General features: G+C 64.1%; 37 protein-coding genes (2 of these 37 cut by a window edge). 14 read left to right on the plus strand and 23 right to left on the minus strand.

Annotated features, from left to right (window positions below; genetic code table 11):
• The 18 genes from ACIQ7H_RS01250 to ACIQ7H_RS01335 all read right to left on the minus strand — a co-directional run.
• Nucleotides 1-1,274, minus strand: the 5' portion of a protein-coding gene (locus ACIQ7H_RS01250) for an SDR family NAD(P)-dependent oxidoreductase (RefSeq protein WP_395787555.1). The gene continues 16,378 nt to the left of window position 1, outside the view; 1,274 of the gene's 17,652 nt are visible here — the first part of the coding sequence; its start codon is at nt 1,272-1,274; its stop codon lies beyond the left edge, outside the window.
• A 24-nt stretch (nt 1,275-1,298) separates the two neighbouring features.
• Nucleotides 1,299-1,565 carry an acyl carrier protein gene (locus ACIQ7H_RS01255; protein WP_395787557.1) on the minus strand — a complete coding sequence of 89 codons (267 nt, stop codon included), beginning with the start codon at nt 1,563-1,565 and terminating at the stop codon, nt 1,299-1,301.
• Nucleotides 1,566-1,579: 14 nt separating this feature from the next.
• Nucleotides 1,580-2,317 carry an SDR family NAD(P)-dependent oxidoreductase gene (locus tag ACIQ7H_RS01260; RefSeq protein ID WP_395787559.1) on the minus strand — a complete coding sequence of 246 codons (738 nt, stop codon included), beginning with the start codon at nt 2,315-2,317 and terminating at the stop codon, nt 1,580-1,582.
• Between the two features lie 258 nt (nt 2,318-2,575).
• Nucleotides 2,576-3,970, minus strand: a complete 1,395-nt coding sequence (locus ACIQ7H_RS01265; RefSeq protein ID WP_395787561.1) for a class I adenylate-forming enzyme family protein — start codon at nt 3,968-3,970, stop codon at nt 2,576-2,578.
• Nucleotides 3,971-4,570: 600 nt separating this feature from the next.
• Nucleotides 4,571-5,332, minus strand: coding sequence for a hypothetical protein (locus tag ACIQ7H_RS01270; protein ID WP_395787563.1), 762 nt, complete (start codon nt 5,330-5,332; stop codon nt 4,571-4,573).
• Between the two features lie 3 nt (nt 5,333-5,335).
• Nucleotides 5,336-6,097: a hypothetical protein gene (locus tag ACIQ7H_RS01275; protein ID WP_395787565.1), complete on the minus strand. Its 762-nt coding sequence runs from the start codon at nt 6,095-6,097 to the stop codon at nt 5,336-5,338.
• Nucleotides 6,098-6,176: 79 nt separating this feature from the next.
• Nucleotides 6,177-7,475, minus strand: coding sequence for an FAD-dependent oxidoreductase (locus ACIQ7H_RS01280; RefSeq protein WP_395787567.1), 1,299 nt, complete (start codon nt 7,473-7,475; stop codon nt 6,177-6,179).
• A 12-nt stretch (nt 7,476-7,487) separates the two neighbouring features.
• Nucleotides 7,488-8,804 (minus strand): DUF1302 family protein, encoded by a 1,317-nt coding sequence (locus ACIQ7H_RS01285; RefSeq protein ID WP_395787569.1) that lies wholly within the window; start codon nt 8,802-8,804, stop codon nt 7,488-7,490.
• Nucleotides 8,795-9,712: an outer membrane lipoprotein-sorting protein gene (locus ACIQ7H_RS01290; protein ID WP_395787571.1), complete on the minus strand. Its 918-nt coding sequence runs from the start codon at nt 9,710-9,712 to the stop codon at nt 8,795-8,797. The genes ACIQ7H_RS01285 and ACIQ7H_RS01290 overlap by 10 nt, the downstream gene beginning before the upstream one ends.
• Nucleotides 9,713-9,755: 43 nt before the next feature.
• Entirely contained in the window at nt 9,756-12,341 is a 2,586-nt protein-coding gene (locus tag ACIQ7H_RS01295) for an RND family transporter (protein ID WP_395787573.1), read from the minus strand.
• Between the two features lie 109 nt (nt 12,342-12,450).
• Complete coding sequence (locus ACIQ7H_RS01300; protein ID WP_395787575.1) at nt 12,451-16,149, minus strand: beta-ketoacyl synthase N-terminal-like domain-containing protein; 3,699 nt, start codon at nt 16,147-16,149, stop codon at nt 12,451-12,453.
• Nucleotide 16,150: 1 nt separating this feature from the next.
• Nucleotides 16,151-17,893 (minus strand): aminotransferase class III-fold pyridoxal phosphate-dependent enzyme, encoded by a 1,743-nt coding sequence (locus ACIQ7H_RS01305; RefSeq protein ID WP_395787577.1) that lies wholly within the window; start codon nt 17,891-17,893, stop codon nt 16,151-16,153.
• 12 nt (nt 17,894-17,905) lie between these two features.
• Entirely contained in the window at nt 17,906-28,453 is a 10,548-nt protein-coding gene (locus ACIQ7H_RS01310; protein WP_395787579.1) for an SDR family NAD(P)-dependent oxidoreductase, read from the minus strand.
• A gap of 790 nt (nt 28,454-29,243) precedes the next feature.
• A complete protein-coding gene (locus ACIQ7H_RS01315) occupies nt 29,244-29,795 on the minus strand; it encodes a transcription termination/antitermination protein NusG (RefSeq protein WP_395787581.1) in 552 nt (183 codons plus the stop codon).
• Nucleotides 29,796-30,471: 676 nt separating this feature from the next.
• Nucleotides 30,472-30,672 (minus strand): hypothetical protein, encoded by a 201-nt coding sequence (locus ACIQ7H_RS01320; protein WP_395787583.1) that lies wholly within the window; start codon nt 30,670-30,672, stop codon nt 30,472-30,474.
• A 545-nt stretch (nt 30,673-31,217) separates the two neighbouring features.
• On the minus strand, nt 31,218-32,051 hold the full coding sequence (locus ACIQ7H_RS01325) for a DUF4339 domain-containing protein (RefSeq protein WP_395787585.1): 834 nt from the start codon (nt 32,049-32,051) through the stop codon (nt 31,218-31,220).
• Nucleotides 32,052-32,428: 377 nt separating this feature from the next.
• On the minus strand, nt 32,429-33,562 hold the full coding sequence (locus ACIQ7H_RS01330) for an alpha/beta hydrolase family esterase (protein WP_395787587.1): 1,134 nt from the start codon (nt 33,560-33,562) through the stop codon (nt 32,429-32,431).
• A gap of 13 nt (nt 33,563-33,575) precedes the next feature.
• Nucleotides 33,576-33,986, minus strand: a complete 411-nt coding sequence (locus tag ACIQ7H_RS01335; RefSeq protein WP_395787589.1) for a hypothetical protein — start codon at nt 33,984-33,986, stop codon at nt 33,576-33,578.
• Between the two features lie 516 nt (nt 33,987-34,502).
• Here ACIQ7H_RS01335 and ACIQ7H_RS01340 point away from each other — a divergent pair.
• Nucleotides 34,503-35,087 (plus strand): hypothetical protein, encoded by a 585-nt coding sequence (locus tag ACIQ7H_RS01340; protein ID WP_395787591.1) that lies wholly within the window; start codon nt 34,503-34,505, stop codon nt 35,085-35,087.
• A 232-nt stretch (nt 35,088-35,319) separates the two neighbouring features.
• Nucleotides 35,320-36,531: an NAD(P)/FAD-dependent oxidoreductase gene (locus ACIQ7H_RS01345; RefSeq protein ID WP_395787593.1), complete on the plus strand. Its 1,212-nt coding sequence runs from the start codon at nt 35,320-35,322 to the stop codon at nt 36,529-36,531.
• Nucleotides 36,532-36,549: 18 nt separating this feature from the next.
• Here the strand turns inward: ACIQ7H_RS01345 and ACIQ7H_RS01350 are convergent, their stop codons facing one another.
• From ACIQ7H_RS01350 to ACIQ7H_RS01365, 4 genes are all read right to left on the minus strand, one after another.
• Nucleotides 36,550-37,014, minus strand: coding sequence for a hemerythrin domain-containing protein (locus ACIQ7H_RS01350; protein WP_395787595.1), 465 nt, complete (start codon nt 37,012-37,014; stop codon nt 36,550-36,552).
• A 120-nt stretch (nt 37,015-37,134) separates the two neighbouring features.
• A complete protein-coding gene (locus tag ACIQ7H_RS01355; RefSeq protein WP_395787597.1) occupies nt 37,135-38,400 on the minus strand; it encodes a phosphatidylserine/phosphatidylglycerophosphate/cardiolipin synthase family protein in 1,266 nt (421 codons plus the stop codon).
• Nucleotides 38,401-38,554: 154 nt separating this feature from the next.
• On the minus strand, nt 38,555-38,863 hold the full coding sequence (locus ACIQ7H_RS01360; protein ID WP_395787599.1) for a SemiSWEET family transporter: 309 nt from the start codon (nt 38,861-38,863) through the stop codon (nt 38,555-38,557).
• Nucleotides 38,864-39,077: 214 nt separating this feature from the next.
• Complete coding sequence (locus tag ACIQ7H_RS01365; protein WP_395787601.1) at nt 39,078-39,878, minus strand: hypothetical protein; 801 nt, start codon at nt 39,876-39,878, stop codon at nt 39,078-39,080.
• 370 nt (nt 39,879-40,248) lie between these two features.
• Between ACIQ7H_RS01365 and ACIQ7H_RS01370 the strand changes: the two genes are divergently transcribed.
• From ACIQ7H_RS01370 to ACIQ7H_RS01425, 12 genes are all read left to right on the plus strand, one after another.
• On the plus strand, nt 40,249-40,965 hold the full coding sequence (locus tag ACIQ7H_RS01370; protein ID WP_395787603.1) for a YIP1 family protein: 717 nt from the start codon (nt 40,249-40,251) through the stop codon (nt 40,963-40,965).
• 5 nt (nt 40,966-40,970) lie between these two features.
• Nucleotides 40,971-42,152 carry an efflux RND transporter periplasmic adaptor subunit gene (locus ACIQ7H_RS01375; RefSeq protein ID WP_395787605.1) on the plus strand — a complete coding sequence of 394 codons (1,182 nt, stop codon included), beginning with the start codon at nt 40,971-40,973 and terminating at the stop codon, nt 42,150-42,152.
• Complete coding sequence (locus tag ACIQ7H_RS01380) at nt 42,149-42,880, plus strand: ABC transporter ATP-binding protein (protein WP_395787607.1); 732 nt, start codon at nt 42,149-42,151, stop codon at nt 42,878-42,880. The genes ACIQ7H_RS01375 and ACIQ7H_RS01380 overlap by 4 nt, the downstream gene beginning before the upstream one ends.
• On the plus strand, nt 42,867-44,177 hold the full coding sequence (locus tag ACIQ7H_RS01385; protein ID WP_395787609.1) for an ABC transporter permease: 1,311 nt from the start codon (nt 42,867-42,869) through the stop codon (nt 44,175-44,177). The genes ACIQ7H_RS01380 and ACIQ7H_RS01385 overlap by 14 nt, the downstream gene beginning before the upstream one ends.
• 335 nt (nt 44,178-44,512) lie before the next feature.
• Entirely contained in the window at nt 44,513-45,661 is a 1,149-nt protein-coding gene (locus ACIQ7H_RS01390; RefSeq protein WP_395787611.1) for a sensor histidine kinase, read from the plus strand.
• Between the two features lie 392 nt (nt 45,662-46,053).
• On the plus strand, nt 46,054-46,977 hold the full coding sequence (locus ACIQ7H_RS01395; protein WP_395787613.1) for a nucleoside-diphosphate sugar epimerase: 924 nt from the start codon (nt 46,054-46,056) through the stop codon (nt 46,975-46,977).
• 169 nt (nt 46,978-47,146) lie between these two features.
• Entirely contained in the window at nt 47,147-49,294 is a 2,148-nt protein-coding gene (locus tag ACIQ7H_RS01400; RefSeq protein ID WP_395787615.1) for a hypothetical protein, read from the plus strand.
• Between the two features lie 21 nt (nt 49,295-49,315).
• The gene (locus ACIQ7H_RS01405; RefSeq protein ID WP_395787617.1) at nt 49,316-51,190 is read left to right on the plus strand and encodes a DUF1302 domain-containing protein; all 1,875 of its coding nucleotides are present in this window, start codon (nt 49,316-49,318) and stop codon (nt 51,188-51,190) included.
• A gap of 22 nt (nt 51,191-51,212) precedes the next feature.
• A complete protein-coding gene (locus ACIQ7H_RS01410; protein WP_395787619.1) occupies nt 51,213-52,568 on the plus strand; it encodes a DUF1329 domain-containing protein in 1,356 nt (451 codons plus the stop codon).
• A gap of 191 nt (nt 52,569-52,759) precedes the next feature.
• A complete protein-coding gene (locus ACIQ7H_RS01415) occupies nt 52,760-53,896 on the plus strand; it encodes a WD40/YVTN/BNR-like repeat-containing protein (protein ID WP_395787621.1) in 1,137 nt (378 codons plus the stop codon).
• A 26-nt stretch (nt 53,897-53,922) separates the two neighbouring features.
• Nucleotides 53,923-56,406 (plus strand): RND family transporter, encoded by a 2,484-nt coding sequence (locus ACIQ7H_RS01420; RefSeq protein ID WP_395787622.1) that lies wholly within the window; start codon nt 53,923-53,925, stop codon nt 56,404-56,406.
• 172 nt (nt 56,407-56,578) lie between these two features.
• On the plus strand, nt 56,579-56,818 hold the full coding sequence (locus ACIQ7H_RS01425) for a hypothetical protein (protein WP_395787624.1): 240 nt from the start codon (nt 56,579-56,581) through the stop codon (nt 56,816-56,818).
• A gap of 38 nt (nt 56,819-56,856) precedes the next feature.
• Here ACIQ7H_RS01425 and ACIQ7H_RS01430 read toward each other — a convergent pair whose 3' ends face one another.
• Nucleotides 56,857-57,671, minus strand: the 3' portion of a protein-coding gene (locus ACIQ7H_RS01430) for a vitamin K epoxide reductase family protein (protein ID WP_395787626.1). It continues 58 nt past the right edge of the window; the window shows 815 of its 873 coding nt (coding positions 59-873); its start codon lies beyond the right edge, outside the window — the gene reads right to left on this strand; the stop codon is at nt 56,857-56,859.

Raw genomic sequence — 57,671 nt, forward strand, 5'->3', positions numbered from 1 at the left:
TTAGTACCACCCACGCCCAGGCTATTGACCGCGCCGCGCCGAGGCGCACTGCGGCTGCCCCATTTCCGCAGCTCGGTATTGACGAAGAACGGTGAGCTGTCGAAACGGATTCGTGGATGCGGGCGCTCGAAATTCAGTTGCGGCGGCAGCAGGCCGTGCTTGACCGTGAGGACGGTCTTGATAAATCCCACGATGCCGGCAGCAGCCTCCAGATGGCCGATTCCGCTCTTGACCGCGCCCAGGGCGCAGTACGCGCTGCGATCAGTGTGTACGCGGAAGGCCGCCGACAGGGCCTTGACTTCTTCGGGATCGCCCATGGCCGTGCCGGTGCCGTGCGCTTCGACGAAGCCCAGGGTTGAAGCGTCCACACCGGCATCGGTAAGCGCCGCACGCACACAGGCGATCTGGCCGCGCGCGCTGCTGGCGGCATAGCTCAACTTGCTGCGGCCGTCGTTGCCGATCGCGGATCCGCGAATCACGGCGTGGATGGGGTCGCCATCACGCACCGCATCGGACAGGCGCTTGAGCAGTACCAGGCCAAGGCCACTGCCGAACACCACGCCATCGGCTTCGGCGTCGAAACTGCGCACCCGACCGCTGCGCGAGAAAATGTAGCCCTCGCGATACACATAGCCCTGCGCATGCGGAACCCGCACGCTGACACCGCCAGCGAGTGCCATCTCGCACTCACCGCTGAGGAGGCTCTGGCGAGCCTGGTGCAGAGCCACCAGTGAGGTTGAGCAGGCCGTTTGCACGGTCATGCTCGGCCCGGTCAGATTGAGCTTGTAGCTGAGGTAGGTCGACAGGAAATCCTTGTCATTGCCCATGTGGGTCGGGCTGGCAGTGACCTTCTCGAACTGCGGATGCAGATTGACGTGGTGGGCGAAGTAGCTGGTGCCGACTCCGCCGGCGCCGGTGAACACGCCAATCGACAATGGTTCGCCGCAGGCATAGCCGGCATCTTCCAGCGTGGCCCAGGCGCACTGCAGCAGCAGGCGCAGTTGCGGATCCATCAGCTCGGCTTCGAGCGGCGAGATCTTGAAGAAGGCGGGATCAAACAACTCCACGCCATCCAGCGGCGCCACCGACCGCACATAGGCGGGGTCAACGAGTTCGCGCTCGCTGACTCCGGCTGCACGCAGCTCCTGTTCGGTGGCTGTACGGATGCCCTCTCTGCCCTCACAGAGGTTGCGCCAGAATCCGGTCACATCGTCGGCACCCGGAAACCTGCCCGCCATGCCGATGACCGCGATGTCCTCACCCCTGTACTTCATGTGCCGCTCCCGAGCCTGGCTGTATCAATGCGTGCGCTGAGCGCAACGCTCGTAAGCCGCGGCGAGATCGCCGACGGTACGGATGTCAGTGATCATCACGTCGTCCTGCTGGAACGGGTCAACGCCCAGCTCCTCTTCCAGGCTGGCGATCAATGCGGCCACCAGCAGCGAGCTGAAGCCCAGCTCGTCGACCAGTTCTGCCTCTGCACGCAGGGCCGGCAACTGCAGCCCACGCTCGCTCGCCACGGTCTGGATGACCCGGTGCACGCTCTCAGCAATCGTTTCGCTCATTGTTCTGTCCTCAATCAAACCGTTAGACCACCGTCGACCACGATCGTCTGCCCTGTTACGAATCGGGCGTCCTCGGAAAGCAGGAACTTGACGACTGCGGCGACCTCGTCGACTCCACCGAGTCGCGACAGGGGTGTCTGTCGCACGATTCGTGCCTTCTGTTGCTCAGTAAGCTCGGACGTCATTTCGGTTTCCATGAAGCCCGGTGCCACTGAGTTGACTCGAATGCCCAGAGGGCCCAGCTCCTTGGCGAGCGCGCGGGTAAGTCCATCCAGCGCAGCCTTGGTTGCCGCGTAGGCGGCGACACCCTTGAAGCCACGCACGCCGACCACCGAAGACACGTTCACCACCGCTCCGAATCCGCCCACCATCATCGGCTTGATGCAGGCCTGGCTGAGGGTAATCGCGGCCTCCAGGTTGACCGCCAGCATGCGGCTGATGTCCTGCGTCTTCATCGTGGTGAGCAGACCCTCATGGGCCACGCCCGCACTGTTCACCAGGTAGCCAATCCGCCCCAGCTCGCTCCGAACACTTGCAAGGAAAGACTGCACGCCGCTGCCATCGGTTACGTCGACGGCCTCCCACAGCAGGGCGTCACCGGACTCCGCTTGCAGCCGGTCCAGTTCGGCAGTGCGCCTGCGACTGAAGGTGGCGACTCGATAGCCTTCGGACAGCAGCATCCTGCAGATACCGAGACCCAAGCCCTTGCTGCCGCCACTGACCACGGCAACCTTGTTGGCCGATGCAGACATTTCATGCACTCCGCAGTGTTGGGGAAGGTCTGAAGCTTCGATCCCTGAGTTCTTCAGACATGGTGAGCGCGGCGTCGCCGCTGACTCACATCGATAGGAGCGCTTGCGCGCTGTACTTGCGGGCGCCCCCTACATAGCGCTGAAGGCGGAGACGAGAGATTTCCGACCGCGTTGCGGCTGCGTACGCCGAGCACACGCGGCCCATGCCGCAGCCGACTGCGGCGCTCGATGCAGTCGGCTACCGGGCTCGCCGCAGACTCAGCTGTTCACCACGGTCTCCGTCGGCGCGACGCCAGCGCGGATCTTCTTGAAACGCGAGCCCACCAAGCTGTCGCCGCGGGCGATGCTGATGAAGCCGGGGACCTTGAACGGTGCCAGCCGTTGCTGGCATTGATCGATGACCCGCCGCTTGAAAGCAGCCGGGTCTTCATCGTGTTCCAGCAGAAACTCGGCCCAGATCATCTGCCCTACCACAGGGCTTCGCTTCTCGCGTACCAGTACGTCGCGCACATTTCCGAGAGTCAGCAGGAAGCTCTCGATCTCGGCCGGAAAGACCTTCTCTCCAGCGACGTTGATGATCTCTGATTCGCGGCCAAGCACCTGATAGTACTCACCGTCTACTTCGACGCGGTCACCCGTGTTGTACCAGCCCTCGGCATCGAAGGGACTCGGGGCATTGAGGTAACCGAGCATCGCCTGCCGGCTTCGAATCCACAGCACCCCTTCCCGCACGTCAAGCTCGAAGCCGTCGCCGCCGATCTTCATCCAGCGCGAGCCGCAGCCACGCGATTGGGTCGAAAGAATCCCCAGCTCAGACAAGCCATAGGTCTGCTTGAGTTGAATCTGCGGGAACGTGCGATGCAGGCTGTCGAGGGTGGAGGCGGGCATCACTTCGGTGCCGTAGGTGATTACCCTGAGCGAACTCAGGTCATGTCCCCGATAGGCACGCGACATCAGAAACATGGTCAAAAAGGACGGGGTTGTAGGCAACAGTTCGACCGCATGGCGTTCAATGCAAGCGGAGATCTCGCTTGCGCCACGGCTGGCGCATGTCACTACCGTGCCGCCATTGAACAAAACCGACAGCAAGGTGTTGATGCCCCCGATGTGGTCCAGCTTAAGGAACAGCAGGGTGCGATAAGCCGGTCTGACCTGGTCCGCGAAGCGCTCGACCATCCTCGCGTAGTCGAGCAGAACCGCCTTGCCCTTGCCGGTGCTGCCGGAGGTGAAAATCACCATGCCGGCGCGCTGATCCTCGACCAGCGTGGCGAGCAAAGGATGCGGCCGCTCGGTTGCCTCGGTCCGCTGCTCGCACGACACGGTTTGTGGATTAATCAGGCCAACCGACGGGACGGTGAGCACGTGCGTCGCTTGGGCAACCGTCAGCCGCTCATCGAACAGACTGTGGTCGTCCGCTGACATGGGAATGACGATGCAAGCGCACTCGATCAATGCCAGCAGCAGGCCGACGGAATCAACGTGATAGTCGGTGATCAAGGCGACTCTGCTGCCAGGCCCTATGCCGTAGTCGGCAAGCGCTGCCTGCCAGGCATCAATGCCTGCGACGAGCTCTGCATAACTTCGAGTGGCGTCGGCGCTGACCGCCATAGGCCGGTCCCCAAAGGACAGCAATCGTGTGCGGGTGAAGCTCATGGCTGGGCTCTCCTGAGTAAGGTCCAAATAGCTCAATCCTGGAGTTCTTCGGAATAGCGCGAATCCGGCACCGCTAGACTCACCTGCGCGGCGACCAAGCATCTCAATGCCATATTCACAGGGGCCGTCCATGGCGTGTGCGAAACCCCACTGCAAGAGAGCTTCGCGATGTGTGCCAAAGATCTCCCAGTCTGGAGATCCTCATTCGGCATACGACTGCACCCTCGAATACCGAAGGAAGTTAATCGCTTGCTGTACTCAATTCGGACGGTTCTAGAGGTGCCTAGCTCGCAGCCTGTCGGGCTCCGGTTGGCCAGGCTGCAAATCCGCCTGCGCGGTCCACTTTTCCGCCGATTCCTGGCCAATCGAGCCCACTCGTCCTGCAAATCGTCGAAAAACTGTCCTTGCGCGGTCGAACTTTCAACTCGACCTCCAAAACCGGACAGGCTGCTACGGAAGGATTGAAGCACTCCACCCCGCAATTCCGCGCAACAGTGCGGATTCGGCCTTGCATGACTCGCCTACGCGACAATCAAGTCCTTGGCCGTGGGTTGCACGGGCCCGGCACGGACAGCCAGTTGGGCAGCCCGATCGAGTTGATCAGCGAATAACTGGTGTTGCCGCTGCGGTCGCCTCGGTCATCCCTTGAGCTTCGTTGATGAAACTGAAGCGCGCGTTGCGGTACTTCGGCTTGTCGACCAGTGTCGGCAACTGCTCGCTGAACAGCTTGAACGTTTCCTCGGCGCCACCCAGGTTGACCAGAAAATCGGGGAAGAAGCCGCCCATGCTGAAATCCTGGACCAGCACTATCTCAAGCTGGCCGTTCTCCACGGGGGTCAACTGCCAACGGTTGTGAATGTGGGTGATGCGAATGCAGCAATCATTCAAGGGGACCTTGGCGCCGCCAGCCATCACATCGATGGTGACTATGCCGGTTTCGGGGTCCTGTGCCGCGTGACTCTTGATGACGTATTCGCGGTTCTTGAAGACCGGGGGCAACAGCTCAAGCGTCCACAGCACCGAGTCACCTTGGGCCTCCTCGCTGTACGGCTCGAGTACGGTCAAGTCGACGCAGACCGGAATCCATTCCTTGCAGTTTTCCAAGCTGTCGTTATCGAGAAGCAGAGAAGCTGCGATCTGGCTGCGGGTGTAGTCGCCGCGGGCAACGCCTTTGAACTGCTTGTTGAACGTGCCAGGAGCCTTGAATGAGTAGACCTGGATGCCGTCACGGTCAATCTCAAGCTCCCACGTGTTCGACCCAGACAGGGTCCACGCACTGTTCGTACCAGCTCCGACGAGTACCAGGACAGCGGTTCCGAGCAACAGGCGCTTGCCCCATTTTTTCAGACGATTCGTGCGCATGGATCAGGCTTCCTTGATGAAATCGTAACGGACGCCGCGCAATTCAGTTTTGTCGAGCAGTTGCGGCAGCTGATCGTGAATAAACTTGTAGACTTCTTCCGCACCGGCGAGGTTCAGCAGGAAGCGCGGAAATGTCCCGCCCATGTCCATGTCCTGGATGAACTCGATCTCAACCTGACCGTTTTCCTTCGGTGTGTAGATCCAACGGTTCTGCACATGGGTCAGGCGAATTGCATCAGGGTTTCGAGGTGCACTGTTTGGCGCGGCGATGACGTCAATGGTGACCGCGCGACTGACAGGATCCTGGGAAACCTGGGAGCGGATTACTATTTCTCGGGCCGTGAAGGGGGCAGGTAGGCCCAGCTTCCAGAGCACGGTGTCGGACATGGTCTTGCTGTCCCAGGGCGAGATCACCTTGAGATCGACGCAATCGGGAATCGAGTTCAGACAGTTGTCGAGTGTGGCATTTTCGATCAGGCCGGCCACCAGGTGAGTGAGCGTGTAGTCGGTACGCGTCAATGCACGGAATCGCTTGTTGTAGGTGCCAGGCTCTTTCAATGAGTAAACCTGAACGCCATTACGTTCAAATTCGAGGTGCCATTGATTGTCCCCGCTGGCCTTCCACAGCAAGTTGACCAGAAAGATAAAAAGCACCAAACCGGCCAGCAGGTAGGTGGACAGACGCAACAGGCGCATGAGTCGTGAACGCGGACGAGCGATGGTTTCCGACGGGCTGTCGCCCGTGGTGCCGATTACAGTGGCCATAGAGCCTCCAGGATTGAATGTCGGCGGGCAAAGCCACCGGAAGAAGCGGGTTGAGCCCGCGGTGATAGGCCTACATACGTCATTTGTGCGGGAGTTGCGTCGTACCTTGGGCCGAGCCTTTGATTCGCTTTGCCAAGCGCTTGGCGAGGCAGAGCAGAGTAACGGCGGGTGGATTGCGGCATTCGTCGGGAATCACCGATCCATCGCAGACAAAGAGCCCCCGGAAGCGGGTTTGCAGGTCAGTATCCACATGTTCGTTAATGCGCACCATTCCGCCGACACGACCAGCACTGACGAGTCCGAAGTTGAAAACGTGGCGTGCGCCCGCGTGCTCGAGGATCTCGCGCGCGGCCTGTTCTCCCCGCTGCAACCGGGCACGGTCTTCATCCGCCAGGTGCTTGCGCAACCGCCCCTCAGGGTCCAACTCTCCGCTGACTTGATCGCGCACCTTCACCCCGATCCCCAGGGTTCCGCCGTAGGCCACCAAATGACGGGGCTTGAAGCTACCGATCATCATCAGGCGGTGCAGAAACCTCGGCACATTGGCATCGCCAAGCTCTACGCCTTCCTGCTCTATGCCGCCCATACAGCCGACGAAGCTGTCAGCGCTGCTTGCCTCGGGTACGACACCGTACAAGACGTAGCCGGGGTTACAGAAGAAGCCGCGTTGCCCGACGTCCGTCACGCCATTGGCGCGAAGCAACTGAGGGCTGGCCAGCTCGCCTGCAGCGATCACGATGTTGTCCGCATGTGCCTGCAGACGTCGGGGCCAGCGCAAGGCTGGGCTGTGCATGTACTCGACTCCGATAGCGCGATCACCCTTCAGCAGCAGACGCTCGACTCTCGCGTGGTTGCGCAGCTCAGCGCCGTGTGAACAGGCCTGGTCGATGTGGCTGCGCGCGCGCCAAATTGCGTCAAAGCTGTAACCCGACGCGCAACGCTTGGGATCGACCAGCATGTCGTGTGCACCCCATACGTGCCCAAGTGCGCGGGCGCTGTCGCGAAGACGCCGTGACTTTTCGCTGATCAGTGATTCGGGCAATGGAGCGAAGCCGAGCTCAGCGCGCACCTCTTCAAGCTCAGTGTCGAGCTCGACTCCGTAGCGTCGGAACATATCCAAGGAAGGGCTCTTTGCAACTCCAAAATAGAGGTTGCTGGAGCCCCCCGTGGCCAAACCACGAGAAACCGTCATCCCTTCGCCCAGACGAACTTCGTCAGTCATACGTGCCAGTGCGAGCAGACCTTCCTTGGGCCGAAGGTCCGGGCCGCGCTCAAGCAGCAGGACCTTCTGTCCCCCGGCGCTGAGATCGCGAGCAAGCGCCGCCCCTGAGGTCCCGCTGCCGACCACGATGGTGTCGAACCTGGTTGATTCCTGCATGTTGCGCTCCCGTCAAAACTGATAGAGCACTCGGAAAACCAAGGTGCTCTGGCCGCGGAACGGGTACAGCTCAGCCCGCGGGTCGCTGGTGGATATATGAAATGCATCGAGGTTGAGGCTGATGCGGTCGTCCCACTTGTAAGACAGGAACGCCGAGAACAGGGAGCTGCTGTAGGGGTGGTTAGCGATCGCCAGTACGTTGGCAGTCAGCGTGTCGTTGAAGAACATGTTGTTCCAGACGAGAGCAATCGAAGACTGGTTGCGCGGCACCCGCAACGCGGCATCCCAGTTGCGCACATGGCTGTTGGCGAGCTCCAGGCCTAGTGAGTGCGAGCCGCCCTTTCCGAGGGCGTACTCGCCGCGCAGGGAGAGATCCAAAGTGCTGCGCTCAACGGTCTGCAGAGCATCGGTGGCGAACGCCAAGCCCGCCTTGTGAGCGAACTCGGCAGCGAACAGCGCGTTGCCGCGTGAGTGATTGATCGCGGCACCGAGCATGTCGAAGCGTTGCGAGTCACGCCGTAGGTTGCCGTCTTCATCCAGGCTGAATACTGGGTCGTTGGAGATCAGTCGAGCCGCCATCAGACTTAGATCGATACTGTCCGAGGATCGCCTCCAGCGGCCGCCGAACTCCGAGCGCTCGGCGATGGCGTCCAGAGCAACAACGTCACTCGACTCGAATTCGTAGGCCGTTCCTGCCCTCGGGTAGCGATTGAAGCTCGCCTCGGGTACCACAAAGGCACTCCACTCGCCTGTTCCAGAAAAGCGTTCATAGCTGATCATGTTCTGGCCGATCCGCGATTCCTCAAGGCTGATAAAGAACAGCTCGGAGAAGTTTCGCGGGCTTATCACGTCGGTGATCGCGCCGACTTCGGATTCGCCCCAGATCAGAATTTGTCGCCCAAAGCGCAGGCTGTGTGCTCCGCGGCTGTACTGTGCGTATGCCTCTCTTCCCAGGTTCTCCGAATGGACCTTCCGTCCGTGGGCCTCTGCACGATGATCGTTCTCCAGGAAGGCGGTCAGCTTGGTATCCAGGCGCAAGAAGATGCCCTCACCGACGTGCCTTTCGTACTCAAGCCGAAATGAACTCCGGTTGTTGGTCCAGTCGCTGGTGTCACTTCGGGTTCGCCGCACTGCAAGCTCGTGACCCAAAGTGAAGCGAGCGCTTGACCAGAACGATTCTTCGGCTTCCTCCCAGGTGTCGAGCTCGAACTCGAAGCTAGAGTCATTCAGGGGAGGAGGCTCATCGGCCTGGGTGGCTGCGCAGGCGAGCAGGGGGACGATGAGGGCCCAGCGCGCGAAGTCACGCACCCGCGCTGCCTCTAGTTCCACGCCTTCCGAACCTCATTCATATGGCGCTCGCGGAAGGGCTGGTCAGTGAGAACTCGCTGGGTCAGCACTTCGTCGGGAATCTCACGATCAAACACATTGTTCAGGCGATCAATGGTCGAAACGCGTCGGGTGAGCAGATTGGTCATCACCACTCGCTTCGGCCACCAGTGATTTTCGACGAACTCAAGCCCACTGACGGTGCGCTCCTTGACGCGCTGCCCATTGTGGTTGAAGAGTTCTTCTTTCAGCAGGATGTGGCGTTCGCGGTCGATCCAGGTGACCACGCGCCCGTATTTGGATTTGCGGGCGCGCTCCGGGGTGGGTGTCCACTGCAGCGCCCAGGCCGGGCGCATTGTCGGCCCGGTGATCTCATGCGTTGAGATGTCCACCTCTTCGAGGAGTTCAAAAACGTACTCATCGGGGCGGCGGTAGTCGAGATCCTCGATATAGAACTCCGAACCAAAAAAGGCACCGCTGTCGTCACTGTCCTGGGTAGCAATAACGCGCTTTACCTTGCCAAGTGCGGGTAGATAGATCCAGGCAGAGTTGTCCTGGCTTGGCTCGTAGTATTCATAGTTGAGCATCGCGATGCCGCGTTCACGGGCTGGCTCAAGAATCATGGCGGTCGAACGGATGTCGTCGCCGTAGAACTTCAGCAGATTCTCGATCACAGACACCCGGGGCCGCTCGGCGCAGCGCGCCGTGCCTTCTTCGACGCGGAAACGGCAAGTGCTCAGAGTGAACTTGGTCATCAGGGTGGAGTGAGACTTGCGCAAAACGTGGTCGAAACGATCAGCGATCTCACGCGGGCTCATTGCCGAAGCGACACCGGCAGTAAAAGTCAGACACAGGACGAGCAGGCAGAGCATGCTGACGCGCTGGGCGCGCGGGGGTTGCATCGGATACATGGGAGAACTCCGAGAACAGCGGATGGATGGAGCGGTGGAACGATTAGGCCGGATCGGCAAGCAAGTTGGCGCGGGTGGACTCGGGGGCAGACACCAGCAACATGGCAGGCAGCAGGAACAGGTCGGCCAGCAGCGCCGCAAACACCGCGAGTGCGCCCAGCAGGCCGACGGTGGCGGTTCCAATGCTCGAAGAGAACATCAGGATCGAAAGCCCCAGGCCGAGAATCAACGAAGTGAACAGGACCGCCTGGCCCACCGACTGCAAGGTTTCGCGCAGGGCGCGTGGTACATCGCCATCGAGGGCGACCTCCCGCTGGTAGTGCACGAGGAAGTGAATCGTGTCGTCGACCGCGATGCCGATGATGATCGGCGCGATCAACACGGTCGAAAAGTCCATGGGTATACCGAGCAGTCCCAGAACTCCAAAGCAAAGTGCTGCCGGCAACGCGTTGGCGAGGATCGCTATCAGACCGATGCGCAGTGAGCCGAAGACCAGGAGAAGGACCACGCTTATCGCGATCAGGGCCGTTCCGAACGTGAACAGCGATGTCCAGGCAAGATAATCGGAACCGTTCATCATCAACGTGAACATGCCGGTGACAGTGGCCTTCGCCTCTGGGTATCGTTCGCGCAAGGCCAGAACTGCGGCATCTATGTCGGCCTGCATTTCCTCGAACACCCGGGTGTAAGTGTAGGAACCCGCGTTGCGTAGATAGACAGTGACATGGGCGCGGCTGTAGTCGTCGGAGACCATGCGGCGCCGCTCGGTCGGGTTCGAGTTGTCGAACATGAAGAGCGTTTGCGAGAGCAGTTCCGGAGTCGGCGGAATGACGTGCATTTCGGGCCGGTCTTCGTTGAGCGTCTGGTAGGACTTCTTCGCCACGTCGACCAAGGACGCCGTACGAACCACGTGTTTGCTGAAGCGACTCTTGATCTGGTCCTGCAGATCCTCGAAGCGCTGCATGGCCCACGGGTCTTGAAAGGCGTACTCGCGGCCAAGATCGAAGTACACGACCAAGGATTGCGACCCCATCATCTCCTCGTCGGCAACTTGGAAGCTGTCGCGGATGGGCGAATGCTGTGGGTACTGAGCGATCGGATCGGTATCGATCCTCACCAAAGCGCTTCCGTAAAGACAGGCCAGCGTGGCGGCGCCGAATACTCCGATGACCCACCACGGTCGACGCTCCACGATGGGCAGAACAGGCCGCAGCAGGCGCTGGCTCAGGCGCGCGGGATCCGGCAACAGCCCACGCAAACTCAGGCGGGCGAACAAGCTGGAGCCCGTCGCCCGTTTATGCGGCCACCACAGTTCCAGCATCAAGGGCATGACGTAGATCGAGAGCACAAACGCGACCACGATGCCTGCCGCTGTCATAAGACCAAACACGCGAATCGGTACGATTGGGCTCAAAGCCACGGAGAGCATTCCCAGCACGGTGGTTACGGTTGTGAGCAGGGCCGCGTTGGCGGTTACCCCGAACGTTGTGCGTATGGCCTGCTCGTGCTCCATTCCCTGGTCGCGGCGGTACAGGTAACCCGACAGGAGATGGACGGGGTCGGCTATGCCGATCACGAGGATCATGACCAGGGTCAGTATGAGAAACCCGGTAAGCGTAAAGCCCAGCCAACCGGCCAGGCCGAGGGTCCATACGCAGCTCAGGAGCACAATTGCCACTGGCCAGACAACGCCGCTGGGGCTGCGGAACAGCAGCAACAGCACCAGCATCATGACCACCAGGAGACCCGAATACAGGCTGCCCATCTCTTCGAGCATCTTCATGTCGTGCTCGGTGGTTGCCGGATTGCCGATCGGAAAGTAGCGGAAGTGTTCGGCAAACTCTGGCTTGGTCAGGGTGACCTGCACGGCACGGATGAAGTCGTAGTACTCGCTGAGATCGGTGGACTTGAACTCTGGCTGCGCGGGCGGCGCCGTGTCTTGGTAATCCATCAAGACCGTGTCGGCCGCCAGGTTGAGCATGAAGGGCGTGGCATCGGTGCTGTCGCTGTCGGTGGCAGGGGTCTCGACGCTGCCAAAGTCCGTCTCGACGATGATGGCGCCGTAGCGACCATCCTCTGAGTAGTAAAGGCGTGGGAACGTCTCCTGCGAGTCAGCCATGCTGCGGATATCTTCAAGCGCCGGTTTCGTCTCCGGAACGGGGCCGCGCACCAGGTGCCGCGAAATCAGTGCATCCCCCTCGGCGGTCAACACGGGTGCATTGGTCAGCGCAGTCACTCGGACCATGCGTCGAAGCGCGGAGGGCTCGTCCTCAGCCAACGCCAGTTGGCGGTCCAGCAGATCCTCTCGGATCTGCCTTGCCAGCCGCAGCGACTTTTCCGAGAACACATCGCCATCAAGTGGTGCGTAGATGACGTAAAGATTGTCCTCGCTGCCGAACTGGGCGCGAAAGGCCTGCAGTGAGACCAGTCCCGGATCATCCTCGGCAAACCAACCCTCGATCGTCATGTCGAAGCGCAGCTTGCCCATGCCTACAAATGCCAGGGCCGTCAGACCCAGGAACAGTGCCCAAACCAGGAAGCGGGCCCGGTGCAAGAGTGAAGGCACCTGTTCAAAGTGATGATTGAGGCGTGTGGCAATGCCCCCGTTGAGGTGTGGCTTGCTGTTCATTTCTGCGTTTTTCCTGAGGACTCGGCCGCGCCCGTCAATAGAGCGAAGGCTCGCAGCGAGGAACCTGGGTAGAGACCCGGGGCTAGGCGTTGCAACGGCGGTGAACGGGTCAGCCCCGACCGCGCTTGCGTCCCTGTCGCGGGGCGGCTGGACTCGGGGTGGGTTCGACCGGAGTGTCCAGGTGTCGTGCGATCTCCTCGGCGGCGGGGGATTCCAGCACGCCGAAGTGATCGCCCTGCAATTCGACAACTCGCGGGGCCTGCGTCAGAAGCGCTGACCAACCGTAGTCCCTTGGAGCCTCTGGGTAGGCCGCGTCGGAGCGGAACAGAATGAGATCGAGATCCTGTGTCAGCGGCAACGGCTGATAGGACTGGCACGCAATCTCGCTGGACTGGGCGGCGGCAAAGGTGTTCAGAAACTGGCGACGCGGCAAATTCAAACCAAGCTGTTCGGTGCGGGTGTAAAGAAAGGCCGCGCGATCCTCCGCAGGAACGGCCTGCAGTTCGGCAAGGCTCAAGTCAGTACTCGCACCGAGGGAGCCGATGAAGTGACGAAACACTTCGACCATCTCTTGCAGCGGGTCCTTGCCGGTGTGGCCGGGTGCCAAGGTGTCGAGCAGCACCAGGCTGGCTTCGTCGCCTTCTTCAAGCAACTGGCGTGCGATCTCGAATGCAACCAAACCCCCGTTGGAGTAGCCGAGCAGTCGATAGGGGCCTTGTGCCTGATGTTCACGGATGGCTTGGCGTGCGAAAGCAGCATTGGCCTCCACACTGGGCATGGGTGGCCACTCACCCTCTACGTCCACGGCTTCCAGGCAGAAGAACGGCTGTTCACGCCCCAGGACTTGGCTAAGCCGCTGCAGCGAGACCGCACCGCCGCCAGCGCCGGGCAGCGCGAACAGCGCAGCACGCTCACCCTGAGGCTGCAATGGGATCAGGAAGTCGGCAGGCCGTGGAGCGCCCGGCTTCTCAGCCACAACAGCCACCCCTGCGCTGCCGATCGTGTCGCTGGCGGGCGGCTCGCTGGCCACGCGTAGGGCTTGAACGCGCTCGCCATAGGCGTCCGCGAGGTAGGCGCTCAGGCTGCGGATCTCCGGGTGTTTGAACAGCACACTCGGCGACAGATTGATCTGTAGCAGTGCATCCAGCTTGATGATGAGCTCGGCAACACCGATCGAGTTCATCCCAAGATCGAGGAAGTTGCAGCCGCAGTCCACGGCCCCGAGCTCGATCTTCTGCTGTGCTGCCACCTCCTGCTGCATGAACAGTTCAAGCTTCTCCGCAGGCAAGAAGGCATCTTCTGCGCCGTCTACCTCGCGCGGAAAATAGAAGAACCAGCGCGGCGTTTTGGGAGCGGGGTCGCCCTGGGCCGCTGCGTCGGATGCTTGTTCAATTGGAAGCGTAGCGGTGGTGACTGACCTGGCCTCAGATGGAGCGGCCGGATCTGCGGGTTCGACATCGATCCAATGGCGGGTACGTGCGAATGGATAGGTAGGCAGGGATGCTTTGCGAACCGCTTGACCCTGCCACAGACGATGCCAGGGTATGGCGACTCCGTTCACCCATAGCAGGCCGATCTGCTTCCAGTCGCCGGAATGCTGACACTGCTGCAACTGCGTCAAGGCCATATCTTCGCTGATCAGGCTGGCTACGCCTAGTCGTGTGCTGGACTCGATCCGCGCATGGAATATTTCGCGACCTTCCAGTCCAAGGCGCTCACGAATGCCTGCCTTGGCGACCAGTCGGAGTTTCTCTAGAAGTTCCTGATTGGACCCTGCCACGATAGCGAGACGCTCGGCATGCGCTTCGCGGCCGACTTGCGTGGTGAGGGCGAGGTCGAGGTAATCTTCCTGGACGCGCTCGTGCTCAAGGAAGCTGATATGACGTTGTACGCAGGCGGCAAGCTGGGTCGGAGTCCGGGCTGACAACAGGAACAACTGCCGCGCGACCACCCCGGCTGTGGACCGGGCGGGCGCGCGGTATTCCTCCAGCACGATATGCAGGTTGGAGCCGCTGTCTGCAAATGAGTTAAGGCCGGCTCGGACAGGCTGGTCCGGCATGTCGCGTAAATCGACCAGGTTCAGTTCGCGATCGGCGATGTACAGAGGGTGATTCGGGTTGTCGATATCGATGAAACTGTTGCGCTTCTTCATCGAGATCGTGGCGGGAAAGCGGCCATGATGCAGGGACAGCGCGAGCTTGATCAGGCTGGCCATGCCACTGACCGATTCAACATTGCCGATGTTGCCTTTGAGGCTGCCAAGCGCACAGCGCTTGCCAGAACTCGGCAGTGTCGCAAACGCCCCCTTGATCCCTTCGTACTCGAACGAATCCGCCCATTTCGAGGCATACCCGTCGACTTCAATGTAGCGGATGCTGTTGGCGTCGATGTCTGCCTTGGCGTAGCACTCGCTGAGAACCCGCGAGATCGCCTCGTGCTTGACCTCAGAGATATTGCGGGCTGCGCCGCGGTAGGTCTGGTGGCTGGAACGGATGACTGCGTAGATGCGGTCGCCATCGCGTTCGGCGTCGGCCAGCCGCTTCAGCACCACACCGGCGACTGCTTCTCCGCGGGTAAAGCCATTGGCCTCGTCGTCGAACACGCCGCTGCTGCCATCCGGTGAGAGCACCCCGTACTGAGACGAGGCGATGTAGTCGCCGGCAAACAGATTCAAAGACGCTGCCGCGGCGATGGCGAGGTTGCTTTCGCCGTTTTGCAGTGACTGGAAGGCACGGTTCAGAGCGACTGCCGAAGATGCGCAATTGACGTTGATCGATTCGCTGGGACCGCACAGGTCGAACACGTAAGAAATCCGGTTCGACAGGTAGTAGGCCGGGCTGGACGAGCTGAACAGCGGTCCTTGGGTGAAATCCTGGTTGTTGAGGCGGCGCAGGTGATGTTCGTACTCGGAGTACTCGTAGCCGACGAAGACGCCGGTCCTGGAGCCCGCAAGGCTGCGCATATCAATGCCGGCGTCTTCGACCGCGCGATAGGTTTCCTCCAGCAGCAGGCGCAACTGGGGGTCCGTACTGGCCGCGTCGCTATCGGTGATCCCGAAGAACTCGGCGTCGAAGCAATCGACATCCTCGATCAACGCGCCCCATTTTGAAATTGTCTTACCGGGTTGCACGGACTCTGCGTAGTGATCCTGCCATCGCCAGCGGCTTGCAGGAATTTCACGAATGCTGTTTCGGCCAGAGATGAGGTTGTCCCAGAACTGATGGTGATCCTCGGCATCAGGCATACGGCAGCTGATGCCGACGATCGCAATCGCAGGAGCCGCAACTGGCCGAGCCCCCGGTCGGTTCGTGCGCGGGGTGTCGATTTCAGCGGCCAATCCGTAGTGCAAAAGCAAACTGTCGGAATGCTCGTTGATCAGGACATCTACGATAGAGTCGACTGAATCCAACCCACGGCCGTACAAACTGATGGCGTACTGTTGGGTGATCTCTTCCAATAGCCTGTCAACTTCGTTGCGGGCACTTGCGGGTGTGAGCCCGATCGCCTTCGGAACAGGTATGGGCTGCGCTGCGGCGGCAGCGGTGTGTGCGGGTGCCTGCGGCTGCTTCAGTCGGTCGAGCAGCTCCGCCAGACCGCGCACATTGTCGACATTGGAGAACTGTGCAGGGGTCAGAGTGACATCAAGCTCGCGCTCAATATTCTCCATCAGCTCCATGACAATCAGTGAATTGATGCCGAAGGTTTCAAAGTTGGCGTCGATGTCCACTTTATCGGCGGGCACTTTTAGAGTGAGCTCGATCAGTCGCAGCACGTCGCCCAGGGTGTCGGTCAGGGTCTGGCTGGACATCTCAGCGGACTCCTGCGCCTGCGACTTGAAGATCGGCAAGGATCAGCCGCTTGAGTTCCTGCATTGGATCTGTTGCGGACGAAAGCACAAGGTGTGCGGGCTCTGTCTGGATGGGGGCTGCGGCGGGCGCCGCCACCGTTTGCACCTCAGCCAGTTCAGCAGCAGCAAAGAAGCCGTGTTCGAGCATTCTGTCAACGCTGTTTTTTACGGCATCCATGACTTCGCGCAGATCGGCATCCGTGTGCGCTGTGGTCAGAAAGCAGTTGCCCGAAGTGGACGTCTCTACGCCCTGCAGGCGCAGCAGGAAGAAGAACAGTTCACGAGTCAGTCCAAACGGATCGTCGGTCACCTGGAATCTGAACAGTGAGCTGAAATGTTCGGTCAGCAATGGCACGCGCTTTTCGGCAAAGTAGGCATTTGCCTCGCTGGCCAGCGCCGTAGTCTGTTTGCTGATCCTGCCGAGTGAACATTCGCAGCTCACTCCGTCACAGGCGGGGCCAGGGCCGCAGATGCGCTGCATTTCGCGGCAGACAGCGAGCGTTGCTGAGATCTTCAGGGAGTTCTGGGTATGAGTGCCGGCCATCATGGTGCGACGCAGACTGGGCATGCTGGCATCGTCGAAGCCCCAGGTACCGCCGTCCACATAGTCCATGTACTTGGAAAGTCCGGCGATGATGCCCGTTGGCATCCCGCCTCCGGCGACTTTGCCGTAGGTCGAGAGGTCAGGTTTGACCTTGAAAAAGCCCTCGGCACCGCGGGGTCCTGCCCGGAAGCCGGTAACCATCTCGTCGAACACCAACACAATGCCTTTCTCGAGGGTCAGGGTCCGTAGACTGCGCAGGTACTCGAGCGGCTGTCTCGATGGGAAGCGCGATTGGATCGGCTCTACCAGAACCGCTGCGATGTCGTCTGCAGCGGCTTCAATCTGCTGCAACTGATCGACATTGCCGTAGTCAAGAATGATCAACTGGTCGGCAAACTCCTGCAGCATGCCGAGGCCGGCGCTCATGCTTCCACCCTTGCGATCGCGAAAGGCCAGCACTGCGTCTGACAGGCCGTGGTAGGAACCGTCCAGAATCACCAGCTTCTTGCGCCCAGTGGCGGCGCGCGCAATCCGCACTGCCCACATCACGGCCTCGGTGCCGGACTGGGTGAAGACCATGCGCTCGTGGCCTGTGAGTTCACAGAACAGGCGCGCCGCCTCGAACAGGTCTTCGCTATAGGCCACCAGGGGATAGCCGCGATGCAAGCGTTCGATCAGCGCTTGCTTCATGAATTCCGGTTGGTGGCCAAACAGGTTGACGCCGTTGTCGCCGGTCAAGTCGACATAGCGATTGCCATCGACGTCGTAAATGTAGGCGCCTTCTGCGCGCTCGTAGGTCAGCTGGAACTGCAGCGCCTTTAGCGGCCGCTTCAAGCCCGCGGTTTTGCGTTGATCGACGAAGTAGGTCTGGTGTCGCTGCGCGTTGTCCTTGGAGCGCGGCACACGCAGCGCATACTCCTTCGTCCAGGCATCAATGGCGGACAGCTGCTCGGCACCAATATTCATTTCGTGCAGCGAGCGCAGTTCCTGGGCCTGCATCGGTTTCTGATCCGGCTCGGAATTCTCCAGCCGCTCGCGCAAGCTGGCGAGCATGCGTTCTCGTTGCGCTTCCGGCAGCGCTTTGAAGCTTTCCAATGCGTCCTGTTTGGCAATCCGGCGGTTCAGGATTTCGTCGAGCACGTCTTCAACGGAACTAGCCATGGTTAATCGTCCTTACAGAATTTGTTCCAGAAGCTTCTCAAACGCCCGCTCCAGCCCTTTGGGCGCTGCGCTGGCGATGGGGTGTTTGTGGTAGAGCGAGTCCAGCAGACGAGCGAAGTCTCCATCGGCGGGCTGGGGTTGGTAGGGCGGTCGGTCGCTGTGCAGATGCAGGCCTCGCATGCGCACACAGACCAAACCTTCCTTATCCATGAGATCCGCGTCCAGCCAGACATCGACCGAGTCGGGTGTATTGCTACGGGCTCGCCGCAGCCAAGCGAACATGTGCGACTGACACGGCGCGAGCTGCTGCAGACTTTCGATCCGCAGCGGCAGTGATGACTGTCCGGGCACGGGGGCGAAGCCGGTGGCTAGCAACACTCCGGCTTGCAGCACGCCGTCGAGCAGGGCTGGGTGCAGCCCGGAGGTTTCAGACAGATCGCGTGCCGAGTCCGGCAAGACCAACTCGGCCAAGACGTGTTGAGGATCACTATGCAATCGGCTTATGGAGCGCAGCGCTTGTCCGCGAACGGGGCCGATCGTCTTCAATAGGGTGTCGAGAGTGGCGACACCAACTTCACCCTGACCAAGCAGAGCGCTTAGCTGCGCCAGGTCCAGGCGCGGAGCCACCTGCACGGGCTCTAGTTCGGCGCGACCTCTGCAGTGTTCAATACGCTTGCCCGGTTGGCCGGCGTCGAGATCCACGCTGTCGATGACGAACTCGAGGCCCTGTGCGGGAGTGCCACGCAGGCTGAGATCCAGACGCACGCCCAATGCTCCGGCGGCTGCGGGCCACTCTGCGCGCAAGCGCAATTGGCGGTTCGATAGACTTGCCTGTGGCAGCGCCTGCATCACCGCTGCACGCACCATTTCCAGATAGGCGAAGGCGGGCAAACGCTGTTGATGCTCGGCCACCAGCAGGTCGCTGGATTTGAACTCGGAGCTGAAGCGCAACAGGCCGAGCTGCGAGGAGTTCCGGTGCACCAAGGGATGCAGGCGCTCGAGGGTGGCGGTCGAACCGCGCCGCCCGGAGGTGTCGATCCAATGGCGCTCGCGTGCGAACGGATAGCCGGGCAGGCTGAGTCGCTTCGGAGGCTTGTCCGCGCGCAGGGCGGTCCAGTCGAGTTCGTGACCCGCCACCCACAGTTGGGCGATCTGGTTGAAGTCGCCCGCGGCGAACTGCGCCTTCAGCTCGGCCTCTGAGACTGCCGGCGCGGGCGTCTGTTCCAGCGAGCTCAAGCCTTGCTCGTTCTTGCGGAAGCGCTGTACGCGCCCTCGTTGCAGGCCTTCGATCTGCTCCTCGCCGACGGCAAAAGCCTGAAGACGTTGCAGCAGCTCGGCATGGGAGTGCGCCACCAGGGCCAGGCGCTCGTCCATCGGGTCGCGGCCCACTTGCAGGGTGTAGGCCAGGGCATGCAGGTCGGTGTCGGGCTTTGCCTGCAGGAAATCGGCCAGTCGCTGTGTGTAGGCGCGCAAGCGCTCGCTGCTGCGTGCCGACAGTGGCACCAGACAAGGGCCCGCGCTTAGCGGCGTTGCCGGCGCAAGTGGTCTGTACTGTTCCAGAACCACATGCGCGTTGGCGCCGCCCCAGCCGAAGGAGCTGACGCCGGCGCAGCGCGGCAGTTCTTCGCCGGTTGACGCACGCGGAGCGGCCCAGGGCACGGTCTTGTCGGCTATGTAGAAGGGGCTGCCTTCTAGATCGATGTAGGGATTCAGGGTCTGGAAGTGCAGCAGGGCCGGGATCTGCTGGTAACGGATGGCCAGCAGCACCTTGAGCAGGCTGGCGATACCAGCGGCAGGCTCCAGATGGCCGATATTGGTCTTGACCGAGCTCAGACCGCAGTGCGCCTGGGTCGGTGCGCTACAGCCGTAGGCGCGATACAGGTCGCCAAACGACTTCTTCAGCGCCTGGATCTCGATCGGGTCACCCAGGCTGGTGCCGGTACCGTGGCATTCGATATAGCCGACCGTGCTGGGGTCGATACCGGCCTTGTCGTAGGCCTCGAACAGCAGTTCGGCCTGTGCCTTGGGATTGGGCGCTGTGAGCATGGTCACGCGACCCCCATGATTCTCGGCGGTGGCGCGGATCACCGCATGAATGGGATTGCCGTCCGCCTCGGCCTGCTGCAGGGGCTTGATGAAGATCGCGCCGACACCCTCGCCGCGCACGTAGCCGTTGGCGTCCTTGTCGAAGGTCTTGCACTTGCCGTCGATGCTGAGCATGCCTGCCGAACTCAGCGAGATGTGGGCGATCGGCGTCAGCATCACCTGCACGCCACCGACGATGGCCATGTCGCTACTACCGGTGTGGATCGATTCGATGGCTCGATGCAGGGCGACCAGGGAGCTCGAGCAGGCGGTGTCCAGGGGCGCACTGGGGCCGCGCAGATTGAGCAGGAAGGACACCCGGTTGGCGAGGATCGAATGCGAGTTGCCTGAGGCTGAGAAGCCATCCAGTGAGGACTGGTGCGTGGCGAGTACGTCGATGTAGTCCTTGGCCGAGGTGCCTACGAACAGGCCCGTACGGGTACCTGACAGATCTGAGACCTTCTGGCCGGAGTCTTCGATCGCCGCCCACACGGTTTCGATGAAGATCCGCTGCTGCGGATCCATCATTTCCGCCTCGCGCGGGGTGATTCCGAAGAACAGCGGATCAAATTTATCGACCTCGCGCATGAAACCGCCCCAGCGCGAGTTGGACTTGTTGACCTCCTTCACCGGGTTGCCGTCGTACTGCTCCCAGATCCAGCGATCACGCGGGATCTCGGTGACCAGGTTGCGGGCGTTTGCCAGGTGGTCCCAGAACTCCTCCAGCGTGTCGGATTGCGGCATCACGCCGGCCATGCCGACGATGGCGATCGGCATGTCGCGGAAGCGATTGGTCGGCGACGCCGCCGTTCCAGCAGGGCCCGAGTTGGATGCGTGGCTGGGCGCCTGCCACTGCTTGCGACCAAATGTGGGGCTGACTGTGCTGGCCACCGCGCTGACGGTGACTGGCGTGGTCGGGGCAGCTGTGGTCAGGTCCGAGGCGGTCGTCGCTAGGTCGACGCCGGTACCGGCAGAGCCGACATGCGCCGCGGCCATGGCGGCCGCGTGCTCCTCAAGCAGGTGGTCAGTGATCGCCCGCAGGCTCGGATACTCGAAGAACAGCACCGGGTTGATGTCGAGCAGGTAGCGTTGGTTGATCGCATTGGCGAAGCTGGTGAGGCCGATCGAGTCGAAGCCCAGATCCAGCAGGATGTTGTCCAGCGACAACTCATCGGCGCCGAGCTTCAGCATCTCCATGACCAGTCCGGACAGCTCGGCGATGACCGCGTCATGCAAGCCCGCGGAGCTCGCCGCAGCCTTGTCGACGACCGCAGCCGGCGCACTGGCCTGCTGCACGGGCTGGGCTACGGGAGCAGCGAGCCCCCACGCCAGCTCGATTTTTTCCCGTACTGCTTCAAGCACCGCGATCTGACTTGGCTCGGCTCGCAGAGCACGCAGCAGCGCCTGCTGACCGATCTCGCGCCGCAGAGGACGGATGCCCAATGTTTTGCGGAAGAACATCTCGGTCTGCTCGTCCAGACGCATTCCGCCGTCGGCCCACAGGGACCAGTTGAGGCTGAGCGAGCGCCCACTGCGCTGACCGCTGGCGCTGAGCTGCTCGCGCTGCGCCATCAGCGCATCCATGTAGCAGTTGGCGTAGGCGTAGTCGCACTGGCCGGCGTTGCCGCCGATCGCGGCCAGTGAGGAGAAGCAGACGAAGAAGTCCAGCGCCAGGTCGGCGCTGCAGCGGTCCAGATGGAAGCCGCCGAACACCTTGGGCGCGAGTACGGCCGCCATGTCTTCCTGAGTCTTGTTGCGCAGGAACGAATCGCGCAGCACGCCGGCGCTGTGCAGGATGCCGTGCAGGCCACCGTGAGCCTGCTGGCAGTGGTCAATCAAGGCTCGCGCGGCGCTCGGTTCCGACACGTCGGCCTGCAGGTACTCGACCTCGGCGCCGAGATCGCGCAGACGTTGCAGGTCATCGCTGCGCTCGCTCGACAGCGGCGAGCGGCCGCTGAGCACCAGCTTCGCCTGGCACTGGCGTGCCAGAAACTCAGCGAAGATGAGGCCTAGACCACCGGCACCACCCGTGATCAGGTAGACGCCTCCCTGCCGGAGTGGCAGGGCTGAGGCTTCCGCGGCAGGCAGTTCGGCATCGGAGAGGCGGACCAGGCTGCGCACCTCGCGCAGTCCAGCGCGATAACGCACGCTGAGGTCGAGCTGGGCTGCGGAATGCAGTTCGTGCAGCAGGATTCGTGCTGCGAGCGTGACGTCGTCGCTGTCCAGCTGCAGTCGCTTGGCATCGATCCGCGGGTTTTCCAGGCGCAGGCTACGCAGGAAGCCGTCGAGTCCGGCATGCTCCGGCAACTCGACTTCGCCGGGCGAGCGCGAATGCAGGTAGACCAACTGCAATCGACCCTCGAGCTTGCACTCGATCAGGGCCTGGCTGAGGCTCAGCAGGGCATAGACGCCACCGTCCAAGGCTGCTTGCAGGGCTTCGGCGTCAGCTGCGGATTCTGTACTGCCCCAGCCGATGCAGATTCGGGTGGGCAGGGCGGCACGACTGCGCAGTTCGGCCAACAAGAGCGCGTAGTCCTGCTTGTGCCGCGGCTGCACGCGGAAGTTGTCATCGCCCAGATCTTCGAAGGCATCGCCAGGCAGCACGCAATGCACCCGCAGGCCGAGCGCCCGCAGCGCCTCGGCGCGTCGAGGATCGCGATCGAACAGCAGCACATCGCCGCGCTCGCTGGGAAACTCCGGCAGCGCGCGCGCCAGCCACTGCGGGCGGTAGTACAACTCGTCGAAACCGCGCTCGTCCAAGCCCTCCTTGTCGCTGCCCTTGTCGCCAAGGGCGCGGGGGGCAGGCTTCTCGTGCACGCTCGTGAGCGGCACGCCGATGGACTCGCGCAGACGTACCAGCACGCGACCGTTCTCGTCGACGATGCAGACGTTCTCACGGCTGACGCCACTGCTGGATTCGCGCGTGCCGGGTGTGCGCGTCACATGGCTGTAGCAGGTGCGGCTCAAGGGATGCAGCAGCTCGACCTCAGTGATCGAGTACGGCACCTTCATCTGCCCCTCGGACTGGCCGAGTTGGCCGACCACGCCGGCCTGCATGGCGGCGTCGATCACGCAGGGGTGCAGGACGAAGGCGTCGAAGTCGGCCTCGCGTACCACTGGCAGCTGCAACAGGCCAAGCACTTCGTCGGCCGTGCGATGAACTTCGCGCAGCAGGCGGAAGCTGGGGCCGTAGTCCAGACCGAACTGGGCGAACAGCGGGTAGGCCTCATCGCCCCCCAGCAGACGTGTGCAGCGCGACTGGATAGCAGCGAGATCGATGAACTCGGCCGCCGCCGGCTCCACCGCGAACTCCAGCTTGCCCTGGGCATACAACTGCCGACTACCGTCGGCGCGCTCACTGAAAACCTCGAACTGCACGGCCTCAGCGGCGGGCTTCAGCTCGGTCAGGACGTCCACGACGCCCCCCTCGACCGCACTCAGTGGGCTGACCCAGGTGATGTTGCGGATGCGCCGAACCGGCAGCCCGGTGGCCAGCTCGCCGGCACGGCGGGCGAGATCGAGGTAAGCGGTTCCCGGCAGGGTCGGCAGGCCCGACACCACGTGCTCTCGCAGGAAGAACTCATTGGCATGGAAGCGCTTGCGGAACAGCTGACGGCTGAAGGTCGACTCATTGGTGTCGATCAGCGGGTGCAGGGCTGGGCCGGCTGCGATCGAGTGCATGCGCGGCGCCGTTGCCGCCGCCGTGGCGATCCAGTGCCGCTTGTCGGCGAAGGGATAGGTGGGCAGGGACACACGACGTGCATCGCCCTGTACCAGGCCGCGGCAATCCGAGAGCAGGCCGTCGATCCACAGTCGAGCCAGTTTGTGGGGGTCGCGGCCCTGCATCAGCAGTTCGATGAAACGCTCACGCTCCTCGCGATCGAGCAATCGGGTCAGGCCATCAGCGGCTCGGGCGTGGCCGCAGTGCAGGTCAGGAACGCTACGTCCGCTGGCAAGCGCCTCCAGCCCGGCCAGCAATGCCGGGTAGTCGGCAGCGATGATCGCAGCGCGGTGCTCAAACGACTTGCGGCCGTTCTGCAGGGTGTAGGCGAGATCGCAGAGTCGCGGGCGGTGGGTACGCTCGCCCAGCCGCTGAAGAAGGCGCTGGGCCATTTGCTTCAACTGTTCTTCGTTGCGCGCCGACAGCGGGAACAGATAGCCCTCGTCCGGTACGGTCTCGTTGCTCAGCTTTACGCGGCATTCTTCTACGACGACATGCGCATTGGCGCCACCGGCTCCGAAAGAGCTGACTCCGGCGCGCAGCGGCTGCTCCACGCCATCCAGTACCTGCGGCCGCCAGGGCTGCAGCTGGCGCTGAACATGGAAGGGTGAGTGTTCAAACTCGATATGCGGGTTCAACCGTTCTGCGTGCAGGGATGGCACCAGTTCGCGCTCGCGCATCTGCAGCAGCACCTTGCTCAGGCCGACCAGGCCGGCACCGGCTTCGAGGTGGCCGATATTGGTCTTGACCGAGCCGATGGGACACTGGCCCGCAGCCACGCCGTCACGGGCAAAGGCTTGGCTGAGCCCGGCGATCTCGATCGGATCGCCCAGTTCGGTGCCGGTGCCATGCGCCTCGATGTAGCCGATGCTGCGCGCGTCCACGCCTGCACGCCGCAGGGCAATGCCGATCAGCTCGGCCTGGGCCTTGGGGTTGGGGACGGTGTAGCCGCTGGTGCGTCCGCCGTGATTGGACGCGGCGCCGCGGATCACGCCATAGATCTGGTCGTGATCCGCCAGGGCCTGCGCCAAGGGCTTGAGCAGGATGGCGCCGACGCCCTCACCCGCCACGTAGCCGTTTGCTCCCTCGCCGAAGCTGCGGCAGACGCCGTCAGCCGACAAGGCGCCGCCGGCATGGTTTATATCGAACTTGTGCTGGTGCAGATCAAGGTTGACACCGCCGACCAGGGCGCTGGAGCAATCGCCTCGGCGGATCGCCTCGCAGGCCAGGTAGATCGCGGTCAGGCTGGACGAACAGGCGGTGTCGACCGTGAGGCTGGGGCCGGTGAAGTTCATCCAGTAGGAGACGCGGTTGGCGATGCTCCAGAGAAACGAATTCGGGTGCTGCTCGCCGCCCGCCAGCTTCGCTTCGACGCCGAGGATCTGGTACAGAGCCCAGACCGCACCGACAAACACGCCGACATCGCGACGGCCTTCCTGGGCCAGCAGTTCGGGGTAGTAGCCGGAGTCCTCCAGGGTTTCCCAGGCGACTTCCAGAAAAATCCGTTCCTGCGGGTCGAGCATCTCGGCCTCACGAGGCGAGATGTTGAAGAACATCGAATCGAAGCGGTCAATGGCGTCGAGAAAGCCGCCCCGGTAGTCGCGGTTGCAGGCACCGCCCGCCCGCTGTGCACGCCGCTGCGCAGGCAACTCGCTGATGCAGTCGCGGCCGGCGCGCAAGTTCTGCCAGAAGGCATGCAGATCGTCGGCTTGCGGATAGCGGCCGGCCATGCCGATGACGGCAATGTCCAGGCCCTGGTCATCGCGGAGCGACTGGGTCGTCACCTTCGCGCCGACGCCGGGCTTGGCTCTCTCAGCGGGGCGGAGAGCGGCTGCAGCCGACGCCGACGGCTTCGTCTGGTCATTGCCGGACATCTCAAGCTCGCCGCTGATGGGGGTCTCGCTCGACGCTGCCGGGGCATTGCTAAAGCCCAACAGTGCGTAGCGAGCGGCGAGTTCACCCATGCCTGCCGCGCTCTCCCCCGTCTGGCTCAGTTCGGGAATGTAGGCGGTCGGGGCGAAGGCTGCGCGCAGGCGCTCACACAGGATCTGCACGTGGGCATCGTCGAGCCCCTGTGGGATCGCCAGCCGGACCAGATCATTGATCGGACCGTTCTTTTGCATGCCTACGCTGTGAGCGCCGGCGCGGATGCCGGTGTGCAGGTACAGCCAGGCCAGGAAGGCCGCCACCGGATGCTCCAGCGCGTTGAAGTCGGGCAGACGCTTGACGTCGATCAGCACGCAATGGGCGCCGGCCGGCTGCAACAGAGGGAGACCCAGCGAGTCCAGGCAGTGCCAGACCTGCTCGACCTGACGCAGGCGGCGGCTCACTCGTTGTTCGATCAGGCTGCGGCGGCTAAAGGCCAGGCCGACCAGCTTCTTGTCGAGCACCGTCAGCCCGCCGCCCTCCTGGCTCATCAGCGCATGCACGCGGCCGAGCAGCGCCTCGTCGTCGCTGGCGATCAGGCCACCGCGGTCAAGGCCGAAATCCTTGGCCAGGCTGCCGATCAACACATGCGCCTGAGCGAGCAGCTCATGTGCCAGAGCCCAGGGCCGGTCATTCACATGCTCGGAATCGTGCTGCACCAGCAGGTGCGCGTTTTCCAGCACACGCGTCGCATCGATCACCAGGCTCAGGCCGTGGCTGTCCAGCAGTGCGCGCAGTTCGCGCAAATGGCGCAGAGAAACCGCCTGGCCGCCCGAGGCGTTGTCGCTGAGCTCCACGCAGACGTAGGCCACCTCGGCCGCACGCGTTGCCAACAGTGCCTTGAGCGCATCGAGATCCAGCTCGGCCTTCTGCGCTGACGGGGTGTCCACCGCGAACAGGGACGGATGCGGCAGTTCCTGTGGACTGAAGCCCTTGTCGATCTGGTGGAACAAGCAGGTCGGAAACAGCAGGTTCTGCGGAACCAGGCCGGGCCGCGCCCAGGCTTTGCAGAACAACTCGTCCGCGCTGCGACCTGACTCTGTCAGAGCGATGTGGCGAAACGGGATCAGCTCGCGCAATGCGGCCTGAAGATCGATCGGCGTCTGCAGATCGGAGCGCAAGGCCAGCATGCTTTGTGCAACTTCCGGACGGTGCCTGAGCTGGGCCCAGGAGTCGGTCTTGTGCTCGAACTCGACCGCAGCGTCCGCGAGATGCAGAGGATTGAAACCGGCGCCCGCCAGTGCAGCCAGGCGGGACTGTGCCTCACTGTCCAACGCTGCGCTGCTCTTCGAGGCGTTGGCCGTTGCGCGTGCGGGCTGGCTCGGTGCAGCCTGGGCTAGCGGGAGGGCCGTCGATGTCGCTGCAGTGCGTGCAGGATTGTGATGCTCGGCGTCGTTGGTCTGGGTGCGTTCGGGGTCAGCGATCATCATGATCAGATCGAGCACGCTGTCGGCGGAGCCCGCCTCGCGCGGACGGCACAGGTAGATGCTGCGGTTCTGTGGGCGGAATTTGTTCTTGAACTGCAAGTTGCCGGCATCGTTGAAGATGCCCTGGCGGTGCAGGTCGTCGAGCACGCGGTCAACCGCAGGATCGGCCAGCGGCGAGCGCTCCAGGCGGCAGCCATAGGTGCCGCCCAGGCTGAGCAGGTCACAGCCTTCGGCAGCCAGCGCCTCGATGATCCGCACGATGGCGTAGTCCAGCCCACCCAGGGGCATGTCCTGGCCGTAGAACTCCAGGTCCATCAGATAGCCATTCAACTCATCGCAAAGGCGAGAAATCAGAATGACGTTCTGCAGGCGATCGTTCTGATAGGTGATAAAAAGGCGATGCTGCGGGTGCAGTCTGCCTTGCAGGATCTCCTCACGCACGCGGGCGATCAGCGGGTTGACCATCGGCTTGCTGGCACACCAGGCGTCGATGACGGCAGCGATTTCCTGGTCGACCTGGGGCTGGCTACCGCATAAGTACTCGACAGTGCGGCAGGGGCCGGCCTTCTCGAACTTCGCCAGCAGGTAGCGCAGACGACGCATGGCGCTGCCCTGCAGGGAGAAGTCGCGAATCTCGCAGACGCGCTGAAGCGCTCCAAACGGAGTTGAGGAAAACGCTGTTTCCCCGATGGCCTCAATCGTTTCATCGGCGAACACATTGAGCAGCAAGCCGTGGCGCTGGCAGTGTGTCTGCAGCTCGGCCGCCAGCTCGGCGAAGTAGTCGCGTGGGCCGGTAAAGGCATACACAAGAATCAGCGTGCGGCTGCGCGCGTAGTTGAAGTAGCCACGCCGGCGCGAGCCGATAAACAGATTGGGCGCGATGTCGCGGGTGCCACGAGACACGCAGCCTTCGTTCTTGTGGCGCGCGTACAGACCCTCGATGTGAGCCTGTAACTGCGGATGCGCGGGCAGGTCGGCTTCCAGCAGCAGGAGCGGCTCGATCTGCGCTACCAACGATGCGGCAGGCGAAGGCGCCGGTGGTCGTGGGCCCGGCGGCGTCGCGATCGGCGCCACGGTCTTCGCAGGTACAGCCACTCGGCCAACAGTCGGTGTGGCCGCCGAGCCGCTTGAGAGGCGCGTCTGCAGGGCTTCCGCGTGTCGATCCACGAAATAGCTGGTCAAGGACTCCAGATTGAAGTTCTCGAACAGCAGGGTCTTGGGCAGGCTGCCAAAGTCTGCTTCCAGCGCTTTCAGAATCTTCAGCACCCGGAACGAGTCGACGCCAAGCTCACCAAAGGGCGTGGCAGCATCAAACTCGGCCGCGGGCAAGCCCGACGCCTCAGCGAACAGGCCCTTGAGATATGCCTCAGTGCGTGCCAGCAATTGATCACGATTTTGCATGCTGTCCCCGATGTGCTTTGCGCCCAGGTGGGCCGTATCGCACAGCGATGTCGGTTGGATGAGGCCTCGTCTCCGCCTACAGGCTTGCCCGTGGCGCTGCTCGATAGCCGAAGCACAAGCGTCAAGAGGTAAGCGCGTCATCCCTGGCGCGGGAGCTCCGATGGATCCGAGCTCCCGAGGGGCGTGCCGATTACTCTTCATAAAATGTCTGTGGGCTCACCATCTCCCTGCGCGCGGGAAACGCTGAGGGACCGGAACGCCCATGGCTGCTGGTGCGGAAAAGCTGCTTCGTCAGGCGGATGGACCCTGCCCACTCGCAGTTGCGGCATAAGCACTCGGTAGCCGGGGGCCGCAGCTGGCCGCTACTCGGACGTGGGCAAGGCTCCGCCCTTTGGCGTCACCGTAGTGCGCCACGTTTTCGTTTGAATTGCCTGTGTGCCTCCGCGTGAGCGGCGCCTACAGAAGCCCGATGGCCTGCCAATCCACATTGACTCGCAGACAGTTGCTGTCGAGCCGCGTGGTTACGCCGAATGAATCGTGGTTCCAAAGGTGATCGCCTTCGACGTCGACTCTGCCGAACGGCCCGGGAGCGCTGTTGCCGCGCCGAAGAGATGAATGGTCAGGCAGACAGCTCGACTTGGCATTTGCAAAGCATTGGCCCTGAACCCTGTGAAGTCGCGCCATGCCGAAACATCATTCTCAAAGAATGGGCAAGGCTCCGCCCCTTGGCGACACCGTAGTGCGCCATGCTTCAGTTCGAATTGCCAATGCGCCTCCGCGTGTGCGGCGACTACAGAAGCTCGATGGCTTCCCGATCCACTTCCACGCGCACGCTGCTGCCGACGAGCTGTACATTCACTACCAGAGATGCTTGATTCTTCAAGTGAATCAGTTCGCCTTGGACCCCAGCAAACGGCCCGGAGACGATGTTGACCCGCCGACCCGGTACCAGGTTGGGCTCTATCGTCAGGTCCAGACCGCTATCAACCAGCTTCTTAACAGCCATTACTTCCTCTTCCGGCAGGCTCGCCGGCCTCCCTGCCGCAAGCACAAAGCCGCATGAGCCGCGGATGTAGCGCATTCCTTCGTACTGATCGACCCTTGGACGCACAAAAATGTAACCAGAGAAGAGCGGAAGACTCGTTTGCCCGCGTTTCTGCTTCGAACGCCGTGTCAGGGTTTGCCTAGGCAGGTAGGCGCTCACGCCACGCTGCTCCAGTACAGATTCCACCACGCTTTCGTGACGGCTTCTGGTCCGCAACACCAGCCAAGGCGCAGCATCCATCTCTTCCACCCACTTGAACTCGACCGCATTCATCGAGCCCCGCACGTTAGAGCTCACGTGTGACACCTTGTGTATTTATGGATGCGCCCGACGAGATTCCGCGGTCACATACCGTGGGCATGCAAATTGTCGCTGGCGCCGAGCCCTCAGCCGATGCGCAACGTATAGGACAGCTGGGAAGCCGAAGAGCCTTCTTGTGCAGGTTGTTACGTCTGTACGTTCTTCTAGCTTTAGTTGTTCCGCTGCAAAAGTAAACTGGCAGATCTTACAGGTGCACTCTGTGCGAGGATCCTTTTCAGACCGACCTTGCCTTGAATGATCTGCAGCATTCCAATTCACGCTGAGGCAGGAAACGTGGGAGCTCCAAGCCATCAGCTGGGAAGTCCGAGGAACCCGAAGTGTCACCGAAAGGGTCCTGCATCGCCGCCAGCGTCGATCATTCGTTATCCAATTCATGCTCTGGTTGCCGCAGCAAACCACCCCTTGCGAGAACCACGGAGAAGTCGCCGCGTTGCCCGGGATCCATGGCTTGTACAGCTCCCGCATCGCCCAGCGGCGTGCGCGATTCACCAAGGGCGGAACTGCCTCCCTGGCCGGGCAGCCCGCCGGTCGCGAGCCGATGCGCGACGTCAAGGATCGGCGGACTGCCGAGCTCGAACGACAGCTTGACAAGCTGACGACTCAGCTGACTCTTTCCGCCGGCTTGTGTGCTTTAAGGGCGCGATGCTGATGTTCAGACCTGTACAAGTGGAAGCAGTCGGCGCACCAGCGGCCCTGGTGCGAATCGGCAAAGTGCGCTGGATAGTCCGCCTGCGTCTTGCAGCGTCTTGCAGTGCGCCTCCGAAAGGGCGATATCGTTGCCAAAACGCGGCCGCGACTGGCTAGCGTCAGTTTTGCTTTCGGCCAGCAGATCGATGAAGTTGTGCGGGGTCATCGGCGCGCCGCGGTCCTGGTGCACCGTCAAGCTGCTGAAGGTTCTCGGGTGTACGGCCGCGCAGCTGCCCACGCTGCATATCGCCTGCACTCCCTCGAGCTCGACCAAGCCATTCATGTTCAACAGCTCGCACTCAGGCCTCATGACCTTTTTGTTCAGGGTCTGAAGCTCAGGTTCCTTGGTGTCGTGCTTGGGCGCAGGCCCTGAGCGCTGCGCGCGCCGGCCGCTGGAATCGGATACTGCGAGCTGTTCACCGCAGGCCTGAAGCTGCAAGTGGTAGATGCCTTCGCGGCGCAGCAAGGCTCGAAGTTCCGAGGGTGAGCGACGGAGCGCGGAGTACCGAGCTCAGATCTGCGAGACACGCAGAGGCCGGATCGAGCTTCGTACGCAAGTGCCCCGCGGAATCTCGGGCTAGCAGCCTGTCGCAGCCCGACGCCACACCAGTGGCGCCATGGCGAATACGCAGTCAGCGATGTCGGGCATCGCTGCGCTCCGCTCAACCTACCCGATCGTCGCCGCGCCAGAGGATCGAATCTGCGCCGCGACTAACCCTCGCACCCCGGCGGCAGATGTTCCGGACGCAGGTCCCTGTTGCGGCAGACAATGCTGACGGTCTCGCCCTCAATGCGTACCTCGTAGCGCAGCGTCCGCTGGTCCAGCGCCGGGCCGAAGCCGTAGAACTGGATGTCGTAGGCGCACTGGCCGCTGTCCGGGTGGGCCGGGGTAATGCCGCTCCAGCCATCCTGATTGCCCTGCAGGCGCGGGTCGCGGACCTGGATGCGTTCGAACTCCCAGGTGTCCGGGCAGGTGTCGCCGTTGGCGCGGTAGAACTCGCGCATCGCGGTTTCCACCAGCTCGCGGGTGAGGGCGTCGGCGCTGGCCATGTGGTCGGCATCGAACTCGCGCGCGGGCGCGTCCGGCGTGGCCATGGATTGTTCCGACCCTGACGCTGCCGGCTGCGACTGACGTGCGCGTTCGACGTAGTCGCGGTAGCTGGGCAAGGCGATCGCGGCAAGGATGGCGATCAGCACCAGACCGGCCACTGCGATCGCTACGACGATCAGGCAGCCGGTACGGCGCGAGCCTGAAGGCGCTGCCGGGCGCGATGCGCGGTAGGCCGCAGGCGCAGCACCCGCTGTGTTGGCGACTGTGACCTGCGGCCGCGGCGGCAAGGGCGGCGGCAGGGTTTTGTCCGGCACCACGCCGATCAGCTGCAGCGCTTCGAGCTGACGCTCCAGCGGCTGCCATTCGCGGAGGCCGGCGTGCCAGACCAGGGTGTCGAGAACGATCCGCCGCTGGCGGAAGTGCTCACGCATCGCGTCGGCGCTGAAGGGGCCGGAGCGCCCGGCACCGGGGGCGTGGTAGTACCACTCAATCATGTCTGCGCTCCGGTCGTGGCGCCGGTGGGCGCGGTGGAATTGCGACGCCCAGCATAGTGGCGAGCCGGTCGCGGGCAATCCAGTGCGGTCTTCGCCTGCCAGCAGCTGCAGGCGCCGGCCGCCGCAGGGCACCTGCCAGGAACACGCGCCCCGCAGGGCCTGCAAACCATGGCGGCAAAGTCACCAGTGCGAGGCGCTACGGCGCGGAGCGCCTGAGCCCTAGCAGCCTGTCGGGCTTTGGTTGGCCGGGCTGCAAATCCGCCTGCGCGATCCACTATCCGCCGATTCTTGGCCGAGAGCCCACTCGGCCTGCAAATCGTCGAAAACTGTCCTCTCGCAGTCGACTATCGCCTCGACCCCCAAAGCCCGACAGGCTGCTAGCCGCGGCTGGGACGCGCGCGCTCGCTGAAAAACCGCAGCATCTGTGCCGAAGCGTCTGGGCCGGTCGGGTCGGTGTAGCTGCCCGCCGGATCGCCGCCGGACCAGGCGTGCGCGGCACCGTGGGTCAGCCAGTGCTCGGCGCTGACCCGGCCACCCTGCACATGCAGGGTGCGCGTGTAGCGGCGTCCGCCGGCGGACACGCCATGTTCGACCGTCGCTGCCGTTGCGGTTGCCGTAGCGTCCGCGTCGACCGGGCCGAGGCTTTGCGCGATCACGCCCACGCCATTGCGTGGATGCACCGTGATGTCGCCATCGCCGTGGAAGACGATCGCGGGTACGGGCTTTTCGTTGGGTTCGCTCGCACGGCGACGCCCGCTGGATTTGCCGGTTCGCATCGCCGCGAACGCAGATGGAACGTCACTGGCCAGACCAATCGGCAGACCCGAGTGCACACCGATCGCGGCATAGATATCGGGATGGGTGCTGGCGAGTACAGCCGCCATCGCGCCGCCGGCCGACAGTCCAGCGACGTAGACCCGACGCTCGTCGAGCTGATGCTGGGCAACAAGATGACGGGTCAGTGCGGCGAGCATGGCGGGCTCGCCGTGCCCACGCTGCTGATCGCTGCCGCGGAACCAGTTCCAGCAGCGGTTCTGATTGCGCTTGCTGGTTTGCTGCGGGTAGGCAACGACATAGCCGTGCTCGCGGGCCAGCAGGTTCATCCGCGTACCGATCGCGAAATCGTCCGGCGACTGGGTGCAGCCATGCAGCATCAGAAGCAAGGGTGCGCGTTTGCCCTCCAAGCCCGCGGGAACGTAAAGCTTGTAGTCCAGAGCGCCGGCGCTGCAGGCAAAGTGCTCGCTTCGGAAGGGAGTGTCGACCGCGTCGCTGCGCGCATGCCGCCGCCCGGATTTGGGCGTTTCGAGATCGACCACGCGAAACTCGCCGTCGATGCAGTCGGCAGCCACTGATGCAGCGGGTTTGCTCGCAGCAACGCGCGACGAGCGCGCATCTTCGTCGGCGGCGATGTTGGCGGCGAGTCCGTGCTGAAGCGTGCGGGTTGCGGCGCGCAAATCGCCGCTTCGCATCAGGCGCATCGCCTGCTGCATGGTGTCGTTCATGGCTTTCATTATTGAGTCCTGATTACTGGATACGGCCGGCCAGCGCGGCCTTGACCGGCGCGCTGGCCTGCAAGACCCCGAGCACCACGATCGATTCAATCGTCGCGCTGGCGAGTTCCGGCGACACATCGGCAGCGATCCGGACCAGCCCAAGAGCGTGGATGCGCAGTCGCTGGCCCGCATCGCGGGCTGCTTCGAGGTCGTGCCGCGAGTAGTCCTGCAACCCTAGCACCAAGGTGCGGCGGGCCACTGTCTGCCGCAGCACCTCGGCATGGACGGTCAGCTGATTGCGAATGGCAGTGCGGATGAAGTCGGTGCGGTTGGAGTAGAAGCCCTCCTGCACCATCAGGTCGATCTGGCCCAAGTCAACAACGCCGAGATTGATCGTCATTTTCTCGCTCTCGGCGAGGGGTCGCGCTCGGATGTCAGGCATTGGATTTCTCGATTTAACGCTGTGCGCCATCCTAGCACCATCCATATGGATGGCGTACGTCGATCTGAGGCTGGCGCACGCGCACTCGCCTGCACGGTCCGGCGGTGCTCGAAATCCATCCCAGATCGAACATAAACGGCGCGCTGGCCGCATCGCCGACGCGAGGCCAGAGTCAGGGCGGCGGCCCTTCGGCGGCAGAGCGGCGAAAGCTGAACCGTGAGCCACGCGCGAAGGAACGGGGGCGCTGCTGCTGGCGCGAACACCGACAGCGCCTGTGCCACGCCCGCTGTTCCAGACCCGACCCGCATACATCCGCTGCGCGCCCGGGAACGGACACGCACGTGTGCGCCCACCCCCGCACGATCAAGTGTCTGCACCATCATGCTGCGTTATCACTTGGCTTGGCGCTAAGCGTTGCAACGCACTGACCTGACAGCCTCGCTCCCGCAGGCTGCAGCAACAGGCAACCGCCTTGTGCCCTCGCAGTCTGCTGGGGCAAGCCATCTGGAGAACACCTTGAATACAGCGCATTCCGTCAATCAGTCAGCTACCGGCACAGTGCAGGATCGCGATGCCAACGCCACGCATCCGAATATGGTCACCGGCCTGTTTCCGGATCGCTCCTCGGCCGAACGAGCCTACAGCTCGATCACCAGCCGCGGCTATGAAAAGGGTGACATCAATCTGGTGATGTCGGACCAGACCCGCAAGGCGCACTTCGCCGACACCGACAATGTCGATACGGACCTTGGCACCAAGGCCGCTGAGGGTGCAGGCGTAGGCAGCGCCATTGGCGGCACGGTTGGCGCGATCGTCGCAGCGGTGGCAGCGGTCGGTACTTCGCTGGTGATCCCGGGCCTGGGCCTGGTGATTGCCGGTCCGATCGCAGCGGCCCTGGCCGGTGCGGGCGCCGGTGGCGTGACCGGTGGCCTGGTTGGCGCCCTGGTCGGCTGGAACATCCCCGCCGAGCGGGTGAAGCTCTATCAGGAAGGGATTGATCGGGGTGGCATTCTGATGGCCGTCAAGCCCCGCAATGCCAGCGACGCCGAGTACTTCGAGAGCGAGTGGAGGTCGAGTCAGGGCCAGAACGTTTACCGCTGAGCAAGCGCGAATGCCGTGACCACGCGCTGATACCGCGTGTCGCGACATGCGAACGATGAATCCTGCGAAAAAGTCGGGGCTCATCGGAGTTACCAGCACGCCACGGATGGCGCGCCCGCGGATCAAACGCATAGACGATTGGCCCGGCGTGAGTGACTCCGGCCCTGGGTCGGAGTCACAACATCTGCAGAACTTCCGGATGGAGTTCTGCAGACCTTGCCGAGGAATCGCCTTGGATCTGAAAAGCGGCTACCCCTACTGGGCGGTCAAGAATGGCCTGATGTATGCGTTTCCGAAGCTGGACGCAGACCTCCGCTGCGATGTGATCGTAGTCGGCGCGGGCATCACCGGTGCTCTGATCGCGGATGAACTGGCCAGCCACGGTCACGACGTCGTCGTGGTAGATCAACGCGATGTCGCCTGGGGCAGCACCTCGGCCAGCACCGCTCTGCTGCAGTGCGAGATCTATACCCATGCGATCGATCTCGCCAAGCGCTATGACCAAGCCACAGCGCTGCTGGCGTACCGGTCCTGTCTGCAGGCGATTGCTGAGATCGGCGAAGTCGCCAGCGCGGTCGGCGATGTCGATTTCAGCCACTGCGAAAGCCTCTACTACGCCAGCAATCGCACGGATCAGGCGCGCCTCGCCGATGAATTCACCTGGCGTGCCGAGCACCGGTTTCCGGTGCGTTGGCTGGATCGCGCGGCGGTGAAGGACGAATACGGCCTGACCGCGCCGGCCGCGATCCTCAGCACGGTCGCAGCGCGGGTGGATCCGTACCGACTTGCCTCACGCCTGCTTCGACGCATGCAGCGAACGGGCACGCAGGTGTTTGATCGCACCGAAGTGGTGTCGATCGCTGCGACCCCGCGCTCAGTCGAGCTGACCACTGCCACCGGCGTTTCGATTCGCGCCAAACACGCGGTGATCGCCAGCGGCTACGAGTCGCAGCGCTGGCTGCGTCAGCGCGTAGCCCAGAACCGCAGCAGCTACGCCTACATGAGCGACCCGATCGACCGTGACCAGCTCGGCTGGCTGGCGGACACCCTGCTGTGGGAATCCGCGCGACCGTATCTGTATCTGCGCAGCACCGGTGATGGGCGACTGCTGGTCGGCGGTGAGGACGATGATCGCGACATTCCGGCGCGGCGCGATCGTCGGGTCGACCGCAAGGCCGCGACGCTGCAGCGCAAGGTGAAGCGATTGCTGCCGCACTTGGATGCACGCCCGGCTTTTGCCTGGGCAGGCACCTTCGCGGAGACGATCGATGGCCTACCGCTGTTCGGCCGCCACCCGCAGTACGGCCCGCGCGTGCTTTTCGCACTGGCCTACGGCGGCAACGGCATCACCTACAGCATGCTCGGCGCGGGCCTGCTGCGCGCGCAGATCGAGCGCCGCACGCATCCCTTGACCCGGCTGTTCGCATTCGAACGGCTGGGCTGAGAGGGCGGGCAAGACCGCTCAGCGCCCAGCAGCCAACATCCGATGCATGCGCTGGTAATCGCGGCGGTATTGGCCGGCGAGCTTCTGCTTGCTGCTATCGCTCAACAGCTTTCCCGACACCTGGAAGAATTTGGTCTCTTCCTCGCGCAGGTGGTGATGCACCTTCTTGGAAAGCGCCTTCGCGGTCTCGATCCAGGCGCTGCCGGCGGGGTCCAGTGCCTGCAGATCCTCGATCAGCTCATCGATCTGATGATGCTCATGCAGAGCGTGGCGGCTGGCCGACAGCCCGCCGTCGTGCATCATCATCGGCACATACAGATAGCGCTCTTCGGCCGCCTCGTGCGCCGCCAGCTCATGGCGAACCACGGTGAACAGGTCGATCCGCTGCTCAGCGCCGGGCTTTGAGCGCAGCAGCTTGCGCAGCAGTGCGCGCTGCAGTTCGTGGCTTTCGCGCAGGGCGTCGTACAGCGTGGCGGCGGTCATGAAAGGCGCTCCTATGTTGTAGAGGACAAAACTCCGCAATCAGCCCTGTGTTCGCGGACGATAGCAGTCGCCCTTGAGTGCGCGGCGGGCGTGCTGCGCGCCAGCGAGCCGTGCGTCAGCTCAGAGTTGCGATCGGATCGGCAGCAGAATCTTCTCGCTGAGCTTTTCGCTCAGCGGGCGCGTGCGCCAGCGCTCCAGCGAATACGGCTCAGCGTTCAACAGGTCGGCCTCGAACACGGCGGTCATGTGCAGGGCGAACTCGCGGTTGTAGACGTTCAGACTGGCCTCGTCATTGAGCCGGATGGAACGCATGTCGAAATTGGTGGACCCCACCGACACCAGCAGAGAATCAATCACCAGAAGCTTGGTGTGCAGCATGGTCGGTTGATACACATGGATCTCGACGCCGGCCTGCAGCAATTCACCCCAGTCAGCCTTGGACGCGATCTTGACCGAGAGCGCATCCAAGTGTGGCCCGGGCAGCAGCACGCGTACCCGAACGCCACGCGCGCGGGCGGCGATCAGGGCCTCGATCAGCAGCGTGTCGGGCACGAAATAGGACGCTGCCAGATCGATGCGGGTCTCGGCGGCGGCCAGCGCGAGCAGATACATCAGATGCATGCTTTCGCTGCCGCCGGAGGGCGAGGCGACGAACATGTGCGCGTCCATTTCACCTGCGGGATTCAGCTCGGGAAAGTAGTGGGTGCCGTTCAACACCTGGCCGGTGGTTTTGATCCAGTTGTCGTTGAAGGCGGCCTGCAGCTGCGCCACCACCGGGCCCTCGATCCGATACTGGGTGTCGCGCCAGTGCTCGGGATCTTCAGCGTCGCCCAACCACTGGTCGGCGATGCCGACGCCGCCAGTGAAGCCGATGCGACCGTCAATCACCAGCAGCTTGCGATGCGTGCGGTTGTTCATGCTGCCGAGGTGATACCAGCTCAGCGGCCGATACAGATGCAGCGACACACCGGCCGCCTGCATTGATTCAAGCAGTGAGCGATCCATCTTGGTGCTGCCGACCCAGTCGATGGTCACGCTCACCGCCACGCCAGCACGCGCACGTTCCGCCAGCGCCTGTGAGAATTCCTTGCCGATCTCTCCCGACCAGTAGATGAAAGTCTCAAAGGTGATCGAGTGTTGCGCCTCGGCAATCGCTTGCAGCATGGCCGGGAAGATCTCATCGCCGTTCTGCAGAGGCCTGACCCGATTGCCGCCCAGAATCGCTGGACCCAGCAAGGCCGACATCTCGCGGCGGAACTGCGGATCAGACACCGCATAGCGGTGTTCGATCTTGCGCTCAAGCGCCTTTTCGGAGGTCTTGAAGTTCTGCGCCAGCACCAACACGACGGTGGTGGCCAGCACGGTGGCAACGATGGTCCATAGCATCGAGGTTCGATTTCCCGGCAGTGACATCGCAGCTCTCATCCTTGCACCATGCGGATTGCGCAAGCGCGGCCTGCGTGTCGACGAACGTTCAGCAGCGGAAACTTCGATCGACTTCGACGGCTGCCGCGCGAAATCAAGCGAGCGGCAGGCGAGCTCATGCCGAGGCTTCGCTGTGGCTTCCAGCAGCGGCCGATTCTTCGATTCGACGATTGCGACGATAGACCGCCTGGCCGACCAACGCGGTCAGCACCAGCACGCCATTGCTGACTACGAAAATCGGATTTCCGATCAACCCGCTGTAGCCGAGGAAGCCCACGCTGGCGGTCATCTGGCCGAGAAACAGCCAGCAGGAAACTCCCTCGGTCGAGCGTTCCCGCCACTGCACGCGTACCTGATGCAACAGGGTTGCGATCAGCACGGCAGAGGCGGCCCAGCCGATCGCATCGGTTGGGCTGATGCTCATCGGCGCGGGGACCACGCTGCGCTTCCATCTGCGCCGCTGAGCCGCTCGGGCTGCGCCGTCAACACGAAGCCCGACACAATCAGGTGAGCACAGCAATCAGAAGAATGATGGGCAGCGGGATGCCGAGAAACAGCAGCAGGATGTACTTCAGGGTCAGGTCCTTTGGGTGCCTTGAGGCGGATGGGGCGTGGAAATCGCGCGAGCCTTGCGGGCTTTACAGATCGCGCTGGCGGCCGCCGAACGTGGCGGCGAGGCTGGCTATAAACGCACCGGCCAGCAGCGCGATGAACAGCCAGAGTGAGCCGTAAGCCGTCGCCTTGCGTGCGGTATCCGCGGCCTGCATCGCGCGCTGCTCGACTTCCTGCACGGCCGCCTGGGCGCGTGCATAGGTGGCAGTAACCCGCGCTTCGGCCGCCTGCGGGTCCAGGCCGGTCCGGCTTGAAACCAGTGCGGCGAGATGGCGTACGTCTTCAATCGGCAGCGGGGCCGAACCGAGCCCTTGACTGAAAATGCGGCCTACCTCCAGCGCATCCTCGGCGCGCGATCGTTCAGCCGTTGCGCCTTCGGGCCAGGCAGCCGTGGGGTTGCTGAAGTCGCGCCGAAACAGCAGGTCGGCGAAGTAGCCGCTGGAGGAGCCATCGGCATTGCTCTCCGCGGAGACCGCGCTGCCAACCGCAGCAGACGTCGCTGCCCCAACGACCGTCGCGCCCGCCTGCACGCCACTGCCCACAATCGAGGCCAGGATCGAGGTCACTGCCAGCCAGATGATGCTCGATACGCCGAGTTCGGTGGCGCCAATCGCACCGGGCGACCACGGCGACATCGTCGCCATCCCCAGGCCCACGCCGAGTGTCAGCAGGCTCAAGGACAGCGCGGCGGCACCGGCCGCACCGGCAAGAATCGCGGCCCACGAGACCGCGCTGGCGCCGACACGGGGGTTGTGCAACGCCGTCACCGGCACGGTGGCATGGTCGCGCTGAAGATACTCGTTGGTTGCTGCGCTGGATCTGTCCATCGAGGGGGTACTCGCAGTGGCGAAAAAGGGACGCAGCGTGGATCGTTAGGCTGCGAACCTACGCGTGTACCCGACTCCGCACCGTGCGCTGTCGAACCAAGCGCGGGCGAGCGCAGTGCTTTTGGCCTGGATGAGGTCGCAGTCGACGCACACCCTGCGGGCGCGTCATGAACTCGGCAGGCGCCTGCGCGTTGGAGACCGCGCGACCCTCGCGCGACCTGCCAAGACCTCCGCGCCCCGGGCTGATCGCCGCGGCAGCCGTCCCCCGCCGTCGACCGCTTGCCACGCTTACAAACCGCTGATCACAAAATCCACACAGCGGCGTCTCGGCTCGCACAGCATCCAGCCGTTGCCACAGGAGAGACCCGTCATGACCGCGTCAAAAAATCTCGTATCCGCCCTGATCGATACCTATCTCGCCCCCGCGGCTGCCTTCGCCGCCCTGCGCGAGCGACCGGCCTGGGCCTGGGCCGCGCTGGCGCTGGTGGCGATAGCTTCGGCAGCCAGCATCTACACGCTTTACGGCGGCATGACTCCGGAGTGGATCGTCGAGCAGCAGCTCGCCGGCGCTGGCGAGATGCCGGCCGATCAGCTGGCGGCGGCGCGCTCCAACATGCTGCAGGTAGCGCCGTATACCGCACACATCGGCGCGGTGGCCGGGGCGATTGTGCTGCCGCTGTTCGCGTTGATCTTCGGCCTGGTGTACTTCGTCGGCGAGCGCGTGCTTTCGCGTGAGCGCAACAGCTTCGGCCGCTGGTTCGCGGCGGCCAGTTTCTCGATGCTGCCGATGGTGGTCAGTGCGATCGGCCTGATCGTGCTGGCCCTGGTGCGCGGCGGCGGCAATCTGCCGATCGATCTCGCCAACTACGCCAGCCTGAACAATCTGCTGTTCGGCATTCCGATCGGTGAGCAGGGCTACACGCTGGCCACCAGCGTCAACCTGTTCTACCTCTGGAGCCTGTTCCTGATCGCCGTGGCGGGCAGGGTGTGGAGCCAGCTGAGCTGGGGCAAGGCGTTCCTGCTCGGCGCATTGCCGAACCTGATCATCTTCGGGCCGTGGCTCGCCATCGTGCTGGCGCAGGGCTGATCGACATGCGCAAGCTTCTGATCGCTCTCGCCATCGTCGCTGGCCTGGGCCTGGTGATCTGGGCCGGTTCGCGCGGTGGCCAGCAGGCGCCGGCGGTGGACGTGGCCGAGGTCGAACGCGGTGCACTCAACGACACCGCGCTGGCCTCGGGCAACCTCGTGTATGAGACCCAGATCCAGCTGCGCTCCGAGGTCACCGGTCGCGTCGCTGAGGTGCTGGTCGAGGAAGGCCAGCGCGTGCAGCGCGGTGATCTGCTGATGCGGCTGGACCAGGACGCCTTCCAGGCCGATCTGGATTCCGCCGATGCGGGCGTGCGCGCGGGTGAGATCGAGATCCGTTCGCGCCGCGCGCGGCTGGATGACCTCGGCCGCCAGCTGGAGCGTCAGCGTCAGCTGCGCGAGCGCGGTCTGGTCGGCGCGGATGCCTTCGAGCAGCTGCAGAGCCAGCACCAGATCGCGAAGATCGCGGTCGAGGCCGGCGATCAGGCGCTGGCACAGGCGGCCGCACAGCGCGAGCTGGCGCGCGATCGCCTGCAGCGCACCTTGTTCATCGCGCCGATTGATGGGCTGATGGTGTCGGTCGACATCAAGCCGGGTGAGACCGTGATCGCCGGCACCACCAATATCGTCGGCTCCGACCTGATGGTGCTGGCCGACCCATCGGTGCTGCTGGCCGAGCTGCGCGTGGATGAGGCCGACATCGCCCGGGTCCAGCGTGGCCAGAAGGTGCAGGTGTTCGCCGCCGCGCATCCGAACACGCCGCTGACCGGCGAAGTGGTGCAGATCGGCACCTCGGCGCGCGCCCAGGGCGTCAGCCAGAGCCTGAGTTTCAAGGTGCAGGTGCAGATCGACCCGACCGAGCTGAGCTTGCACCCCGGCATGAGCTGCCGCGCCGAGATCGAGACCGCGCAGGGCGAGCCCGGCCTGAACGTGCCGGTGGCGGCGGTGCGCAAGGACGATGCCGGCCACTACGTCTGGCGCGTCGGTGCCGACGACAGCGCCGAGCGGGTCGCGGTGGAGGTCGGTATGGCCAATGACTTTTCGCAGGAAGTTCGCGGCGAGCTGAAGCAGGGCGAGCGCGTGGTCACCGGACCCGGCCGGGTGCTGACGGGCATCAGCGCGGGCCAGCACCTGCGCATCAAGGACGCCAGCGACAGCGCCGCATCCGACAAGGACAGCGACTCGTGAGCAGCGCCAGCCATGCCGAAGTGATCCGCCTGGAGGCGGTGCGCAAGGCCTATCGCATGGGCGAAAGCGAGTTCATGGCGCTGGATGGGATCGATCTCGCGATCGAGGCCAACGAGTACGTCGCGATCGTCGGCCCCTCGGGCTCGGGCAAGTCGACCCTGATGAACATCCTCGGCTGCCTGGATGTGCCAAGCAGCGGCCGCTACCTGCTGCGCGGGCGCGACGTCGCGAAGATGGACGAGACCGAACTGGCCCACGAGCGCAATCGCTCGGTGGGTTTCATTTTCCAGAGCTTCAACCTGCTGCCGCGCGCCTCGGCGCTGGCCAATGTGATGCAGCCGCTGGTGTATCGGGTGATGTCACGCGCCGAGCGCCGCGAGCGTGCCCTGCAGGCGCTGACGCGGGTCGGCTTGGCTGCACGGGTGGATCATCTACCCAGCCAGCTGTCAGGCGGTCAGCGTCAGCGTGTGGCGATCGCGCGTGCCCTGGTCACCGAGCCCGCGATCCTGCTCGGTGACGAGCCGACCGGCAATCTCGACAGCCGCACCACCACCGAGATCATGGCCCTGTTCGATGCCCTGCACGCTGAAGGCCACACCATCATCCTGGTGACCCACGAGCAGGAGATCGCCGACCACTGCCGGCGCAGCGTGCGTCTGGTCGACGGCCGCGTGGTCGAGGACCGGCGCCAGCCCGGCCGCGCGGGGGTGCCGCATGCAGCAGCCTGACGCGCATAGGCCGGCGACACGTGCTGCGGCCGCGGGCCTCATTGAATCGCGCCTGATCGAATCGGGCCTCGGCCACGCCGTGCTCGAAGGCAGCTTCGCTGCGGTTGCGGCGATCCGCGCCAACGCGCTGCGTAGCGCGCTAACCGCACTCGGAATCATCATCGGCGTGGCGGCCGTCATCGCCGTGGTGGCGGTGATGCAGGGTCTGTCCAGCACGATCACCAAGCAGCTGGATGACCTCGCCTCGGACATGATCATCGTCAGCGCCTACACGCCGCGCCAGCAGGCGATGATCGGCATGCGCAACACGTTGTCGAGTGAGGATTTCATCGCCGTGCGCGAGCGCGTTCGCGATGTGCAGGACATCACCGCGGTGACCCAGCCGATCGGCCTCGGTGGCCAGATCCGCAGCGCGTCCACCACTACCACCGCGCAGATTCTCGGCACGGTGGCCAACTACCAGAACGTGGTGCGGGTCTACACCGACCAGGGCCGCTTCATTTCCGACAGCGACGATGCGCGGCGCAGGCGCGTGGTGGTGCTGGGCCCGACTGTGGTCAAGGACCTTGAGCTCGGCGAAGACCCGGTCGGCAGTTTCGTCCAGCTGGGTAACGAATGGTTCCGGGTGATCGGCGTCGGCGAATCGCGTGGAACGCTGTTCGGCTTCGACCAGGACAACTACGCCTTCGTGCCGTTCTCGACCCTGCGCGCGATGTCGGCGCCCGGCCAGCCGGAGGACGTGCAGATCTACTTCCGGCCGAATCCCGATGCCGACACCAAGCGGATCGAAGCGCAGGTGAAGCAGGTGATTCGCAGTCGGCGCGGCCTGGCCAAGGACGCGCCCGACCCGATGCAGTTCCAGACCGCCGAGCGCACCCGCGAGAACTTCGACAGCATCGTCAATGGGGTGACCATGGTGGCCGGTGCGGTGGTCGGCATCAGCCTGCTGGTCGGCGGCATCGGGGTGATGAACATCATGCTGGTGTCGGTCACCGAGCGCACGCGCGAGATCGGTATCGTCAAGGCGCTCGGCGCCACGCCGCGATTCATCCTGCTGCAGTTCCTGGTCGAGGCCCTGGTGCTGAGCCTGTTCGGCGGGCTGATCGGGCTTGCACTCGGTTGGGGCTTCGCGTTGTTGATCAGCGTGGCGGTGCCCGGCATGAGCGGCGCTTCGGTGCCCGGCTGGGCGGTGCTGCTGTCGCTCGGCTTCACCACCGCGATCGGCGTGATCTTCGGCCTGGCGCCGGCGGTGAAGGCGGCGCGGCTGAATCCGATTGATGCGTTGCGGTATGAGTAGCCGGGAATCGCGAATCGGGAGTGGGGAATCGTTGAAGCAGAGCGTGCTGCGTAGGTTGGACCAAGCGCAGCGCGGTCCAACATCGCCGCCTGTGCCCTCGCGGCGGGACTCGATGCTGCGGCGTTGGGCCGTGCTGCGCTTGGTCCAACCTACGGGGCGCTTGCAGGTTCGAACTCCACCGCATCCCTCGCGATGCGGTGGCTGCGAAGCGCCGGACGCGCTTCGGTTGGGGCGCGTTCGCGCGTCCCGTCGTGCCGCGCGCAGGGAAGCGCGCGGGCGGCATCCTGCCTGGCGCCTGCGCGATGATGCGCGGGCCTGAACACCACTGAGACCCCATGCACGCCGAAGCTCCATCGCCAAACACCGCGATCTCCCTGCTGAGGGCCTGGCGCGCCACCCTGTTCACCGCCTCGCCGGCCTACTGGGCGCTGCAGGCGGCGGTGTTCATCGGCTCGATCCTGCTCAGCGCCACCCTGCTGCAGAAGATCGTGGGAAGCGGCGGCGCCAGCAGCCAGGCCTGGATCGCGCGCATGGCGCTGGAGTCCTGGGTCTTCTTCCTGATTACCCATGCCGGCCTGCGCCCCGCGCTGCGCCTGTTCTTCCTCGGTCAGGTGCCGCGCTGGCCGGCCTGGCTTGCGCTGCTCGCGTGGATTGTCGTGCTGGCCCTGCTGTCGCTGGGCGCTACGCTCGCCATCGATTCGCTGAAGCTGATGCAGGCCGGCACCATCACCTCGGTGCGCTTCAATTCCGAGGGTGCGGAGTTCGGCGTCAGCATCGAGGGCGCGCAGTTCTACGTGCTGGCCGTCGCCAATCTGGCCTCTACCTTGTGCGTTTGGACGGCGCTCTATCTCGGCTGGCACGCCTTCCGCCAGCGCCGCCGTCTGCAGCAGCAGGTGCGGCAGGCGCGACTGCAGCAGCTGACCCATCAGCTCAATCCGCATTTCCTGTTCAACGCCTTCAACACCATCCGCGGCACCATCTTCGAGAATCCGCAGCGCGCAGCGGATCTGGTTACCGAGCTGTCGGAGCTGTTCCGCTTCCACCTCTCTCAGGCCGAGCGCAGCACCCAGAGCCTGGACGAGGAGTGGCGGCTGGCGCAGCGCTATCTGGCGATCGAGCAGGCCCGGCTGGAGCAGCGCCTGAGGCTGCGAGTCGATCTCGATCCGATCTGCCTGCCGCAGCCGCTGCCCGCGCTGGCCCTGCTCGGCCTGGTCGAGAACGCGATCAAGCACGGCATCGCGCCCTGTCGCAAGGGTGGTGATCTGCGCATCCGGGCCTGGCCGCTGGCGGACGGCTGGGCCCTGGCAGTCAGCAACAGCTGCGGCGAAGCCAGCACCGCGCCCGGCACCGGCACCGGCCTCGCCAATCTACGCGAGCGCCTGGAGCTGGGCTTCAGCGGTGCCGCCCAGCTGCAGGTCGAGACCGGCGCCGATGGCTGCTTCCATGTGCGGCTGCGGCTGCCTTGGGCGGCCAGTCGAGGCTGATCGGGCTCCATTCGCAAGAGCAGCTGCAGCGACGCCGACTTTACCGGCTGCGGCTACGGCTGCGGCTACGGCTACGGCTACGGCTACGGCTGCGGCTGCGGCTGCGGCGAGCAGATCCACAAGCCGCCGTTGCTTGAGTGCAGCGCGTGCCGGGTCGCGCACGCCTTCGGACACGGCAGCGCATGAGGTCGGAGCAGTGGTTTCTTCCAAGGCACGCATTCACCCGCGAATACAGGGCTGCTGGGTGGCTGCGGCGAGATCGGCAGCGTGCCGCGCTGCCTCTGCAGCGTCGTCGCGGGGGCTGTCGCCTCGAACACCTTGGATCCGAGGCTTGGTGCAGGCCTGGGCTGCGTTTCCGCTGCGCAGGCTGCCGCGGGTTCTATCCTGTGCACATGAACATCGGCTCACAGAATCCCCTGCCCGATCCCTTGCCTCGGCCGGATGGTTGGCTCCTGTTCGGCAGCACCGGCGCCGTCGGCGGCTTCGTACTGCAACGGTTGCGCAGCCTGCAGATTCCCGTGCTCGCGGTGAGTCGACAGCGTGCTGCCGGCACGGTCGCGGGGGTGCGGTGGATTCACGGCTCGCTGGAGGCCGCGCCCGAACTCGATCACTTGCTGGGCGAGGGTTGGCGTCCGTCGGTGATCGCCTGTGCGGGGCCACTGGATGCATTCTCGCAATGGGTGTCGGGTCACCCGCCAGCGCGCGGCACCCGGCTGCTGGCGCTGTCGTCGCTCAGTGCCGACTACAAGGCCAGCTCACTGCAGGCGGACGAACGCGCCCTGGCGGCGCGCCTCGCGGCGGCCGAAAGCCTGCTGCAGACAAGCTCGCGGCAGCATGGTGCCCAACTGACGGTGCTGCGGGCCGGCTTGATCTACGGCACCGGCTCGGATCGCAGCTTGAGCCCCCTGTTGCGGCTTGCACGCCGCTGCGGCGTGCTGCCTTGGCCACGGGCTGCGGATGGGCTGCGCGAGCCCGTGCATGCCGATGACTTGGCGGCGGCGCTGCTGGCCGCAGCGGATCTGCGCGATCTGGCGCCAGAGCTGTTGCGCCTGCCCGGGCCCGAGCGGATCGGCTGGATCGAAATGCTGCGGCGCAGCTTCAGCTTGGAGCCCTCCGGGCCACGATTGCTGACATTGCCGACACCCGGACTGCGTTGGTTGGCAGGGCGAATGGCCACCGGTGTCGGGCGACCGGCGCGGCTCGCGGCGACGATCTACAGGCTTCACCAGGACCAATGTGCGACCTCTTCCGATTGGGCCCTGCTGGGGCTTGCTCCACGTCGGTTCACCCCGCAGCTGCAGCTCGGCGACCGCTGAGCCCGTGCACGGGGCCGAGGCGCGATGAGAAATCCTCGGCGCCCAAGACTGTTGTGTTGCATTGCAGCATGAGCGAATGCAGCAGCCATACGCTGCAGCATTGCCATCGTTAACGCACGCTGGATACAGTACGCCGGCCCCAACTCCCAATAACCAGAAGGACACGAACATGCAGGCTCGAATGACCCTTGCATTGGCGCTGTCGGTTTCGCTGCTCGCAGGCTGCGGCGGATCCTCCAACAGCCCACGCGCAGTGCCGGTAACGCCCGCTGAGAACAATAGCGGTACGCCGGTGTCCGGCATCATCACCGCGCGCTTTGACCCTTCAACCGGCGTGATTCCGACCCCGAACAACCTGCTGCTGTCAGGCACCAACGACCTGACCCTCAACATTCCCCTGCCTGCGACCGCGAACCCGAACAACTTCGGCGATCCGCAGGTGGCGATCAACACTCTGGATGGTTGGAGCACCACCTCGCCGTGGTCGTTCTCGTTCAGTGATGCGCCGAATCCGACCAGCGTCGTCCCCGGCCAGAGCGTGCGCGTGTTTGAAGTCACCCTGACTGGCCCCGGCGGCGGCGTTACCGGCATCGTCCGCGAGCTGCAGCCAGGCGTCGATTTCGTCACCGCTGCGGTGAGCAGCGACAGCGCCGGCCGCACCTACGCGATGGTGCCGCTGAAGCCGCTGAAGCAGTTGACCTCGTACATGACGGTGCTGACCACCGGCGTCCGCGACAGCCGCGGCAACGACGCCACGCCCTCGCAGGCCTACTTCCTGAGCAAGCGCACGACCCCGCTGTGTGTGGGCGGCGTCAGCCAGGACCCCCTGCTGCCGAACGCAACGGCCTGCGGGTTGGAGCCGCTGCGTCAGCTGCACGGTTCGCATCTCGCCGCAGCCGCCGGCGCCGGCATCAATCGCGACAGAGTGGTGCTCAGCTGGGTCGCTACCACCCAGAGCATCACCCCGGTGCTGCAGGCGGTGCGTTCGATCGCACAGCCCGGTGCGGCCCGACTCGCGCCCTCCGGGCTGACCACGGCAGTCGCCGGTCTGGCGCCGATCGCGGATATTTACATCGGTACGCTGGCCCTGCCCTACTACCTCACTGCACCCAGCACTGACGCCCCGCTCGGGCCGCTGCAGGGCTTCTGGAGGGCGGCACCGGGTGCCTACGTGCCGCCGTTCAACCAGGCGGGCCTGAGCCCGGCCTCGACCAACATCACTTTCGCCAACCCGATCCCGGTCGCCACCCGCACTGAAACCGTGCCGGTACTGATGACCGTGCCCAACGCGGCCTCGGGACGCACCAAGCCGGCGGCCGGCTGGCCGGTGGTGATCTATCAGCACGGCATTACCCGCAATCGCAGCGATGCCCTGGCCGTTTCGGCGACGCTTGCCCAGCAGGGTTTCGTGGTGGTGGCCATCGACCTGCCGCTGCACGGATTGCCGGCGAGCAATCCGCTGGCGATCGGCAACACGCCGTTCGGCCCCCTTGCCCGCGAGCGGACCTTCGGCGTCGACTACCTCAACAACACGACTGGCGCGGCGACACCGGACGGAATCGCGGATGATTCCGGTGCGCACATGATCAATCTGAGTTCGCTGCTGACCTCGCGCGACAACCTGCGCCAGGGCATCGCGGACCTGTTCGTGCTGACCAAGACGCTGCCGCGATTCGACCTGAATGGCGACGGCGCCGGTGACCTCGACGCCTCCCGCGTGGCCTTTGTCGGCCAGTCGCTGGGTGCCATCGTCGGCACCGCCTTCCTCGCCCTGGAGCCAACCGTGAATACCGGTCTGCTGTCGGTGCCGGGCGGCGGTATCGCCCGCATGCTGGAAGCCTCACCGACCTTCGGCCCGCGCATCCGCGCCGGTCTGGCGGCCGGTGCCGGCCTGCAGCCGGGCACGCCGAACTACGACACCTTCTTCGGTGCCACCCAGCAGATCATCGACCCGGCGGATCCGATCAACTACGGCTTTGCTTCGGCCACCGATGCGATCCTGCTGCATGAGGTGGTGGGCAACGGTTCCAATGTGCTGCCGGATCAAGTGATTCCGAACCGCGTCGCCGGTGCGCCGCTGTCGGGCACCGAGCCGATGATCACCGCGCTGGGCCTGCCCGCCCTGACTGCCTCGGCCCAGGCCGCCAATGGTGTCCGCGGCGCTGTGCGCTTCACCGCCGGCGACCACGGTTCCTTGCTGTCGCCCACCGCGTCGCTGCCGGCGACGGTCGAAATGCAGACCCAGATGGCCAGCCTGATCGCCTCAGGTGGCTTGCAGGTGCAGATCACCAACACCTCCGTCATCCGCACGCAGTAAGCCCGAATCGAGGACATCAAAATGACTCAGACTTCCAAGCCTGTCCGCCCGGGCCGCCTGCTTCAGCTGCGCGCGCCGCTGGCGCTCGCAGTCGGCGCGGCACTGATCGCCGGCAGCGCCTCTGCCGCCGAGTTCAGCCGCGGCGACTTCTCGATGACGATCGACACCACCCTGACCTACGGCGCCTCGCAGCGCGTTGAGGGCCGCGACAACCGGCTGGTCGGCAAGGCCAACCTCGACCCCACCCTGGGCACCCGGGTCACCGCACTGCAAGCGCAGAACCGCTGGGCCGAGGCGCAGGCGCTGGCAATCGCCGCGCCGGGGCGTTTTTCGGTCAACTCCGACGACGGCAACCTCAAGTACGACAGCGGCGATCTGATTTCCAACGCGCTGGGCATCACCAGCGAAGTCGGGATGAAATGGCGCAACTGGGGTGCGTTCTTCCGCGGCACCGGTTTCCGCGATTTCGAAACCATGAGCCGTGACGACATCAGCGATGTCGCCAAAGACCGCATCGGCCAGCGCGTGCGCCTGCTGGACGCGTTCGTCTACACCGACTTCAACTTCGGCGAGTCGGTCAACGGCAGCTTCCGCCTGGGTCGCCAAGTGGTCAGCTGGGGTGAGAGCACCTTCATCCAGAACGGCATCAACGTGGTCAACCCGGTCGATGTGTCGCGCCTGCGCGTGGCCGGCGCCGAGCTGAAAGAAGCGTTCCTGCCGCAGAACTCGATCTGGGCCTCGTTCAACCTGACCGAGAACCTGTCGCTGGAAGCGCTGTACATGCTGGAGTGGTCCGAGACCGAAGTGGAACCCTCGGGCACCTACTTCAGCAACAACGACTTCGGCCTGACCGGCGGCGAGTTCGTGATGCTCAACTTCGGCTTGGTGGATGAGCCCGCCAACTTCGGGGTCTGCCGCACCACGCCAGCTTTGGACCCACGCTGCGGTGCTGCTTTCCCGCGTTCGGCGGATCGCGAGGCCAAGGACAGCGGCCAGTTCGGCCTGGCCCTGCGCTATTACGCCTCCGAGCTGGGTGACACCGAATTCGGCTTCTACTACCTGCGCTACCACAGCCGCCTGCCGTTCATTTCGGGCACCTCGATCACCAACGCCAGCCCGACCTCGGGCCGCTACTTCATCGAGTATCCGGAAGACATCAACCTGTACGGCCTGAGCTGGAACACCAATATCGGCACGGTCGCCTTCCAGGGTGAAATCAGCTACCGCGACAACGCCCCGCTGCAGATCGACGATGTCGAGGTGCTGTTTGCCGGTCTGTCACCGTTGAATCCGCTGATCCAGGAACCCTTCACGCGCTTCCGCAGCCGCTTGGGCCAGTTCGGTCTCGGCCAGTACCTGCAGGGCTGGGAGCGTCACGAGGTCAGCCAGCTGCAGTTCACCCTGACCAAGGCGTTCGGGCCGGGCAATTTCCTGGGCGCTGACCAGATCGCCACGGTCGGCGAGTTCGGTGGCACCAAGGTATGGGACCTGCCCTCGGTCGAGGTAATGCCCTACCAGGGCGATGGCACCGATACCGGCTGTGGCCCCGATTGGGTCAGTGGCGGCGCTCGCAATCCGCTTGACTCCTGCGCAGGCATGGCCACCTCGTTCTCCTGGGGCTATCGCCTGGCCGTCCGCGCCGACTACAACAGCGTCGGCGGCAGCACCTGGAACCTGTCGCCGCGCATCGCGTTCAACCACGACGTGAACGGCACCACGCCGGGCGCCGGCGGCAACTTCGTCGATGGCCGCAAGTCGTCCACCCTGGGCCTTGAGGGCAACTACCTCAACAAGTGGGTGCTCGACCTGTCCTACACCTCGTTCTGGGGTGGCGGCGTGTTCAACCTCACCAGCGATCGCGACTTTGTCGCGGTTTCCGCCAAGTACCTGTTCTAAGTACGCCAGGAGGAACTCCCAGATGCGCAAGTTCACCACCACCGCCCTGGCCGTCGCCGCACTCACCTTCGGAGCCAGCACGCTGGCCGCCGTGAGTGCCGACCAGGCAGCCCGTCTCGGCCGCGATCTGACCCCGGTCGGCGCCGAGAAAGCCGGCAATGCCGCCGGCACCATCCCGGCTTGGGATGGCGGCATCACCAGCCCGCCCGCCGGTTACAAGGTCGGCGACCACCACCCGGATCCGTTCGCCGGTGAGGCCGCGCTGTTCAGCATCACGCCCGCCAACTATCGCGAGCATGCCGACAAGCTGACGGCGGGCCAGCAGGCGATGTTCGCCCGCTATCCGACCTTCCGCATGGACATCTACCCGACCCACCGTTCGGCCTCGTTCCCGCAGCGCACCTACGACTTCAGCATCACCAATGCGACCACCGCCAAGATCGTCGCCGATGGCGATGGCGTCGAGAATGCGGCCGAGGGGATTCCGTTCCCGATCCCGCAGAGTGGCCAGGAAGTCATCTGGAACCACAAGATGAAGTACAAGGGCGTGTCCAGCGCCCGCTGGGCCAACCAGGCTGCCGTCACCACCGGTGGCCAGTACAACCTGGTGCGGATCCGCGAGGAGTTCCTTGGCCTGTACTACAAGCCGGGCAACACCATCGCTGACATCAACAACATCCTGCTGTACTTCTACCAGGTGGTCGAAAGCCCGGCGCGTCTGGCCGGCCAGGTGCTGCTGGTCCACGAGACCCTCAACCAGCAGGCACAGGTGCGTCAGGCCTGGGTCTACAACCCCGGCCAGCGTCGTGTCCGCCGCGCGCCCAATGTCGCCTACGACAACCCCGGCACCGCCTCCGACGGCCTGCGCACCAACGACATGACCGACATGTTCAACGGTGCGCTCGACCGCTATGACTGGAAGCTGGTCGGCAAGCAGGAAATGTACGTGCCGTACAACTCCTACAAGGCGCACAGCGACAAGGTCACCCTCGAGGATCTGATCCAGCCGAACCATATCAACCCCGACCACCTGCGCTATGAACTGCACCGGGTGTGGGTGGTGGACGCCACGCTGAAAGAGGGCAAGCGCCACATCAATCCGCGCCGCACCTTCTATGTGGACGAGGACAGCTGGCAGATCCTGGTGCTCGACCACTACGACAGCCAGGGCGAGCTGTGGCGCTATTCCGAGGCGCCGTCGGTGAACTACTACGAGGTGCCGGTGTTCTGGACCACGCTTGAAACCCATCACGACCTGAAGTCCGGCCGCTATATCGTCAGCGGGCTCGATAACCAGGACGAGATGGTCAACTTCTCGCACCAGAGCACGCCGGATTCGTACTCGCCGCAGAACCTCCGCGCGCGCGGCGTGCGCTGACCCGGCGCACGTCCTAACGACGCGTTCAACTCAGCCAGCCGCGACCACAAGTCGCGGCTGGCTTTGTTTTGGGGTTCGGGATAGGTTGGCAATCACACCGGCGCTGCGCTCGCGCGCCGGTGTCAATTCGCTATCGGATTTGGATCGGGAATGCGGCGTTGACCGCACCCGGCAACAGGGAGGCAGGAAGCATGAACTGCAAGCTCGCGGCGCTGGCCTTGGCCACCGCTTTGGCCGTCAGCCCGCTGTATGCGCAGGCACCGGAGTCGCTCAGCGCTGAAACACTGCCGCTGATGCTCAGCCAGTCGCTGATGCTGGATTTCGTCGACAGCGGCAACCGCGCCATTGCGGTCGGCGAGCGCGGCCACATCGCGGTATCGGAATCACGCGGTGACTGGCGACAGGTGGCCGATGTGCCGACCCGCTCCACGCTCACCGCGGTCGCCGCGGTCGGTGATCGCGCCTGGGCGGTGGGCCACGACGGCATCATCCTCGGCAGCGAAGACGGCGGCCTGACCTGGGCCGTGCAGCGCATCGACACCTGGAGCCCACCGGCGGCAGACGACTTCGACGCCGAGTTCAACCCGACCCAGGGCGCCCCGCTGCTCGACGTGCTCGCGCTGGATCGGGATCGCGTGATCGCGATTGGTGCCTACAGCCTGATGCTGGTCAGCGCAGACGGCGGCAAGAGCTGGCAGCAGGTCGATCCGAATGCCAGCGCAGGTGCGGTGGACGCGGGGGATGAGTCAGCGGTCGACGGCGTCGACGCAGAAGCAGTCGATGGCGCCGAAGCCGAAGCCGAAGCCGATGACTGGACCATGTCGGATGAATCGCTGGTGCTGGAGGACGAAGAAGATCCGCATCTGAACGGTATCGCCCGCACCCCCGAGGGTGGCCTGATGGTGGTTGGCGAGCGCGGCTCGGCCTATCGTTCGCTGGATGACGGCGCCAGCTGGCAGCGTCTGCGTCTGCCCTACGACGGCTCGATGTTCGGCGTGCTCGCCCTGGGCGAGCGCCATGTGCTCGCGTTCGGCCTGCGCGGCAATGTGCAGGAGAGCCGCGATCTGGGTGACAGCTGGGAAACCCCCGATTCGGGCACCGAACTGAGTCTGCAGGGCGGTGCGGTACTGCCGGGCGGCGCGGGCGTGCTGCTGGTCGGTTCGAACGGCGTGCTGCTCAAGCGCGCCCAGGGTGCCGCCGGGTTCACGCTTCAGACCTTCGCCAATGAGCGCCAGGAAACTCCGGTGCTTTCCGCAGCGTTGCCCCTGTCCGCCACCGACGTCATCGTCGCTGGCGAGAAGGGCATCGGCCGCACCAGCCTGAAGTGACCGCCATGACCCCTGGATCTTCCTCGATGAGTTCACCCTCCCTGTTCCACCGCAGCGCGGAGGCACTGGTGTTCGGATCGCGCCCGCTCGTGCTGGTGCTGTTCGCGATCATCACCGCCGTGATGTTGTTCTTCGCGACCCAGCTGCGGGTCGACGCCGGCTTCAAGAAACAGATTCCGCTCGACCACGAGTACATGCAGACCTTCCAGGAGTACGAACAGAACTTCGGCGGGGCCAACCGTGTGCTGGTCGCCGTGATGGCCGAAGACGGCGACATGTTCGACCAGGAGTTTTTCCGTCTGATGGAGAAGGTGACCGCCGACGTCATCGCCATCGACGAGACCGATGACGCGCGGGTACGTTCGATCTTCACCCCGAACGTGCGCTTCGTTGAGGTAGTAGAGGATGGCTTCGCCGGCGGCAATGTGATCCCGCCGGACTTCACTCCCGGTCTGCAGGGCTGGACGGCGAGCCCGGACGACTTCAAGACCATTCGCAGCAACATCGTCAAAGCGAACATCGTCGGGCAGCTGGTATCGCGCGATTTCTCGGGCGCCATGGTCTGGGCTGACCTGATCCCCGAGGACTCCGGCAACCGCCTCGATTACCAGGCGGTGGCCGCCAAGTTCGAGGACATCCGCACCGCTTACGAAGGCAAGGGCTACACCGTCCACATCATCGGCTTCGCCAAGATGGTGGGCGACATCACCGACGGCGCGCGCTCGGTGATCTATTTCTTCTTCCTCACCATCGCGATGACCTGGCTGCTGCTGTTCGTCTACTCGAGCTCGATCAAGCTGGCGACGCTGACCGTGTTCGCGGCACTGGTGTCGGTGGTGTGGATGCTCGGAGCACTGCGCCTGCTCGGCTTCGGCATCGATCCGATGAACATGCTGACGCCGTTCCTGATCTTCGCGATCGCGGTCAGTCACGGCGAGCAGATGATCAACCGCTTCCGCGGCGAGATCTTCTTCGGTGGCCTGGAGGAAGGCACGGTCGACGAACTGCGCGCCCGTGCATCCCATGCGGTCGGACCACTGGAGGCCGCCAGGATTTCGTTCCGCATGCTGCTGGTGCCCGGCACCGTCGCGCTGCTGGCCGGCTGCATCGGTTTCGGCGCGATCATGGTCATCCCGATCGACATGGTCCGCGAGCTGGCGGTCACGGCCACCATCGGCGTGGCACTGACCATCCTCACCGACCTGGTGCTGCTGCCGGTGCTGCTCAGCTACACCCGCCTGCGCAACCTCGACAAAAAGCGCGAGTTCCGTCTGCGTCAGCTGACCCAGTTCGATCGGATCTGGGCGCTGCTGGCCAAGGGCAGCCGGCCCTTGCCGGCACTGGTGCTGGTGCTGATTGGCGCGGTGGGCTGGTTTGTCGCCGAGCGCCAGGGTGACAAGGTGATGACCGGCGATGCCCAGGCCGGCGTCGCCGAACTGTGGCCGGACGCGCGCTACAACCAGGATGCAGAGGTGATATCGACGCGCTTCTCGCTGGGCGTGGACATTCTCAACGTGATCGCCGAAGCCGGCCCGTCGGCGTGCACCACCAGCTACCCGGCGATGGAGCTGATCGACCGCTTCTCGTGGCATATGCGCAACGTCGAGGGCGTCGAACAGGTCATGAGCCTGCCGATGGCCGCGAAGATCGTGTACGCCGGCTACAACGAGGGCAACATCCGCTGGCGCACCCTGCCGCGCGATGGCGACTCGCTGCGCCTGTCGACGCAGAGCTTCGAGACCGACACCGGCCTGCTCAACTCCGACTGCAGCGCGATGTCGATCATGATGTTCCTGAGCGACCACAAGGCCACCACCATCGATCGCATTGTCGCGGCGGTGAAGCAGTTCCGCGACGACAATGGCGCCCACAACATCAACTTCCGGGTCGAGCAGAACCAGGCCATCGAGGCTGCGCAGGCCAAGGGCGAGGACTACACGACCGACGCCGTCAACCTGCGTCTCGGCACAGGCAACATCGGTGTGATGGCGGCGATCAACGACACCGTCCGCGCCTCCGAGCACACCATCCTGTACCTGCTGTACGCGGCGGTGTTCGTGATGTGTCTGCTCAGTTTCCGCAGCATCATCGCGTCCCTGTGCATCCTGCTGCCGCTGGTGCTGGTGACCGAGCTGGGCCACAGCCTGATGGTCTATCTGGGGATCGGCATGAAGGTCAACACGCTGTGCGTGGTCGCGCTGGGCGTCGGCATCGGCGTGGACTACGGCATCTATATCTACGCGCGTATGGCCGAGGCGCTGAAGCAGGGCCACGAACTGACTGCGGCCTACTTCATCGCGCTGAAGACCACCGGCATCGCGATCTTCTACACCGCCCTGACCCTGGCTGCCGGCGTGGGCACCTGGGTGTTCTCGGACCTGAAGTTCCAGGCCGACATGGGTCTGATGCTGACCTTCATGTTCGTCATGAACATGCTCGGCGCGGTGATCCTGATCCCGGCCCTGCTGTGCTGGATGCAGCGGCTGACCCCGAAGGCCCTGCGCGGTTGAACGCTCCGCAGGCTCAAGGGGCCGCGGACTGTCATCCGCGCCCCCGTCGATAGTGGAATCAAGCGCCCGCCCATCATCCGGCGGGCGCTTGCCGCCAGCTGGCAATCGCTGAACGCCTCGCCCTTGCGAACCCGAGGCCGACCTCAGCCTGGAACTCGCACTTCGCGTCAGCGTGTTGCGCGATCAGCCGGGCCGCCGTCGCTGGCTACATTCCGGAACCGGGCGTACAGGTTTCGGATTTCATCTGCAGCCCATCGAACTGCGCCGCAGACTGCTCGCAGACGGATTCGGGCTGCGCCGGGTCACCCTCCAATTTGCCGGAATCCTGGCCGCCATCGGCGAAGGCTTCTGGCGGTTGCATACCAGGGCGCTCGCTGATGCCGAGCTGCTGATGCGCGATGGGTTCGAGTGAGTGCGGGGCGTGCTCCGAAGCCGGCTCCCCAGCCCTCGCTACTCCCCCGCCCACCGAAATCCAGACCGTTGCGCCAGCACCTCGGTATCCAAGGCCTCTGGATAGCGCTGCCCGCGGATGATCCAGGTGGGGTAGGCGACGATGTTCTCGTTGACGCAGGCGAAGGCGACCGGGCCCTGGCGACCGTTGGGGCTGCACTCGACATAGGGAAGGTGCGCTTGGGCGGGTCCGAAGCGGTCCTTCTGCTGCCGGCAGTTCGGGCACCAGAAGGCGCCGTAGAACTTGGCGCCGGTGGCGTCCAGGTGTTTGGCGAGTGCGGCCAGGCGCGGGTCTTCCTGGCGATCTAGCCAGCCGGCGGCGCTGGCGTGCATCACGCCGAGGACGGCCACCAGCACGATGGCGTGTTTGGCCAGGAACGGACCCCAGGTGAAGGTGCTGGCAACGCGCGGGCGCTGCAGGTGGACGATCGCGAAGATCGCCAGGATCACCAGCTGCGAGGCCAGGCACCAGGCGCAGAAAGCCTGCAGTGCAATCGCGCCGGCCAGGGTCAGGTACAGACTTATCGCGGCACCGATGACGGCGACGCTCCACAGCCGCTGCCAGCGCGGCTGCGGTTTGCCGCGTGACAGCGTCAGGCCGAGCAGCACGGCGTAGGTCAGTAGGCCCCAGACCGCCACCGGTACGCCGAGAAAGCGCCACCAGCGGCTGCCCTGCACGATCTCGCAGCCAGAGCCGGCACTGCAGAACGCCGGCAGGCTGCCGAACAATGCGGTCCAACTCAGGTAGGCGGTGATCAGCAGGCCAAGGCCGGCCAGCGCGATCAGGGCCTTCTCGGCGGTGCTGTAGGGGCGTG

This window comes from Aquimonas sp. (assembly GCF_044377145.1).
Classification (GTDB): Bacteria; Pseudomonadota; Gammaproteobacteria; order Xanthomonadales; family Xanthomonadaceae; genus Aquimonas.

Bases quoted from the DNA above. Each gene is read 5' to 3' on its own strand.
- ACIQ7H_RS01255 (WP_395787557.1), bottom strand. From the start codon at position 1,565: ATGAGCGAAACGATTGCTGAGAGCGTGCACCGGGTCATCCAGACCGTG.
- ACIQ7H_RS01260 (WP_395787559.1), bottom strand. From the start codon at position 2,317: ATGTCTGCATCGGCCAACAAGGTTGCCGTGGTCAGTGGCGGCAGCAAG.
- ACIQ7H_RS01265 (WP_395787561.1), bottom strand. From the start codon at position 3,970: ATGAGCTTCACCCGCACACGATTGCTGTCCTTTGGGGACCGGCCTATG.
- ACIQ7H_RS01270 (WP_395787563.1), bottom strand. From the start codon at position 5,332: ATGCGCACGAATCGTCTGAAAAAATGGGGCAAGCGCCTGTTGCTCGGA.
- ACIQ7H_RS01275 (WP_395787565.1), bottom strand. From the start codon at position 6,097: ATGGCCACTGTAATCGGCACCACGGGCGACAGCCCGTCGGAAACCATC.
- ACIQ7H_RS01280 (WP_395787567.1), bottom strand. From the start codon at position 7,475: ATGCAGGAATCAACCAGGTTCGACACCATCGTGGTCGGCAGCGGGACC.
- ACIQ7H_RS01290 (WP_395787571.1), bottom strand. From the start codon at position 9,712: ATGTATCCGATGCAACCCCCGCGCGCCCAGCGCGTCAGCATGCTCTGC.
- ACIQ7H_RS01295 (WP_395787573.1), bottom strand. From the start codon at position 12,341: ATGAACAGCAAGCCACACCTCAACGGGGGCATTGCCACACGCCTCAAT.
- ACIQ7H_RS01300 (WP_395787575.1), bottom strand. From the start codon at position 16,149: ATGTCCAGCCAGACCCTGACCGACACCCTGGGCGACGTGCTGCGACTG.
- ACIQ7H_RS01305 (WP_395787577.1), bottom strand. From the start codon at position 17,893: ATGGCTAGTTCCGTTGAAGACGTGCTCGACGAAATCCTGAACCGCCGG.
- ACIQ7H_RS01310 (WP_395787579.1), bottom strand. From the start codon at position 28,453: ATGCAAAATCGTGATCAATTGCTGGCACGCACTGAGGCATATCTCAAG.
- ACIQ7H_RS01320 (WP_395787583.1), bottom strand. From the start codon at position 30,672: ATGACCCCGCACAACTTCATCGATCTGCTGGCCGAAAGCAAAACTGAC.
- ACIQ7H_RS01325 (WP_395787585.1), bottom strand. From the start codon at position 32,051: ATGATTGAGTGGTACTACCACGCCCCCGGTGCCGGGCGCTCCGGCCCC.
- ACIQ7H_RS01330 (WP_395787587.1), bottom strand. From the start codon at position 33,562: ATGAAAGCCATGAACGACACCATGCAGCAGGCGATGCGCCTGATGCGA.
- ACIQ7H_RS01335 (WP_395787589.1), bottom strand. From the start codon at position 33,986: ATGCCTGACATCCGAGCGCGACCCCTCGCCGAGAGCGAGAAAATGACG.
- ACIQ7H_RS01350 (WP_395787595.1), bottom strand. From the start codon at position 37,014: ATGACCGCCGCCACGCTGTACGACGCCCTGCGCGAAAGCCACGAACTG.
- ACIQ7H_RS01355 (WP_395787597.1), bottom strand. From the start codon at position 38,400: ATGCTATGGACCATCGTTGCCACCGTGCTGGCCACCACCGTCGTGTTG.
- ACIQ7H_RS01360 (WP_395787599.1), bottom strand. From the start codon at position 38,863: ATGAGCATCAGCCCAACCGATGCGATCGGCTGGGCCGCCTCTGCCGTG.
- ACIQ7H_RS01365 (WP_395787601.1), bottom strand. From the start codon at position 39,878: ATGGACAGATCCAGCGCAGCAACCAACGAGTATCTTCAGCGCGACCAT.
- ACIQ7H_RS01370 (WP_395787603.1), top strand. From the start codon at position 40,249: ATGACCGCGTCAAAAAATCTCGTATCCGCCCTGATCGATACCTATCTC.
- ACIQ7H_RS01375 (WP_395787605.1), top strand. From the start codon at position 40,971: ATGCGCAAGCTTCTGATCGCTCTCGCCATCGTCGCTGGCCTGGGCCTG.
- ACIQ7H_RS01385 (WP_395787609.1), top strand. From the start codon at position 42,867: ATGCAGCAGCCTGACGCGCATAGGCCGGCGACACGTGCTGCGGCCGCG.
- ACIQ7H_RS01390 (WP_395787611.1), top strand. From the start codon at position 44,513: ATGCACGCCGAAGCTCCATCGCCAAACACCGCGATCTCCCTGCTGAGG.
- ACIQ7H_RS01395 (WP_395787613.1), top strand. From the start codon at position 46,054: ATGAACATCGGCTCACAGAATCCCCTGCCCGATCCCTTGCCTCGGCCG.
- ACIQ7H_RS01400 (WP_395787615.1), top strand. From the start codon at position 47,147: ATGCAGGCTCGAATGACCCTTGCATTGGCGCTGTCGGTTTCGCTGCTC.
- ACIQ7H_RS01405 (WP_395787617.1), top strand. From the start codon at position 49,316: ATGACTCAGACTTCCAAGCCTGTCCGCCCGGGCCGCCTGCTTCAGCTG.
- ACIQ7H_RS01410 (WP_395787619.1), top strand. From the start codon at position 51,213: ATGCGCAAGTTCACCACCACCGCCCTGGCCGTCGCCGCACTCACCTTC.
- ACIQ7H_RS01415 (WP_395787621.1), top strand. From the start codon at position 52,760: ATGAACTGCAAGCTCGCGGCGCTGGCCTTGGCCACCGCTTTGGCCGTC.
- ACIQ7H_RS01420 (WP_395787622.1), top strand. From the start codon at position 53,923: ATGAGTTCACCCTCCCTGTTCCACCGCAGCGCGGAGGCACTGGTGTTC.